The sequence below is a fragment of the Mangrovibacter sp. MFB070 genome (assembly GCF_000705335.1).
Classification (GTDB): Bacteria; Pseudomonadota; Gammaproteobacteria; order Enterobacterales; family Enterobacteriaceae; genus Mangrovibacter; species Mangrovibacter plantisponsor.
On the sequence record NZ_JJMI01000057.1, the window covers coordinates 1 to 57,671 of the forward strand.

52 protein-coding genes and 1 riboswitch (1 of these 53 running past the window's edge) are annotated in these 57,671 nt (G+C 52.0%); of the genes, 14 read left to right on the forward strand and 38 right to left on the reverse strand.

The genetic code is table 11. From position 1 onward, the window contains the following. Positions 1-619: 619 nt before the first annotated feature. On the reverse strand, positions 620-1,984 hold the full coding sequence (eat, locus tag DT73_RS24695) for an ethanolamine permease (RefSeq protein WP_036116622.1): 1,365 nt from the start codon (positions 1,982-1,984) through the stop codon (positions 620-622). Positions 1,985-2,258: 274 nt separating this feature from the next. Here eat and DT73_RS24700 point away from each other — a divergent pair, with 274 nt between their 5' ends. Together DT73_RS24700 and DT73_RS24705 are read left to right on the forward strand one after the other, a co-directional pair. Further along, positions 2,259-3,266 carry a phosphotransferase enzyme family protein gene (locus DT73_RS24700; RefSeq protein WP_036116623.1) on the forward strand — a complete coding sequence of 336 codons (1,008 nt, stop codon included), beginning with the start codon at positions 2,259-2,261 and terminating at the stop codon, positions 3,264-3,266. Positions 3,267-3,453: 187 nt separating this feature from the next. After that, positions 3,454-4,530, forward strand: coding sequence for an AraC family transcriptional regulator (locus DT73_RS24705; protein ID WP_200874813.1), 1,077 nt, complete (start codon positions 3,454-3,456; stop codon positions 4,528-4,530). Between the two features lie 169 nt (positions 4,531-4,699). Here DT73_RS24705 and sra read toward each other — a convergent pair whose 3' ends face one another. From sra to fucP, 8 genes are all read right to left on the reverse strand, one after another. After that, on the reverse strand, positions 4,700-4,843 hold the full coding sequence (gene sra / locus DT73_RS25760; protein WP_072007014.1) for a stationary-phase-induced ribosome-associated protein: 144 nt from the start codon (positions 4,841-4,843) through the stop codon (positions 4,700-4,702). 94 nt (positions 4,844-4,937) lie between these two features. Beyond that, entirely contained in the window at positions 4,938-5,408 is a 471-nt protein-coding gene (locus tag DT73_RS24710; RefSeq protein WP_036116627.1) for an Hsp20 family protein, read from the reverse strand. Positions 5,409-5,578: 170 nt separating this feature from the next. After that, positions 5,579-6,715 carry an alpha/beta fold hydrolase gene (locus DT73_RS24715; RefSeq protein WP_036116724.1) on the reverse strand — a complete coding sequence of 379 codons (1,137 nt, stop codon included), beginning with the start codon at positions 6,713-6,715 and terminating at the stop codon, positions 5,579-5,581. A 157-nt stretch (positions 6,716-6,872) separates the two neighbouring features. Further along, the gene (gene fucR / locus DT73_RS24720; RefSeq protein ID WP_036116630.1) at positions 6,873-7,601 is read right to left on the reverse strand and encodes an L-fucose operon activator; all 729 of its coding nucleotides are present in this window, start codon (positions 7,599-7,601) and stop codon (positions 6,873-6,875) included. 32 nt (positions 7,602-7,633) lie between these two features. Then, positions 7,634-8,059: an L-fucose mutarotase gene (fucU, locus tag DT73_RS24725; protein WP_036116632.1), complete on the reverse strand. Its 426-nt coding sequence runs from the start codon at positions 8,057-8,059 to the stop codon at positions 7,634-7,636. Between the two features lie 18 nt (positions 8,060-8,077). After that, positions 8,078-9,517: an L-fuculokinase gene (gene fucK / locus DT73_RS24730; protein ID WP_051691538.1), complete on the reverse strand. Its 1,440-nt coding sequence runs from the start codon at positions 9,515-9,517 to the stop codon at positions 8,078-8,080. 68 nt (positions 9,518-9,585) lie between these two features. Beyond that, positions 9,586-11,361 (reverse strand): L-fucose isomerase, encoded by a 1,776-nt coding sequence (gene fucI, locus DT73_RS24735; protein ID WP_036116634.1) that lies wholly within the window; start codon positions 11,359-11,361, stop codon positions 9,586-9,588. Positions 11,362-11,396: 35 nt separating this feature from the next. After that, positions 11,397-12,713, reverse strand: a complete 1,317-nt coding sequence (gene fucP / locus DT73_RS24740; protein ID WP_036116728.1) for an L-fucose:H+ symporter permease — start codon at positions 12,711-12,713, stop codon at positions 11,397-11,399. A gap of 542 nt (positions 12,714-13,255) precedes the next feature. Between fucP and fucA the strand changes: the two genes are divergently transcribed. Both fucA and fucO read left to right on the forward strand, forming a co-directional pair. After that, a complete protein-coding gene (fucA, locus tag DT73_RS24745) occupies positions 13,256-13,903 on the forward strand; it encodes an L-fuculose-phosphate aldolase (protein WP_036116635.1) in 648 nt (215 codons plus the stop codon). 27 nt (positions 13,904-13,930) lie between these two features. Then, a complete protein-coding gene (fucO, locus tag DT73_RS24750) occupies positions 13,931-15,079 on the forward strand; it encodes a lactaldehyde reductase (protein WP_036116637.1) in 1,149 nt (382 codons plus the stop codon). A gap of 129 nt (positions 15,080-15,208) precedes the next feature. Here fucO and araD read toward each other — a convergent pair whose 3' ends face one another. The 8 genes from araD to yiaK all read right to left on the reverse strand — a co-directional run bounded on the left by araD (position 15,209) and on the right by yiaK (position 22,852). Further along, positions 15,209-15,904 (reverse strand): L-ribulose-5-phosphate 4-epimerase, encoded by a 696-nt coding sequence (gene araD, locus DT73_RS24755; RefSeq protein ID WP_036116640.1) that lies wholly within the window; start codon positions 15,902-15,904, stop codon positions 15,209-15,211. After that, the gene (locus DT73_RS24760) at positions 15,898-16,758 is read right to left on the reverse strand and encodes an L-ribulose-5-phosphate 3-epimerase (RefSeq protein WP_036116642.1); all 861 of its coding nucleotides are present in this window, start codon (positions 16,756-16,758) and stop codon (positions 15,898-15,900) included. The genes araD and DT73_RS24760 overlap by 7 nt, the downstream gene beginning before the upstream one ends. Continuing rightward, positions 16,758-17,411, reverse strand: coding sequence for a 3-keto-L-gulonate-6-phosphate decarboxylase UlaD (gene ulaD, locus DT73_RS24765; protein WP_036116643.1), 654 nt, complete (start codon positions 17,409-17,411; stop codon positions 16,758-16,760). The genes DT73_RS24760 and ulaD overlap by 1 nt, the downstream gene beginning before the upstream one ends. After that, complete coding sequence (locus DT73_RS24770; protein WP_051691543.1) at positions 17,408-18,934, reverse strand: FGGY-family carbohydrate kinase; 1,527 nt, start codon at positions 18,932-18,934, stop codon at positions 17,408-17,410. The genes ulaD and DT73_RS24770 overlap by 4 nt, the downstream gene beginning before the upstream one ends. Positions 18,935-18,974: 40 nt before the next feature. Next, on the reverse strand, positions 18,975-20,297 hold the full coding sequence (locus DT73_RS24775) for an MFS transporter (protein WP_036116646.1): 1,323 nt from the start codon (positions 20,295-20,297) through the stop codon (positions 18,975-18,977). Positions 20,298-20,375: 78 nt separating this feature from the next. Further along, positions 20,376-21,326 carry a DUF4862 family protein gene (locus tag DT73_RS24780; protein ID WP_036116647.1) on the reverse strand — a complete coding sequence of 317 codons (951 nt, stop codon included), beginning with the start codon at positions 21,324-21,326 and terminating at the stop codon, positions 20,376-20,378. A 49-nt stretch (positions 21,327-21,375) separates the two neighbouring features. Continuing rightward, positions 21,376-21,843: a YhcH/YjgK/YiaL family protein gene (locus DT73_RS24785; RefSeq protein WP_036116649.1), complete on the reverse strand. Its 468-nt coding sequence runs from the start codon at positions 21,841-21,843 to the stop codon at positions 21,376-21,378. Between the two features lie 10 nt (positions 21,844-21,853). Continuing rightward, the gene (gene yiaK, locus DT73_RS24790) at positions 21,854-22,852 is read right to left on the reverse strand and encodes a 3-dehydro-L-gulonate 2-dehydrogenase (protein WP_036116652.1); all 999 of its coding nucleotides are present in this window, start codon (positions 22,850-22,852) and stop codon (positions 21,854-21,856) included. A 226-nt stretch (positions 22,853-23,078) separates the two neighbouring features. On the opposite strand from yiaK, the gene DT73_RS24795 reads away from it, so the two are divergent. From DT73_RS24795 to DT73_RS24820, 6 genes are all read left to right on the forward strand, one after another. Beyond that, positions 23,079-23,894, forward strand: a complete 816-nt coding sequence (locus DT73_RS24795) for an IclR family transcriptional regulator (protein WP_036116654.1) — start codon at positions 23,079-23,081, stop codon at positions 23,892-23,894. 348 nt (positions 23,895-24,242) lie between these two features. Beyond that, on the forward strand, positions 24,243-25,784 hold the full coding sequence (locus DT73_RS24800) for a sugar ABC transporter ATP-binding protein (RefSeq protein ID WP_036116657.1): 1,542 nt from the start codon (positions 24,243-24,245) through the stop codon (positions 25,782-25,784). Further along, positions 25,774-26,883, forward strand: coding sequence for an ABC transporter permease (locus DT73_RS24805; RefSeq protein ID WP_036116659.1), 1,110 nt, complete (start codon positions 25,774-25,776; stop codon positions 26,881-26,883). Before DT73_RS24800 ends, DT73_RS24805 begins: the two co-directional genes overlap by 11 nt. Before the next feature lie 14 nt (positions 26,884-26,897). Continuing rightward, positions 26,898-27,998: a substrate-binding domain-containing protein gene (locus DT73_RS24810; RefSeq protein WP_036116660.1), complete on the forward strand. Its 1,101-nt coding sequence runs from the start codon at positions 26,898-26,900 to the stop codon at positions 27,996-27,998. Positions 27,999-28,009: 11 nt separating this feature from the next. Beyond that, entirely contained in the window at positions 28,010-28,864 is an 855-nt protein-coding gene (locus DT73_RS24815) for an SMP-30/gluconolactonase/LRE family protein (protein WP_036116662.1), read from the forward strand. Between the two features lie 435 nt (positions 28,865-29,299). Then, entirely contained in the window at positions 29,300-29,704 is a 405-nt protein-coding gene (locus tag DT73_RS24820; protein WP_152552566.1) for a hypothetical protein, read from the forward strand. A 27-nt stretch (positions 29,705-29,731) separates the two neighbouring features. On the opposite strand, the gene oxyR is transcribed toward DT73_RS24820, so the two are convergent. The 9 genes from oxyR to DT73_RS24865 form a co-directional block, all read right to left on the reverse strand. After that, on the reverse strand, positions 29,732-30,643 hold the full coding sequence (gene oxyR, locus DT73_RS24825) for a DNA-binding transcriptional regulator OxyR (RefSeq protein WP_036116664.1): 912 nt from the start codon (positions 30,641-30,643) through the stop codon (positions 29,732-29,734). Positions 30,644-31,387: 744 nt separating this feature from the next. After that, positions 31,388-32,398, reverse strand: coding sequence for a glycosyl hydrolase family 8 (locus DT73_RS24830; protein WP_036116667.1), 1,011 nt, complete (start codon positions 32,396-32,398; stop codon positions 31,388-31,390). A gap of 109 nt (positions 32,399-32,507) precedes the next feature. Continuing rightward, positions 32,508-33,437 carry a UTP--glucose-1-phosphate uridylyltransferase GalU gene (galU, locus tag DT73_RS24835; protein WP_036116668.1) on the reverse strand — a complete coding sequence of 310 codons (930 nt, stop codon included), beginning with the start codon at positions 33,435-33,437 and terminating at the stop codon, positions 32,508-32,510. A 124-nt stretch (positions 33,438-33,561) separates the two neighbouring features. Next, positions 33,562-34,515 (reverse strand): sensor domain-containing diguanylate cyclase, encoded by a 954-nt coding sequence (locus DT73_RS24840; protein ID WP_036116671.1) that lies wholly within the window; start codon positions 34,513-34,515, stop codon positions 33,562-33,564. A 100-nt stretch (positions 34,516-34,615) separates the two neighbouring features. Further along, positions 34,616-35,074 carry a cellulose biosynthesis protein BcsD gene (gene bcsD / locus DT73_RS24845; RefSeq protein ID WP_036116673.1) on the reverse strand — a complete coding sequence of 153 codons (459 nt, stop codon included), beginning with the start codon at positions 35,072-35,074 and terminating at the stop codon, positions 34,616-34,618. A gap of 16 nt (positions 35,075-35,090) precedes the next feature. Then, the gene (locus DT73_RS24850; protein WP_036116675.1) at positions 35,091-38,855 is read right to left on the reverse strand and encodes a cellulose biosynthesis protein BcsC; all 3,765 of its coding nucleotides are present in this window, start codon (positions 38,853-38,855) and stop codon (positions 35,091-35,093) included. Then, positions 38,848-41,181: a cellulose biosynthesis cyclic di-GMP-binding regulatory protein BcsB gene (gene bcsB, locus DT73_RS24855; RefSeq protein WP_036116677.1), complete on the reverse strand. Its 2,334-nt coding sequence runs from the start codon at positions 41,179-41,181 to the stop codon at positions 38,848-38,850. Before bcsB ends, DT73_RS24850 begins: the two co-directional genes overlap by 8 nt. Further along, positions 41,171-43,288 carry a UDP-forming cellulose synthase catalytic subunit gene (gene bcsA, locus DT73_RS24860; RefSeq protein WP_072007015.1) on the reverse strand — a complete coding sequence of 706 codons (2,118 nt, stop codon included), beginning with the start codon at positions 43,286-43,288 and terminating at the stop codon, positions 41,171-41,173. The genes bcsB and bcsA overlap by 11 nt, the downstream gene beginning before the upstream one ends. Before the next feature lie 198 nt (positions 43,289-43,486). Continuing rightward, on the reverse strand, positions 43,487-43,840 hold the full coding sequence (locus DT73_RS24865) for a hypothetical protein (RefSeq protein WP_146211531.1): 354 nt from the start codon (positions 43,838-43,840) through the stop codon (positions 43,487-43,489). A gap of 595 nt (positions 43,841-44,435) precedes the next feature. On the opposite strand from DT73_RS24865, the gene DT73_RS24870 reads away from it, so the two are divergent. Then, positions 44,436-46,088, forward strand: a complete 1,653-nt coding sequence (locus DT73_RS24870) for a bifunctional diguanylate cyclase/phosphodiesterase (protein ID WP_036116679.1) — start codon at positions 44,436-44,438, stop codon at positions 46,086-46,088. A 57-nt stretch (positions 46,089-46,145) separates the two neighbouring features. Here the strand turns inward: DT73_RS24870 and DT73_RS24875 are convergent, their stop codons facing one another. Next, positions 46,146-47,003, reverse strand: coding sequence for an MBL fold metallo-hydrolase (locus DT73_RS24875; RefSeq protein WP_036116681.1), 858 nt, complete (start codon positions 47,001-47,003; stop codon positions 46,146-46,148). A gap of 93 nt (positions 47,004-47,096) precedes the next feature. On the opposite strand from DT73_RS24875, the gene DT73_RS24880 reads away from it, so the two are divergent. Beyond that, the gene (locus DT73_RS24880) at positions 47,097-47,498 is read left to right on the forward strand and encodes a helix-turn-helix domain-containing protein (RefSeq protein WP_051691541.1); all 402 of its coding nucleotides are present in this window, start codon (positions 47,097-47,099) and stop codon (positions 47,496-47,498) included. Positions 47,499-47,567: 69 nt separating this feature from the next. On the opposite strand, the gene DT73_RS24885 is transcribed toward DT73_RS24880, so the two are convergent. After that, positions 47,568-47,876: a fimbrial protein gene (locus DT73_RS24885; protein WP_152552567.1), complete on the reverse strand. Its 309-nt coding sequence runs from the start codon at positions 47,874-47,876 to the stop codon at positions 47,568-47,570. An 879-nt stretch (positions 47,877-48,755) separates the two neighbouring features. Here DT73_RS24885 and DT73_RS24890 point away from each other — a divergent pair. After that, on the forward strand, positions 48,756-49,208 hold the full coding sequence (locus DT73_RS24890) for a YaiI/YqxD family protein (protein WP_036116685.1): 453 nt from the start codon (positions 48,756-48,758) through the stop codon (positions 49,206-49,208). 106 nt (positions 49,209-49,314) lie between these two features. Here the strand turns inward: DT73_RS24890 and DT73_RS24895 are convergent, their stop codons facing one another. Beyond that, positions 49,315-49,524, reverse strand: coding sequence for a YdgH/BhsA/McbA-like domain containing protein (locus DT73_RS24895; RefSeq protein ID WP_036116687.1), 210 nt, complete (start codon positions 49,522-49,524; stop codon positions 49,315-49,317). A gap of 212 nt (positions 49,525-49,736) precedes the next feature. Here DT73_RS24895 and dsbG point away from each other — a divergent pair, with 212 nt between their 5' ends. Then, positions 49,737-50,498 (forward strand): thiol:disulfide interchange protein DsbG, encoded by a 762-nt coding sequence (gene dsbG / locus DT73_RS24900; RefSeq protein WP_036116688.1) that lies wholly within the window; start codon positions 49,737-49,739, stop codon positions 50,496-50,498. A gap of 65 nt (positions 50,499-50,563) precedes the next feature. Here dsbG and eno read toward each other — a convergent pair whose 3' ends face one another. The 9 genes from eno to DT73_RS24945 all read right to left on the reverse strand — a co-directional run. Further along, positions 50,564-51,856, reverse strand: coding sequence for a phosphopyruvate hydratase (eno, locus tag DT73_RS24905; RefSeq protein ID WP_036116690.1), 1,293 nt, complete (start codon positions 51,854-51,856; stop codon positions 50,564-50,566). Between the two features lie 25 nt (positions 51,857-51,881). After that, a complete protein-coding gene (locus tag DT73_RS24910) occupies positions 51,882-52,310 on the reverse strand; it encodes a universal stress protein (protein ID WP_036116692.1) in 429 nt (142 codons plus the stop codon). Continuing rightward, on the reverse strand, positions 52,307-53,215 hold the full coding sequence (locus DT73_RS24915) for a manganese-dependent inorganic pyrophosphatase (protein WP_036116694.1): 909 nt from the start codon (positions 53,213-53,215) through the stop codon (positions 52,307-52,309). The genes DT73_RS24910 and DT73_RS24915 overlap by 4 nt, the downstream gene beginning before the upstream one ends. 85 nt (positions 53,216-53,300) lie before the next feature. Beyond that, a riboswitch (Fluoride riboswitch) is annotated at positions 53,301-53,371 on the reverse strand. 80 nt (positions 53,372-53,451) lie between these two features. After that, positions 53,452-54,411: a DUF523 and DUF1722 domain-containing protein gene (locus DT73_RS24920; RefSeq protein ID WP_036116696.1), complete on the reverse strand. Its 960-nt coding sequence runs from the start codon at positions 54,409-54,411 to the stop codon at positions 53,452-53,454. A gap of 15 nt (positions 54,412-54,426) precedes the next feature. Beyond that, complete coding sequence (locus DT73_RS24925; protein ID WP_036116697.1) at positions 54,427-54,957, reverse strand: DUF3833 domain-containing protein; 531 nt, start codon at positions 54,955-54,957, stop codon at positions 54,427-54,429. Beyond that, a complete protein-coding gene (locus DT73_RS24930) occupies positions 54,954-55,439 on the reverse strand; it encodes a hypothetical protein (RefSeq protein WP_051691544.1) in 486 nt (161 codons plus the stop codon). The genes DT73_RS24925 and DT73_RS24930 overlap by 4 nt, the downstream gene beginning before the upstream one ends. 71 nt (positions 55,440-55,510) lie before the next feature. Beyond that, positions 55,511-55,999: a DUF2878 domain-containing protein gene (locus DT73_RS24935; RefSeq protein WP_036116699.1), complete on the reverse strand. Its 489-nt coding sequence runs from the start codon at positions 55,997-55,999 to the stop codon at positions 55,511-55,513. Continuing rightward, positions 55,996-57,216 (reverse strand): cyclopropane-fatty-acyl-phospholipid synthase family protein, encoded by a 1,221-nt coding sequence (locus DT73_RS24940; RefSeq protein WP_036116701.1) that lies wholly within the window; start codon positions 57,214-57,216, stop codon positions 55,996-55,998. Before DT73_RS24940 ends, DT73_RS24935 begins: the two co-directional genes overlap by 4 nt. Beyond that, positions 57,213-57,671, reverse strand: partial view of a DUF1365 domain-containing protein gene (locus tag DT73_RS24945; RefSeq protein WP_036116703.1) — the 3' portion only. 264 nt of this gene lie beyond the right edge of the window; 459 of the gene's 723 nt are visible here — the last part of the coding sequence; its start codon lies off the right edge, out of view; its stop codon occupies positions 57,213-57,215. Before DT73_RS24945 ends, DT73_RS24940 begins: the two co-directional genes overlap by 4 nt.

Genomic DNA, 57,671 nt, shown 5'->3' on the forward strand with positions numbered 1-57,671 from the left:
GCAGGCAGCCCCGGCCCGCCAGGCACGCCTCAACGATTTAGAGGCCACACCCCACACCCGCCTGTATGCTCACAGCAAAAAACATCAAAAAGATATACCGGGCACAGGACTTACAGCCACTCAGCACAACACAAACAACCCGCTACTTGCAGCGAGGCCTGCTCGCGTAAGACCGGTGAACCGGAGAAAGGAAGACAAGGTTATTCCGCCCGGACGGCGGAATAAGGCGAACCGAGGCATGGATGCCGAGTCGAGCCGGCCGCAGGCTGACTGCCCGGAGGTGAACGCAGTGCGCAGCACCGGTCGCCAGCGAAAACGGGGATTGCAAAGGGGGCGAGCCCCCTTAGCCCGTTCACAGGCTGTGAAATCACATTAACCACATCACTGGAAGTGAACGGAAACAACTACACATGACACTATGTAAAGTGAACAGAAACAACCACACCCGGTGAGCGTACTACACTGCACCGGTCGCCCGCGAAAACGGGGATTGCAAAGGGGGCGAGCCCCCTTAGCCCGTTCACAGGCTGTGTAGCCACATTAACCACACCACTGGAAGTGAACGGAAACAGCTGGCATCACTGTAAGTGAACAAACCCCGCCCCACGGGCAAAAAACACTACTCACTCTCTAACACCATCTCCGCATTCGCCACATCATCCCGGCGCGACTTCGTCGACAGAAAATAGAGATAACCCGCAACCATAAAGGCAATAAACAACCCACCAATTTCCGGGTTAAACCACAACATCGCCACCAGGCAAATCACGGAACAAACCAGCGCAATTGCCGGAATAACCGGGTAACCCGGCGCACGGTAACTGCGCTCCAGCTCCGGTGCGCTGCGGCGCAGGCGGAACAGGCTCAGCATGCTCATGATATACATCACAATGGCACCGAACACGGCCATGGTTATCATGGCGGCGGTCAGGCTCATGCCCTGCAGGTTCACGCCATCACAGAAAATCGCGATGATACCAATCACACCACCGGCCAGAATTGCACGGTGTGGTGTCTGGAAGCGGGAAAGTTTTGCAAGGCCGTGAGGCAGGTAACCGGCACGGGCCAGCGCAAAGAACTGGCGAGAATAGCCAAGAATAATCCCGTGGAAACTGGCAATCAGGCCGAACAGGCCAATCCACACCAGCATATGCATCCAGCTGGAGTGCTCGCCAACAATCATTTTCATTGCCTGTGGCAGCGGGTCGTTAATGTCGGACAGTTTACGCCAGTCGCCTGCGCCACCTGCCAGCAACATCACACCAATTGCCAGTACCACCAGAGTAAGAATACCGGTGATATAGGCGCGTGGAATGGTGCGTTTCGGGTCTTTCGCTTCTTCTGCGGCCATGGCAGCCCCTTCAATCGCCAGGAAGAACCAGATAGCGAAAGGAATGGCGGCAAACATACCGGAAACAGAACTCAGTGAGAAACCATCGCTGCCTGCCCAGCCATGGGCAACAAAATTGCTCATGGTAAAGCCGGGGGAAACCACGCCCATAAACACCAGCAGTTCGATAACCGCCAGAATGGTGACCACCAGTTCGAACATGGCAGCCAGTTTTACGCCCAGAATATTCAGCCCCATAAAGACGATATACGCGCCTACCGCCGCATATTTCGGGTCCAACCCGGGGAACTGCACATTCAGGTAAGCACCTATCGCCATGGCAATAGCAGGTGGTGCAAAGACAAACTCAATCAGGGTTGCCATACCTGCAATCAGGCCGCCAGTATCGCCAAAGGCTTTACGGCTGTAGGCAAACGGGCCACCGGCCTGCGGAATGGCGGTGGTCAGCTCGGTAAAGCTGAAAATAAAACAGGTGTACATTGCAGCAATAAACAATGTGGTAATCAAAAACCCCAGTGTGCCTGCCACTCCCCAACCATAGCTCCAGCCAAAATACTCTCCGGATATGACCAGACCCACGGCAATACCCCACAAGTGCAGGGCGCCCAGTGTGGGCTTAAGTTTTGTCGTCATATTTGTATCCCCGTCAGTTATCGTCGTTGTGTGAACGCGTTATTTTGTGAACGTCTTATTTTGCGAATGTTGGTGCGTTTGCTCTCTGATAATGCCGCCAGTGCGGTGGGGAAAACTTGACATCAGCGCGTCGATTCTTGCGCGCTGATGTCAAGTTGACGGAGAAAAGCGGCGTGAATAGTGGTCTGGGTCAATTTTTGCGGCTGTAGTGTCAAGCGCGACAAGGGGAAATAACTTCATGCTGAATGCACCCTGAACCAGACGGACAATATTCATGAGTGCAAAACAGTATGACACCCTGGACAACACAACTCTGACACTACTGGCGCAGCAGGCACTGCGCCGTTACCCGGCACCATTGCAGGGCGAAATCCGCCTGTTATGCCGTTCTGAAAACGCCACCTTTGTAGTGACTGCCGGGGGGAAACGCTATGCCCTGCGCCTGCACCGTGGCGATTACCATGAAAAAGTGGATATCGAAAGCGAGCTATTGTGGCTGGATGCCCTGCGCGAAGCCGGTATTCCGGTGCCAGAGGCGCTGGTTGACTGTGAAGGTGTGCGGGTACAAACATTGCCGCTGGCAGGCGGGCAGGTGCGCCATGCTGTTTTGTTTCACTGGATTGACGGTGACATGCCAGACACCGGCGTGGATCCCAGGGCTTTTCGCCAGTTGGGGGAAATTACCGCACGGTTGCACCAGCACAGCAGGCAGTGGCGCAAACCGGAAGGTTTTCGGCGTATTTTGTGGGACCACCCGTCAATGGTTAGCGCAGAAGGGCACTGGGGCGACTGGCGTGATGCACAAGGGCTTACCCACCACAACCATGACGTGGTGGATGCAGCTCTGGCGCGTATTCGCCATCAACTCAATGAATATGGCCAGGATCAGGCGCGATTTGGGCTGATCCATGCCGATCTGCGTCTCACCAATTTATTGCTCTGGCAGGGTGAAACCCGGGTGATTGACTTTGATGATTGCGGTATGGGCTGGTATCTCCATGACCTGGCTGCCGCTATCAGTTTTGTGGAGCACCACCCGCGGGCTGAAGCCTGGGTGGAGAACTGGCTGGCGGGTTATGAGCAAGTGGCGCATCTTTCTGACGCAGACATAGCGGTGGTTCCCGCATTATTGATGCAGCGCCGTATACAGCTTACTGCCTGGGTGGCTTCTCACGCACAAACGGAGATGGCCCAAAGCCTGGGAAATGAATGGGTTGGGCATACAGTGCGTTTGTGCCACCGTTTTATGGAAGAAGAGTCTCTGTTGCCTGTTGGGGCATAACGTTTGCTGCAGTGGCCCTTGTGATGCACCGTGATGACCGGGTGCACTACGAGTGGGCAGCCAGGCTCCCGGGAGCGCACCAGCAGGGTGTTCTGGCTGCTAACTGATTGATTCTGTTTAACCCCATAAGTGGTACGAATATTGCTCTCACTTATCCCATTCATTAACAGGTAAAGGTGAAGCAATGATGACAACGCCTTCGCTGCATTCGGCGCTCTCCGGCTCGCTTAACAGCGCAGCAGGGGGAAATATGGGGGTTCTGTCTGCCGCCGCCTCCGGTCTGGGTGATTTTATTAGCCAGTACGGTGGTGATGCAGACCGGGTGTTTGGTATCAGTGGCGTCGACCCCGAATTGCTTGCCAGCCCAACACTCAGCCTCGGGTTGGTTAATTATTGCCGGGTAATGGAAGAAGCTGCGCATAACTCAGGTTTTGATAATTTCGGTTTACACTACGGACGGCAGTTTAAACCGCAGTCATTAGGCCTGATTGGCTATATCGGTTTGTGTTCCGGCACGCTGGAACAGGCGCTGCATAACGTGGCAAACGCGTTTCCGTATCACCAGCACGACACCTTAGTGCGCATGGTAGATAAAGGCGATTGCTGGCGGCTGGATTACCAGGTGCGCCATGGCGCAATTCTTGCCCGTCGGCAGGATGCCGAGCTGACGTTAGGCATGTTTATGAACCTGATTCGCCATGCTATGGGCCCACACTGGGCACCACGGGAAGTGCATTTTGAGCACCCGCGCCCGGAACAGTGGCACGAACACTGTAAACTGTTCGATGCGCCAGTGTATTTTGAGCAGCCTTTTAACTCGCTGATTATCCCTAAACGTGAGCTTTCCCGGGCCATGCCAGACAGCGACCCAATGCTATTGCTGGTGATGCAGGATGCTATTCGCCGCCTGAACAGCCGGGTGCCCAACCAGGGCATCGTTGACCAGACGCGCACGCAAGTGCACCTGCAACTGGCTATGGGTGAACCGGCACTTGACGATGTCGCGGAAAAAATGGGCCTGTCTTGTGGTTCACTGCAACGCCGGTTACGTGAGCAGGGCGTGAGTTTTACCACGCTGGTGGATAAAGTTCGCTGTGAAATGGCGACGCACTATTTACAACAGAACCAGTTACCGGTGTCGGAGATGGCATTGCTACTGGGGTATTCAGAAGTGAGCGCGTTTTCCCGCGCGTTCCGTCGCTGGTTTGGGGTAAGCCCACGCCAGTGGCGTAAAGGTGAGCAGGTTCTGACTTACCGGGAATGATAAAGCAGCCGGGAAGAGTGGGTTCTCATCCGTCGGTGTGGCTTTTATCTGGGGAAGTGTACTAAAAGAAAAACAGTGGCATTAATGTAAGCGTGCCTGTTGAGACGCGATAAAAAAAATGCGTCCGGGGCTGTTCGTCACAAGGACACCCCCGGACGCATCAATTCACTTATTCACTTTGGTTGAGATGGCGGTGCCGCCCGGAGCCATGTTTTACAATGGTGGCAGCATTATCGTGAATGACCAGTTTGCGGTGGTTCGACAACCAATGATCCTGCCCTAATAACTGACGTGCCTGACGATTCGTCTTCATGCATTCTCCTTACGTTGTATAAAGATGTTAAGGATACTTCGTGTTATCAGAGCGCCTGGCCGAAACCAGGCGCGGCCTTACTGTTATGCGACGCTTACACCTGGTGTTCAAGTGCTTTACTGTTGCTGTTTGTGATCGCAATCCGCTGTGGTTTCTCTTCTTCCGGAATTTCCTGTAGCAGGCTGATAGTGAGTAACCCTTCGTTCAGCGCAGCGCCGGTGACGGTGACACTGTCTGGCAGGCTGAAGCTGGAACGGAAGCTGGCGCGGCTGATTCCGCGGTGAATCCAGCTCTCTTCGCTAGCGCCTTTTTCTTCTTCATGCTTACCGGAAATAGTGAGCTGCCCACCGGTGGTTTCAATTTGCAGTTCGTGTTCTTTCCAGCCTGGTACACTCAGAATTAAGTCGTAGCGGTTATCGCCAGTACGTTTGATATCGTAGGAAGGTGCGCCACTAAGTGGTGCATCGCCAGTCAGCTGGCTGAACAACCGGTCAATTCGGTTGAAGCGGTCAGGGAACAGTGAATCTGAAAACAATGGGAATAAAGACAAAGCATTACGTGCCATGATTAACCTCCTGAACATAGTCAATATTCAAAAAGCAGTTCATGTTTTGTGGTGGGAGCTGTGCCCCCTCCGCAATGAAATATAGGGTGGCTGGTGTTTTTTTCAACCCCAAAAAAGTGAAATTTTTTTGTCGCCAGCCCCGGCCTTGCTGGCCGGGGAGGTGAGCACAATTATTGTTTGGCAGATAGCGCGTGAATCACAAAAGGTACGGAGTCACGTAAGGACGGGTTAACCGTTCCACTGTGGTCCAGCCCCGGGTATTCACGGATTTCAACATCTGTTCCGGCGGCTTTCACCGCACTGGCAAAGTGCTGCTGCATGGCGGTGGGTACATTGATGTCATTGCCGCCAATGCCAATAAATACCGGGTGGTTAATATGCAGGGTTGGGTAACGCAGTGTGGGTGTTTGCTCAACTAGAACCGACTGAATCGCGGGTTTCAGGCTGTTGGCCGCATTGAGTTTTTCAGCCATAACAGCCTGGGTGAGTGGTGTGATGCACAGCTTACTGGCCTCATTGAGTAACGGCAGGGCTTTTTGCTGAAAATCATTTTCCGGTTTTAGCGCCGGGTTGTGATCGGCGGCGGAAAGGTAAATATAAAACGCATATGGAATCTTCGGATCACCGCCATCCCCGGTTGATTCACCGGTGAAGAGTTTATCGGCAGAAAGTGTGTCATCAAAAAAAGGTGTGCCGGTTAACACGGTGGCGCGTACATGCAGTTCTGGCGCGTAGTCAGGCTGCCAGCCCGCGGTGGAAAAGGCCGCATGCGCCCCCTGAGACTGCCCAACCAGCACCAGTTTGTTAGCCAGCGGAAAGTTTTTCAGTGCCGCCCGCACGCTGTCCAGCACACTCCAGGCTTCTGCCCGGGCGTTCAGGTAATGGTGTAACCCGGAAGAGCCCAGCCCGGCATAATCGGGTGCAACAACTGCAAACCCCAGCGATAACCAGGTATTCAGGTACTGGCTGTCTCTGGCAGTACGCGGGTTCAGTGATGGCGCACAATCCCGGCCCACACCCACGGTTCCGTGTGTCCAGACCACTACCGGCCAGCCACCGTCCGGCATTTTGCCATGGGGAATAAACAGTGCGGCGGTGTCTTCGCGCGGGGTTTTCCCGTCCACGCCACTGACTGAGTGGTAGGTTATCAGGTATTGCTCGGCGGCTTCCTGTAAGCCGTGGTCGGCAGGCAGTGCGACTTTATTCACCAGCTCACCAGCAGTGGTATCGGGTGCGGCGGCATAAGCCAGTGAAAAGGTGAAAGGTAATAATGCAGGCAGCGCCCAGCGCGCCAGTGAGTGAGGTATCAACATAGCGTGTTCCCTGTTTGTGGCTACAAGACCGCCACCTGGCAGTCAGTTTTCAGGGGGTAAGTGTAGCGAAATTAACCTGCTTATGCCGTTTTTCTGCCTGGAATATTGCTTATTCCTGGTGGGTTCTCACTAGCTTGTGGTGGTGGGTGTGCTAAATGGGGGCAACCAGGCTTTGTGTATCGACATCTGAAATAATATGTGTGACATCATCCAGCATACCGATTTTGACTTCGCTGGAGCGGTTGAATTTGCTTTTATCTACCAATAATAAAGACTGCCCGGCGCGTTTAAGCAGAACAGATTTAAACTCCGCATTATAGATATTGGAATCCCAGAGTTGCCCCTGTTGGTCCACGCCTTCACAGGAAAAAATAAACAAATCGATCTCCAGTGATTTTAACTGATGTATCAGGCCATTATTTAAGTAACAGCCGTATTTTCGCTGTAGTTGCCCCCCGGAGATAATCAGGTTGATTTGTTCGTGTTTTCCCAGTTCGTGGCAAATAGGGTGGCTGTTGGTAAATACGGTGAGTTCAATATCGGGTAACTGGCGAGCCAGGTACCAACAGGTTGAGCTGGCATCCAGTGCGATAACCATGCCTGCATCTATCCATTCCATGGCTTCACGGGCAATATCCGCTTTATGGGCATAATGACTTTTCAACCGGATATGAAAAGGGTCCCCGCTGTCATGGTTTTCCCGGCGAATGGAGCGGGCGCGCCCATGGCTGCGTTGTATTTTCCCCTGAGCCTGGAGTTCGCCTAGATCGCGCCGAATGGTTTCCTGGCTGACATGCAATTTGCTGGCGAGCGCGCCGGTCGTCAAACTTTGGTACTGCATCAGTAATTCCACAATAGCCTGGTGGCGCGCTGGTTTCATGTTGGTCTCCGGTCTGTTCAGGAAGCACGGCTCTACAGAGGGGTTACCCCTTTTTTTAACAAGATATTGCCATATTTGGCGCATTCTCCTGTGATAACAATGGCAAAAGCGTTTTTCGCCCGTTCATAAAAAGCAAAACGTTCAATACGAATTATCTCCGGGCAGGGAAGTTGTGCTGATAACGCCTTGCGGTAACGAACTTCTACTTCCGGGTCCAGCGTATCGCCTTCTACGGCAGCCATCATAATTAACGGCGGTGCGTAGCTGTCCAGCTCGAATAACGGAATAATGGCACGCAGTAAATCACTGACCATTAACCCGTCTGCGCGGATCACCTGTGGGCCAATGCTGTGAGCCGGAAAGTGGGCATCTGAAAAGATAATTTCATCCCCGTGCCCCATTTCAGCAAGGACCTTCAGCAGTTCGGGGGAAATCAGTGGTGATATTGTTTTTAACATTGTGTTCTCCTTGTGGGGTTACTGCACGGTGGCAGATGCCACACTGCCAGAGGCCATAGCCTGCGGGGTTTCCGGGTAAAAGTAGCGGTAATGGAAAGTGACTTGTGCTCTGGCCTGCCCGGCGCTGCTGAATTCACCTGCGCCATACCAGGCAAACATGGCTGCGCCGCAAACGGTGGTTTCTGCTTCGTCGAGCACTTTGACCGGAATGCCCAGCGTATCGGCTTTGATCTGGTTCCACAGCGTATTCCTGCTACCGCCGCCTACCATCAACAATTCCTGGGTGTGGAAGCCACCAATACGTTCGAGTATCTGTAGATTGTTTTTCAGGGACAGGCTCAGGGATTCCAGTGCCGCCCGGTAAAAATGCCCGCGAGTTGTATTGAGTGAAACACCCTGCCATCCGGCCTGCCCGCCTGCCAGCAAATCACACATCATCTGTACGCCATCACAGCCGGGGGCGATTCTGCGCGCTTCATCGACTATCTGTGACCACGGTGTATCTGCCTGCCAAAATAATTTGCGGATCCATTCCAGCGTACCCGATGCCAGCCACTGCATGCCGGGATTGAACAAACCGGGAATACTGTCTGATTCACAGGTTGTGCCACTGTGGCGGGTGAGCCGGGCGGTATCAAGGTGTGGTGTGCGTGCCATCAGGATTTCCCAGGTGCCGGAAGAGAGCACCGGTTCATCCTGCGCAGCCCCCGCGCCGAATAGCGCGAACTGCGTATCATGCCCGGCAGAAATGACGGGTATATGCGCCGGTAAGCCAAGTTGTGTAGCGGCTTCGGGCAGCAGTGTGCCCACCAGGGCTCCGGCATCAACCAGTGGCGGAAACAGGTTTTCTTTCACGCCAATCGCCTGAAGAATGTCACGGCTGAACGTCCGGGTGCGGATATCCAGCAACTGGCTGGTACCCGCCATGGTCATATCGGTTGTCAGCTTCCCGGTTAGCCGGTGGTTAATCAGTGAAGAAATAAACAGCCAGGCATGGGCCTGTTCCAGTTTCTCCGGGTGATTCTCTTTAAGCCACACCAGTTTATGAATGGTATTAAAGCCAAATTCCCCCACACCACTGATTGCCTGGCGGCGCACCAGCGGCATTAACTGGTCGGTGTGAGCAACCATGCTGGCTGTGCGCGGGCATTTCCAGCTAATAATGGGATACAGCATATTGCCCTGTTTATCGACCAGTGCGCCATCCACGCCAAAGGTTGTCACTGTGACAGCCCGAAGGGTGCAATTTGCCAGCGTGGTGCCAAGTTGTTGGCAGCACAGGGCAAAATTTGCAAGGATGGCGTCCAGAGACCATAAGTGCCAGGTTGGGTTTTCCGGGGAAGGAATGCTGGTGTTTTCCGTCGTCGCCCGGCCAACAATGTGGCCTTGCTTATTAACGGCAATCGCCCGGATATTGGTTGCACCGCAATCCAGCACCAGAATGATGTCTTGTTTCATACTCACTCCAGACAAGTGCCTGGCCCTGCCGCAGGGGCGGCAGGGCGGGCAGGTTCACGTGTATACAATTAACGTTTATACAGCGGCCCATAGTTCTGGCAGGCGCGGTAATCCTGGCCTTCACTATCCATACCGTGTGCAGACCAGCTGGACGGGCGATAAATACTTTCTGGTTCAACGTTGTGCATGCACACAGGAATGCGCAGCATGGACGCCAGGGTGATAAAGTCTGCGCCAACATGGCCGATGGTGAGCACGCCATGGTTCGCGCCCCAGTTCGCCATTACCGAGTAAACATCTGTGAAGGGGCCATTGCCGGTCAGGCGTGGAGCAAACCAGGTGGTTGGCCAACTGGAATCTGTGCGTTTGTTCAGGGCATCGTGAACTGCCTCAGGGAGTTCGACACTCCAGCCTTCGGCAATTTGCAGCACCGGGCCCAGGCCTTTAATGATATTGACGCGGGTCATGGTGAACGGAATGCCGCCTTCAGTCAGGAAGCAGGAAGAGAAGCCACCGCCACGGAAATACTCATGGATGGCAGGGCACCACTGTGTGGCGGCAAGGCAGGCATCAGCTTCCTGCTGGCTGATTTCCCAGTGAGGTTTAATGGTGGGTTTACCTGCGCTGTCTTGTTGTTTACCAGTGCCATCCAGAGCGGCAGAGCCTGAGTTAATCAGGTGAATAATCCCACTGGCTGCATGGCCGGTGAGCGCCTGGCCGGTTACCCGTTGCACCGCTTCTGGTGACCAGTAAGTGCGCACATCAGCAAAGATTTGCGCTGTGCCGGTCAGCTGGTGGCCAAGCAACATTGCCACACCATTGAGGCTGTCGTTTTCTGTGGCAATAACACAAGGCTCGCGAACACCGTTCCAGTCAAACGAACTGTTCAGCAAGGATTCTGCGGTATCGCCGTTAGTGTATTGATCTGTCCAGTGGCGCTGCCCCTGGAAGCCTGCGGCAATCGCGTTATAACCTAAAGATTCCTCAACCCGGCCTTTTTCAGCCAGTTTAGGGTTGCCGTGCATCATGTCGCGGATGCACATTGCCATCAGCAAACCTTCTTTAAGTACCGCATGGTGTTGTTCTGCATTGCGCTGGTACTGTTTGGCGTTTTTATCTTCGCCATAGCGGAAGTTTTTATCTGCCCATGCCAGCGCCATTTCCAGTTCATCTTCATCATAAATTTTCTGGTCAATGCGACGGCGCAGTTCAGTCATATCCACAGCCTGTACTTTCATACCAAGCCAGGATTCGAAGAAGTTATGGTCGACAATTGAACCGGCAATACCCATCGACACACCGCCCAAAGAGAGGTAGCTCTTACCTTTCAGCGTTGCCACCGCCAGGCCTGCCCGGGCAAAACGCAGGAGTTTAGCCTCCACATCTGCCGGGATTGTGGTGTCATCTGCATCCTGTACGTCATGGCCATAAATAGAAAATGCCGGGATCCCTTTTTGACTGTGTGCGGCGAGCGCGGCAGCTAAATAAACGGCACCAGGACGCTCGGTTCCGTTAAAACCCCAAATGGCTTTGGGCCGGGTGGGGTCCATGTCGATGGTTTCACTGCCATAGCACCAGCAAGGTGTTACGGTAATAGTCAGCCCAACATTGAGCTGGCTGAATTTTTCTTCGCAGGCTGCGGCTTCCGCCATACCGGCAATGCAGGTGTCGGCAATAACACACTCCACATTCGCACCGCTGGCGTGGCGTAAATGCTCACTTAACAGCGCGGCGGTAGACTTCGCCATATTCATTGTTTGTTCTTCCAGTGATTCACGCACACCCATACGGCGGCCATCAATCACCGGGCGGATACCAATCTTAGGTAAGTTATTCTTTTTCATTGAAAACTCCTTAACGTAATCAGGAATACAGCGTATTAGTTTGTTTGTTCCCCGGAACGGAAACGGGCGAAAATAAAGATCACAGCGAAGCAAAGAGCCGGAACCAACTCTGCACTGGGGATATTCCCTGCCGCATCACTCACGAAGCCCATAATGGGTGTCACGATGCCGCCGCCAATAATGGTCATTACAATGAAAGAGGAACCATATTTGGTGTCGGAACCCAACTGGCGGATACCCAGTGAGAAAATGGTGGGGTACTGAATGGACATAAAGGCGCTGCACAGTGTGAGTGCCAGTAACCCAACATGCCCACCGGTAAAGGCGGAAATCAGGCACAGTGCCATGGAAATGAAGGCATAGGTTGCCAGCACTTTTCCGGGTGCGAAGCGGCGAATTAACCAGGTGCCAGAGAAACGCCCAATGAAAAAGCACACCATAGTGCCGGTCAGGTAATTGGCGGCAAAACCAGGTGTCATACCGGGGATTTCTTCAATGGCGTAGCGAATCAGGTAACTCCAGCAGGCTGTTTGTGCACCGACATAACAGAACTGTGCCAGCACTGCCCACCGCCAGTGGCGGATATGCACCAGGCGCCGTAACGATGACAGGAATGAGCTCTGAGAAGCGCTCTCGCTGTCTTGCTGTTCACTTTGAATGGCCGGGAAACGGGTCAGCATAATGAACAGGGCGACCAGCAAAACAATAGCGACAATAATCATGTACGGTGTCTGAACTGCCAATACCAGGCTGTGTTTATAGGTCGCCAGTTGTTCTGTGGACATCCCGTCCAGTACTGATTGTGGCTGGTGAGGCACATGCGACAGAATTAAACTCTGGCCAAACACGACGGCAATAATGGCACCGAAAGAGTTAAACGTTTGGGCGAGATTAAGGCGAAAATGCCCGCCTTCTTCTGGCCCTAATACAGTTACAAACGGATTAGCAGCAGTTTCCAGACAACCCAGCCCGGCGGCAATAATAAATAACCCAAGCAGAAACAGTGTATAGTTCATCGCTTCTGCTGCAGGCCAGAATAAAGCAGCACCAATGGCATACAGAAATAAACCTGTAATAATGCCTGCTTTATAACTGAGCTTTTTCATCAATATCCCGGCAGGAATGGGAATGACAAAGTAGCCAAAATAAAATGAAGACTGAATCAACCCTGCCTGGAAATTATTGAGGGTAAATGCCTGCTGAAATTGTGGTAAAAGAATATCATTAAGATTATTTGCCACTGCCCAGAGAAAAAATAATGAGCATAACAACGCAAACGGAATGATGTAACTTTTACTCTTTTCTCCGGCGGCTACCCGGTAGCTTTGAGATTGCAGAGAAATATTGCCCATAGCGTCCTCGTTAGTTCTGATATGTTCAACAACCAAGGCGAGCGCTGTCTGGTGGCCTGCCAGAAAGCGCAAGAGTAAGCCCGGCTCGCCCCTAACAGGGTGTGTCTGTCTTCATGTGGCGGCTGAACTCTGGAGACCATTCTCGAATAAAAAAACTGGCTGAATATGAAGCTGGTCACAAATAAGGTCTTTTCCATTATATTGTGTGAGTTGTATCACTATTAATGCCGATCTTTCTTCTGTTTTTAATTTCCATATAAAAATGCGCGATGACCGATTTTTGATCTTTTTATTCAAACGGTCATTTCCTCTCATAAATGACCGTTTGAATAAAAAATAATTAAAACCAACATTTTTTATTTGTGTTTTTCTCAGGAAACTTTGTTTATTGATGATAAGGCTTGATGGCGGTCACAAAATAAACTTGAGACATTTTATAAAAAAATAATGAATCTGAAGATACAGGCAGGTTTTTCAAAAAGTCGCGAGTAAAACGTGGGATGCGTTATTTCTCAGCATCAGAAAATTAAGAGAGGTAGATAATGGAAAGAACAGTGTTGTCCAGGCAGATTATTGATACCTGTCTGGAAATGACGCGCCTCGGTCTCAACCAGGGAACCGCAGGTAATGTCAGTGTTCGCTTTCAGAACGGTATGTTGATAACCCCGACCGGCATTCCGTATGAGAAGCTAACCACAGACCAGATTGTCTTCATTGATGAGCAGGGGCATCACGAAGAGGGGAAATTACCCTCCAGTGAATGGCGCTTCCACTTGTCGGCCTACCATACGCGGCCTGATGTTAACGCAGTGGTGCATAACCATGCGGTGTATTGCACCGCCGTCTCCATTCTGAACCGGCCGATTCCTGCTATTCATTACATGATTGCCGCCGCAGGCGGAAATACCATTCCCTGCGCGCCCTACGCGACTTTTGGCACCAAAGCATTGTCCGAGTTTGTGTGTGTGGCACTGAAGAACCGCAAAGCCTGTCTGCTTCAGCATCACGGTTTAATTGCCTGTGAGGTGAATTTGGAAAAAGCGCTGTGGCTGGCCCACGAAGTGGAGGTACTGGCGCAGTTATACCTGACCACGCTGGCGATTCAGGATCCTGTTCCCATTCTTAGCGATGAAGAAATTGCCATTGTGCTGGAAAAATTCAAAACCTACGGCCTGAGAATAGAAGAGTAGCGTACCGCTTATAGGGGGGACTATGTCATGGCAAACCGAATGATTCTGAATGAAACCGCCTGGTTTGGTCGTGGGGCTGTCGCCTCGCTGGCGGGAGAAATAAAACGCCGGGGCTTCACCCGGGCATTGATAGTGACAGATAACCCGCTTATCCAGTGTGGCGTTGTAGGCAAAGTCACCGGGCAACTGGACCAGGCTCATTTACCCTGGACACTCTACGCCGACGTTGTGCCAAACCCGACTATCGAGGTGGTGCAGGCCGGTGTTGATGCCTTTATTCGTAGCGGTGCTGATTACCTGATAGCCATTGGCGGTGGTTCACCGCAGGATACGGCGAAAGCAATCGGTATTATTATCAATAATCCTGAACACCAGGATGTGCGCAGCCTGGAAGGGTTGTCTCCCACTCAGCGCCCCAGCGTGCCAGTGATTGCCATTCCCACCACAGCGGGAACCGCGGCGGAAGTGACCATCAATTATGTGATTACCGACCGCGAACGCCAGCGGAAATTTGTCTGTGTGGACCCGCATGATATTCCCGCCGTCGCGCTGGTGGACGCCGATTTAATGGACGGCATGCCTGCGGCATTAAAAGCATCAACGGGTGTGGATGCGCTGACCCATGCTATAGAAGGCTATATCACTAAAGGTGCCTGGGCATTAACGGATGCCCTGCATATTAAAGCCATTGAAATGATTGCCGGTGCTTTACGTGGTTCAGTGGCAGGTGATCCGGCTGCTGGCGAAGCGATGGCGTTAGGCCAGTATGTGGCAGGGATGGGGTTTTCCAATGTTGGGCTGGGGCTGGTACATGGTATGGCGCACCCTTTAGGGGCGTTTTATAACACTCCACATGGTGTCGCTAATGCCATTCTGTTGCCTCATATCATGCAATACAACGCGGATTACACCGGTGAGAAATACCGTGATATCGCCAGAGCGATGGGTGAAACGGTGGAGGGTTGCACGCTGGCAGAGGTGCGCAAGAAGGCGATACAGGCTGTTTTATCGCTGAACCATGATGTGGGGATCCCGGAACACCTGCGCGATGTTGGTGTGAAAAAAGAAGACATTGACCACCTGGCTCAGGCCGCATTGGACGATGTGTGCACCGGAGGAAATCCGCGGGCAGCCACTCTGAATGAGATTCGCGCGTTGTATCATCAGGCATGGTGATGGTTTTTTGCGTGGTGTTTACCGCGTTTATGATCGCAAGAGGTAGAGAAAAAGGGAAAATTTTTTCCCTTTTTGCTTTAAATTTCAGAAGACTGGCTGGTGCCGGCAATGTTATTTACCTGGTGGCGATTATTGCCCGTAGTAGGCATTTTTCCCGTGTTTGCGTAAATAGTGTTTATCCAGCAGGGTTTGCTGCATATCCGGTAATTGTGGGGCGAGCTGGCGCGAGAACAACCCCATATATGCGCACTCTTCCAGTACCACTGCATTATGAACGGCATCTGCGGCATCTTTTCCCCAGGCGAATGGGCCATGGGAATGCACCAGCACAGCCGGAACCTGCAGGGGATCAAGGTCGCGCTGTTCAAACGTTTCGATAATCACATTGCCGGTTTGCAGTTCGTAATCCTGTTCGATTTCAGCATCATGCATCAGCCGGGTGCAGGGTACTGCGCCGTAGAAATAGTCTGCCTGTGTGGTGCCCCAGGCGGGTAAATCCAGGCCTGCCTGTGACCAGATTGTCGCATGGCGGGAATGGGTATGCACAATGCCGCCAATGCCCGGAAAACGGCGGTACAACGCCAGGTGGGTGGCAGTATCAGAAGAGGGTTTCTTTTTCCCTTCCACCACTGCGCCGGTTTCCAGATCAACCACCACCATGTCATCGGCTGTCATCACGTCATACTCTACGCCTGAGGGTTTGATAATCACCACGCCCTGCTCGCGGCAGACAGCGCTGACATTTCCCCAGGTAAATGTGACCAGCTGGTGTTCAGGAAGCGCCAGGTTGGCGGCCAGCACTTCATTTTTTAACTGCTCTAACATGGAAATCCTCCTTCCTGCATACGTTGTTCAATCCACTGGCGAGCCTGAATAATTTCCAGCACCGGCTCCTGGGCTTTCTCTGTCCACATCTCAATTAAAAAGGCGCCGCGATAATTCAGCTCTGCAAGGGTTTTGAAGATGCCGACAAAATCGACACAGCCCTGGCCAAAGGGCACATCACGAAATTGCCCCGGGCTGTCTGCGGTGACAGCCAGCGTGTCTTTCAGGTGAATGGCGGCAATGCGGTTAATCCCCAGACGGAGTTCACTGGCAACGTCATTCCCCCAGGCGCTGAGGTTGCCGACATCCGGGTAAACACTGAACCAGGGGGATGCAAGTAAGTCGTCCCACTTTTTCCATTTGGTAATGGAGTTCATGAACTCGGTGTCCATGATTTCCACAGCCAGCATCACCTGTGCCGCCGCTGCCTGCTCAACAGCCCAGGCCATGCCTTCAGTGAAATAACGCAGCGTGGTTTCATCGGGAGTTTCGTAATAAACGTCATACCCGGCTAACTGGATGGTGCGGATCCCCAGGTCGCGTGCCAGCCTGATAGCCTGGGTCATAATGGTTCTGGCGCGTTGGCGAATGGCTTCATCTTTGCTGCCAAAAGGGAAACGGCGGTGTGCGGACAGGCACATCGACGGTATAGATACACCGGTTTCCAGCATGGACTCCACCAGGGAGGCTCGCTGGCTGGCAGACCACTCCAGGCGGGATAAGCGCTCATCGGTTTCATCGACTGACATCTCGACAAAATCAAAGCCACAGCTTTTCGCCAGCACTAACCTTTCCGGCCAGGTGAGGTTTTTGGGTAAGGCTTTTTCATAAATACCGAGTGGATGCTGGCGCATTATTTGCTCCCCCAGATGGCCTGAATTTGTTGGTGGAAGGCACTGGCAACGGCTGGCGGGTTGGGGTTATCAACCAGTGCACGCCCGGCAATAAATGCGCGCACCGCGATATCACGGAACAGGTGCAGGTCGTCAGGGGTGATGCCGCCGGTAATAGACAGTTCCAGGCCAATATCCGAGAGGGCTTTCATGCGGTTAAGATCCGCCTCGCTCCAGGTTTGCCCGCTGGCCTGAGCATCCCGGCCCCGGTGGTAAATCGCCTGGCGAATGCCGGCTTTATACCAGGCGCGGGCATCATCGAAAGTCCAGTTGCCAAATAGCTCAATCTGGATATCGCCCTGATGCTGTTTGGCAACGGATAATGCTTTTTCCACTGTTGCCAGGGGGGCGGCACAAATCACAGTCATCCAGTTGGCACCCGCCGTCATCGCCTGTTGGGCCAGCGTTTCTCCGGCATCGGCCACTTTCCAGTCGGCTACCACGATTTTTTCCGGGCAACGAGCCCGTAATTCGCGCACTGCGTGCAACCCTTCAGACAGGCATAAAATGGTGCCAGCCTCAATAATGTCCACATGGTGATGCAGCTTTTCCACATCCTGGAGTGCAGATGCCAGGCTGGTGTGGTCCAGGGCCAGTTGTAACAAGGGTTTCATGCGATAGATTCCTTAGCACGTTGAGATGCGGCGCAGCGAGCGTGAAACTGCTGTATGGCATCAATCAGATATTGGTAATGCTGGTATTTATGTTGATAGCGCGCGTGAGCATCCTGGTCGGGGGTCAGGCGGTGAATAGGGTGATTCAGGTGCTGGCAGGCAACCTGAAATGAGGGATACACGCCACTACCCACCAGGGCGGCGAGTGCGGCGCCAAGGCAGCCGGTTTCTTCCACCTGGGGTAATTCCACGGTTAATCCGCTGATGTCGGCAAACATCTGCATCCAGACGGCAGAATGTGCCGGGCCACCGGTTATGCGTAAGGTGCGGGCTTCGGTAAAACGGGTTTGCATACGGTTCAGGTGAGTCATATGGCTGAAAACTACACCTTCATAGACGGCCTGCAGCAGGTGAGCCCGCTGGTGAATCGCCTGTAACCCATAGAACCCGGCAGTCATTTCCAGCCCGGCATTGCTCCCATACAGAAATGGCAGAAAGTAGACATCTGAACCGGCCTTCGGCAGGCTGGCGACTGCGTTATTAATCTCGTCAAAAGAGAGTGAGCCCCACTGGCTCGTGAGCCATTCGAGATTGCCGGATGATGTGGGGCTGGCTTCATGGACAATATAGAGTCCCGGGTCGGCGTAGCGGCCATAGACATAACGGTGAGCTTCGTGGGGATGAATCCCGGATGTCACACCGCTGGTAACGGCCCAGGTACCCATAACGGCATTGAGTGTGTGTTCATCCTGTAATCCGGCACAGAGTGCGGTGGAAACCACATCAAACAGCCCCCCCACTACAGGCGTACCTGCAGCGAGACCGGTCAGGGAGGCGGCATGAGCGGTGATTTCCCCGCATATTTCTGCTGGGCCAACAATTGGCGGTAGAGCGGGCATGATTTCTTCAATACCCAGCATTTGCGCCAGTTTGGGGTCATATTCACCCCGCGCCATGTGGTACAGGTTCGATTCGGAGATATTGGTTTCTTCTGCGCTTTTTACGCCTGTCAGGCACCAGCGCAGATAATCGTGGCCCATCATCACGCAGCCAATGTTCTGGTAGCGTTGCGGCTCATGGTCCTTGATCCAGCGCAGTAATGATGCCGGGTGGCCGGTCCATAACGTCTGGCGAGTTTCAGGATAGAGCCGTTCAGGCATACCTTCCTGTTGCCACTGGCGTACTTGCGCCATAGCCCGACGGTCTGAGGAGAGAATGGCATTGCCGAGAGGCTTATTCTGTTTATCGAGCAGAAACAGCCCTTTACCCTGAGCAGAAATACCAATCGCCTGAATTCGGGAGCCGTTTACCTCTGCCCGGGTCAGTAACTGACGAATGGTACTGGCGCACTGCTCCCATAACGCGTGCATATCGCGCTCAGCGTATCCAGGTTGTGGGTTGAGGGTGGTCAGTACGCCACGCTGGATATAGTGCTCTTTGCCAGCGCGGTCATATAACCCGGCCTTCAGATAGGTGCCACCGCAATCAATACCCAGCCATAAAGGCTCGCTGTGTTCTCTCATCATCGGTACTCGTTTATGCGCGCCGAAGCGCGCAGGTGTCTCAAATAGTGGATTTATTAGCCACACCCTGGTGTGTCGGGTGAACTTCATCGTTGTCGCATCTGGCAGGCAGGATCAGCGCCAGAATGGCAGACAGCAGTAGTGATGCGGCCAGGCAATACACCCCGGCATCTTTGCTGTAGAGGGTTATCAACACGCCAACTGCATAAGGGCCACAGAAGCCACCGAGGTTCCCCAGGGCATTAATTACGCCACGCGCACCACCGGCCATTTCGGCGTTGAACAGGCGGGCCGGAATGGTCCAGAACACACCCGCGGCGGATTGCAGGAAGAAACCGCAACCAATCAATGCCAGGTACGACAGCCAGACATGCTGTTGCAACGTGACAGACAGAAACATGCACAGGGAAAAACCAAGCAGCGGCAGGAAGACGAATAACTTGCGTTTGCCTGTGCGGTCAGACAAAGAGGAGAACAGGAACATACCCGCCATGGCGGCAACAAAAGGCAGAACTGCCAGTAAACCTACTTCACCCATGCTACTGTGAGTCAGGCCTTTGAGAATGCTGGGTAACCACAGTGTGTAACCGTAGATCCCGGTCTGGTAGAAGAAGTTAAGGGCAATTAATTGCCAGATAGTTTTGTCTGCCAGTACCAGTTTCAGTGAGGCATTGCGCACCTGTTTGCCAGCAATTGCTGCCTGTTCCTCTTTCAGTGTCCGGATTAACCACTGCTTTTCGGCCTCGGATATCCAGCGGGCTTCTTCAGGCCGGTCACTTACGGTGAGGGACCACAGAATAAGCACGGCAACAGAGAACAAACCTTCAACAATGAACAGCCAGCGCCAGTCCAGAACGGTAATAAGCCAGCCTGAAAGCGGAGCGGTAATGATGCCTGCAATAGGAACGAACATGATGACGATAGCGTTAGCACGCCCGCGCTCTGCGTCCGGGAACCAGTTACTGACCATCGTCAGCACTACCGGCAGCATCCCGCCTTCAGCAACCCCCAGCAGGAACCGCAAGGCAAGTAACTGGTACTGATTGGTAATCAACCCGGTAAGAATGGATAAAATAGCCCAGGCAACCAGAGACCAGCCAATAAAGCGCTTGCCGCTACCATGCACTGCTATTTTTCCACCAGGCACCTGCAGAAATAAATAACCGATAAAGAAAATACCACCGGCAAGACCTGCCATACTGGCCGAAATACCTAATTCACTGTCCATTCCGCCTGGCATGGCAAAGGCAATATTTACCCGGTCCATATAAGAAATAATACAGGCGATTAATATGGGGGGAATAATTCTCAGCCAGCGCTGGCGGGGAATATGTTGAGATTGTAGGGTACGGGTTGAAGTCATAATATTATTCTCTTAGTCGTCGTGAGATAACACGCTACGGCCTGATTTTATTCAGGCCGATGAGGGATTCTGTTGTTATTATGTTTTTGCCAGGTTTAAAGCACGGATCCCGTCGTGTAATATCGCGACACGGTGTGAAACATCCGCGCTGGCATTTATTTCTAAGAGTTTGATACCTAAAAAAGACAGGCTGTTGCCTGGCACGGCGTGTAACCATTTGCGCGCCTGCTCAACGGTCATCAGGCTTTCATGGCAACCTGCTTCACTGCCAGGGAAAGGCGCAAATGGCGCATGCAGGTCTCCCCATTCGCCATAAGGGCCGGATTCAGTGGTGCCCGAAAACATCAGCCCGGCCAGTTTGTGCTGGCTCAGTACTTGTTGCAGGTGGCGTAACGGCTCTTCAGTATCACGGCGCTCAATCACGGAACGCGCCCAGTTCAGAGCAACACGAATATTGCGCCCGCGTACTGTATCCAGCACATTTTCCAGTGGTAAAAATCCTTTACCGGGTTGGACGCCGTTCATGGCATCACAATGTTCCAGCACCAGGTCACAAGACCAGTCCCAGCGAGTCAGTTCATCCAGCGAGGCGTTAAAGGCTGCGGTGGAGTGCTCAACAGAAGCCGTAGCCAGAGGCGCCGCGTGGATTTCCAGGGCAATAACCCGTTTTTTTGCTGCGCTGTCGTTAATACGGTTAATCTTCTGATACAGGTGACGATACCAGTTCAGGCAAGCCTGGCGCTGGGTTTCATCGGCAGATGCCAGCCCAAATCCGGGCTGGCTGGCGCGCTGTTGCATGGTACCCATAATAGCGGTAACCACAATTTCCCAGTCGCCAGGAATATGGTTCAGCAGCCAGTCATCGCCAAAGGGATGTAATTCCTCAAGGCATGGCTGTTCCAGACCACGAATATCTGTGCTGTCTGCCAGTTGACGCCAAAAGCTGGCTTCGTCATTTTCATTTTTATAGTGAAACGAAGGTGCGCAAGGGTACGCACCGATAATATAACCCGTGTGTTGGCTATTCATTGTAGTGGTTCCTTATTATTTGCTGTTTTTCAGCAAATAAATAACAAGGCTAGTTTATTGTGGAAATATCCACCTTCACGACAACTTTTCTGATATTGCAAACGTCCTGGTTAATACAGGCCGGGCGATGCACATCCTGAGGGAAAAAGATGGCGTAATTACCCGGAGTCATATGAATAAAAGATTCATTCTCTGCCGACTGGTAAAAAATAATATCCCGCTCGGCAAGTAAAGACTGGCTTACCGGGTTGTTACCCGTTTCGGGCGCGATACCGATTTGTTCATCGCCACTGACCAAAAACTGAATATCAATATACCGGCGATGTACCTCTGGCAGGTTCTCCATGACAGGTTTCGTCGTGAGATCCAGGATCTGCATGTACAGTTTTTTGCCGTCCACTTCCACTACACCGGTATCCATACGGGAAAAGTCAGTTTCCCGCAGCAGTGCCAGTGCCTGTTCCAGTGGCGGCGGCAGCGGGCAAGGGTTCGGGTTGTTGATATGGCCGAAAATCATAGTATTTCCCCTACAGAGCCTGAATTTTTTCCCATACGCTGTCGTCAACAGTGATACCGTTGCGGCGATTTTCTTCGAGCAGGCGAGTAAATTCATGGCCTGGCAAACGAATGGCTACATTCGGGTCCGCACGTTCAGCCGTGGTGACGTAATCCATAATACGTTGCAGTTTTTCATCACGGGTTTTGCCGTCGATAAGCCTGTCTACTTCAATGGCGATAAAAATCTGCGACACGCCATATTCATCACTGTTTTCTTCCGTGACCTGAGCGACAGAACCACCGTTAGAAAGCAGGGTGGCAATCATGTCCAGCACAATAGACAAGCCTGAACCTTTCCAGTAACCCATTGGCAGAATGCGGCGATTTTTTTCCACGGTGCCCGGGTCTTTCGTGAGATTACCGTCGTCATCAAACCCGCCATCTACCGGTAACTGGCGGCCAGCCAGGCGGTTCACTTCCAGCATGCCGTAAGAGAACATCGACATGGACATATCCACCATCGTAATTGGGTTGCCCGGTATTGCCACAATCAGTGGGTTGGTGCCAATGCGGCACTCTTTAGCACCCCAGGGCGGCATGACGGCGATGGAGTTCGTCCAGCAAATACCAATGTAGCCTTTTTCTGCTGCCTGCCAGCCATAGCTGCCACCACGCATCCAGTGGTTGGCATTACGCAATGCAACCAGCCCAATACCGTGGTCTGAAGCCAGTTCAGTGGCGCGGTCCATCATTTTTTGTGCCGTCAGGTTGCCAATGGCGCGGTGTGCGTCCCACTGCTCTATGGCCCCCAGTGAAAGTACGCGTTCAGGTACTGCATCCGGAATGATGTCGCCTGCATCGAGTTGCTGAATAAAGCGAGGAAAGCGGTTTACGCCGTGGGAGTACACCCCTGATTCGGTTGTGCGGGCGAACATTTCTGCACAGGCATCCGCTGTTTGTGGATTGATCCCCCGGTTTACCAGCACCCGGTTAAATGCAGCTTTTAACTGCTCAAACGTCACTTTCATTCCTGATCTCCTTCGATTTGTGGGAATGGCGTGAATGAATTTTTAGCTGTAAATTTCATATTGTGGAATCTGATTTCAAATATAACGATCAGAAAATGAGATGTCAAAGCATGAATGAAAACTAAAAATGAAGTAAATTCAGTGTGTTAATAATTTATTGCCCAGATCGTGAACTGAAACACACTTTGCGCTACGATCAGGAAACGATAAAAGCAGGATGAGAGACATGAGTGAAAAAAGAGCGAATGCGGCCCTGGATAAAGAGCGGCCCGCAGGCAGCCAGAGTTTGTTTCGTGGCTTGCAATTAATTGAAATTTTGAGCAATTACCCAAATGGTTGCCCACTGGCCCACCTCTCGGAATTGGCACAACTGAACAAGAGCACAGTGCACCGCCTGCTGCAGGGGTTACAGTCTTGCGGCTATGTGACGACTGCGCCCGCTGCCGGGAGCTACCGGCTGACCACTAAATTTATTTCTGTGGGGCAAAAAGCGCTGTCATCACTGAACATTATTCATGTTGCCGCTCCCCACCTGGAAACGCTCAACCTGGAAACCGGTGAGACCGTGAACTTCTCAACACGGGAAGATGACCACTCAATTTTGATTTATAAGCTGGAACCCACAACCGGTATGTTGCGTACCCGGGCGTATATTGGTCAGCAGCAACCGCTGTATTGCTCGGCAATGGGGAAAATTTACCTCGCCTTTGGGCAGGAAGATTACGTGCAAAAATACTGGGAAATACACCAGCCACAAATTCAGTCGCTGACTCGCAATACGATTACCCGCCTGGGGGATATGTACCAGGAGCTGGCGTCCATTCGCGATAAAAACATGGCCATGGACCGCGAAGAAAACGAACTGGGTGTGTCTTGTATTGCTGTCCCTGTTTTTGATATTCACCAACGGGTGCCATACGCGATTTCTATTTCGTTATCCACCTCCAGGTTAAAACAAATTGGTGAGAAGAACTTGTTGAAACCACTGCAAAAAACAGCACTGGCTATTTCTCAGGAGCTGGGGTTTAACGTCCAGATATAGTGGCTTTGCCAGGCGGTCTCTTTTCCTGCGGTAACACACTGGCGCAGTATGTCTTTTTGCATACTGCGCTTGCCCGGCTATTGCTGATATTTTGGTACTGATTACTACCTGAATAACCTTCCTTTTCGCACTATTTAATAAGTGCGCCCCTCGTCACATTTTAGATAAATAAAAATAACCAATTGAAAATATTGATTATTTATTTATTCACCTTCCGTGATATTTCATGTTTACTTTTTATCGTGAATTTGAAATTTGATTTCGCATATTGAAACACTGGTGCGTTTTTTTTCGATGCAGCTGTGAAAAAAAACTTTGTTAGCGGGTCACCCACGAAAAGGCATCGCTATGAATCAAATTCGGGCCCAGCAACCTACGCTGGAAATGCAGCATATTGTGAAACGTTTTGGCGGCAACCCCGCAGTCAATGATGTCAGCCTTCATGTTATGCCTGGTGAAGTCCTTGCGCTGCTTGGTGAAAATGGTGCAGGGAAATCAACGTTAATCAAAGTGCTGGCGGGGGTGTATTCCCGTGATAGTGGCGACATTCTGTTTAAAGGCCAGCCTATCTCTTCGGCAGCAGCAATTAAGAGTGCCACACAACAACCTATTGCATTTATCCACCAGGACCTCGGGCTGGTGGAATGGATGACGGTTGCTGAAAACATGGCGCTGGTCATGGGGTTTCCGCGCAAGCTGGGGCTGATTCGCTGGCGTGAAATTGAACGCCGCGCTCGCCAGGCACTCCAGGATGTGGGGATTGATATTGACCCACAGGCGAGGGTCTTTGAGTTATCGCGTACTGAAAAATCCTTGCTGGCGATTGCGCGTGCTGTCGCTGTTAACGCGGAATTACTGGTGCTGGATGAACCCACCGCGTCATTACCTGCCAATGATGTTCGCCATCTGTTCAGTGTTATTGCCCGTTTACGGGAAAAGAATGTCGGGATGATTTATGTCACACACCGCCTTGATGAAGTCATTGAGATTGCCGACCGGGTGTGTGTGATGCGCGACGGGTGCTATGTCGCCGGAGGGATGACGGCAGATTATACCGTGCGTGGCCTGGTGGAATTAATTGTGGGCGAGCAAACGGCACAAGAACAGCGTGAACCCTTACCGGAAGGGCGTTCCCCGGTGCTGGCACTGGAAAATGTGCAGGTTGGGGATACCGGCCCGGTGAGTTTCTCATTACAGCCAGGGGAGATGCTGGCCCTGGCCGGGCTGCGCGGGGCAGGCCAGGAAGAAATTGGCCGGCTGTTGTTTGGGCTGCGTCAGCGAGAAGGTGGGGAAATCCATTTCTGTGAACAGCCTTATGCTGCCAGAAACCCGCGGGAGGCAATGGCGCGCGGTGTCTCTTTAGTGGCCGGAGACCGGACAGGCGAAAGCCTGGTGATGTCGATGTCGGTGCGGGAAAACCTGTTTATGAACCCCTGCGCCAGTGGGCATCGGGTGCTGTCCCGGTATGGCGGGCGTGAAGAAATCGGCGAAAGCTGGTGGAAAGTGCAGTTGTTCGATGTCCGCCCGAAGGACGTCAACATTGATATCAGTGCGTTATCTGGCGGTAACCAGCAGAAAGTGGTGATGGCGCGCTGGATGCATCTGGCGACGCCGTTGCTGATTCTGGAAGACCCAACGGCGGGCGTGGATGTTGGCGCCCGGGCGGAGATTTATCACCTGTTGAATAAATCGTTGGGTGAGGGCGTGGCGGTACTGGTTATCTCAAATGATTTCGAGGAGATAGCTCATATCTGCAACCGGGCGCTGGTGTTTAACCGCGGTCGTGTTGTGGGCGAACTGCGCAATCAGGATGTGACGTTTGCGAATTTATTGGCACTGGCTTCTGCCAGTTCTGAAGTCACTAAAGGGCAAGAAGATTATGTCGAATAAAACATCGGTAAAATCCACCGCGTTGGAGCAGCGCGTCAGTTTATCCCGTGACGGCGTCAGCCCCTGGATGATGCAGGTTGTCACGCGCTATGGCTTGTTATTATTGTGCGTGGTGCTGACTCTGGTGTTCTCCCTGACGACACCTTCGTTTGCGTCCATGCTGACGCTGCAGGCTATTCTTGCCAGCAAATCCAAAATCGCCTTACTGGCACTGGCTGCCACCATCCCGATGATTGTGGGCAAAATCGACCTGAATGTTGGGTTTGGCATTGTGTTGTGGCACATCCTCGCAATTACGTTGCAGGTGCAGTACGGGTTGTCCTGGGAAATGGCCATTGTGATAGTGCTGATTATCTCAGCGTTGTATGGCCTGCTGAACGGTATCCTGGTGGCTCTGGCCGATATCGACAGCTTTGTCGCCACACTGGGTTCAGGCACGGTGCTGTATGCGGTCGCCCTGTGGCACTCCGGTGGGCGGCAAATAGTGGGCGATCTGCCGGATGCTTTTATTGCTATCGACCACGCTGAAATTTTTGGGATCCCGGTTGCGGCGTTTTATGTCCTGGTTGTGGCGGTGTGCCTGTGGTTGTTAACCGAACACACGCCAATGGGCCGTTGCATGTATGCGGTGGGCGGGAATCCTGCAGCGGCGCGGCTTAATGGCATCCCGGTGAATCTGTATGTGATGGGCTCGTTTATTGCTTCCAGTGTCCTGACCGGGTTTTGCGGGGTACTGATTGCCTCAGAACAAGGGGTCGGGCAGGCCAGCGTGGGTATGGATTACCTGCTACCAGCACTGGTGGGCGCATTTTTAGGTAGCACAACCATTCGCCCGGGCCGGGTGAATGTGTGGGGCACTGTGGTTGGGATTTGTATTTTGGCGATTGGTATTGCCGGGATCCAACAATTTGGCGGGGCATTCTGGGTTGAACCTCTGTTCAACGGTGCCACGCTGTTGCTCTCCATTACGCTTGCCGGTTACGCACAGCGTCGCCGTATGGCGAATCAAAAAGCCGTTCAACGGCGACAAACGACAGGTAGTGCGCAGCCAGCGCAACTGTCCACACCTTCCGACGCTAATCATGTCGTTAAATCATAACAGGGGTATTTTTCATGAAATATCGTTTGCTTGCATTGGGTTTGAGCCTTGCTTTATTCAGCCAGGCGCCAGCTTTTGCGGATGATTTTATGTCTCAGGTGAAAGCGGCAGTTGCCAGCGCAACCGCACCCGTGACGCAGTGGGACGGGCCAACAACCGGGCCGGCATTGCAAAAAGATAAGAAGATTATTTTTATTGCCTCTGATATGAAAAATGGCGGTGTGCAGGGGGTGCAGCAGGGGCTGAGTGAGGCCGCTAAAGCGGCAGGCTGGCATCTGGAAACACTGGATGGCGCCGGGTCGGTAAAGGACCAGTTATCTGCGCTTAACCAGGCTATCGCCCAGAAACCCGATGGCATAGTGATTGGGGGCTGGAACCCTAATGTCGCGAAAATCCCTCTCGACCGTGCGGCGAAACTGGGCATTGTGTTAATGGGCTGGCATGCCATTCCACAACCTGGTCCGGTGGAGAAATACCACCTGTTTTATAACGTGACCTCAGATTCAAATGCCGTCGCCCGGATTGCTGCCGATTATGCAATTGCGCGTTCTGATGGCAAAGCACAGGTAATTATCCTGACCGATTCGCTGTACCAAATCGCGCTGGATAAAGCCAATGTAATGAAAGAGGAAATCGGTAAATGTGCTTCCTGCAAAGTGCTGGAATTTATTGATACACCACTGTCTGACACCTCCAGCCGTATGCCTTCAATGACATTCAGCCTGTTGCAAAAATATGGTGACAATTACCAGTACACCCTGGCAATTAACGACCTCTATTTTGATTTTATGGCACCCGCGTTGAGAACGGCGAACAAAGGTGGGAAAAACGCGCCCTTTAACATTTCCGCCGGTGATGGCTCCATTACGGCGTATCAGCGCATCCGTACCAGTAACAGCCAGCTTGCCACGGTTCCTGAGCCGTTGAAACTGCATGGCTGGCAAGTGCTGGATGAGTTTAACCGTGCTTTTGCCGGGCAGAAACCCTCTGGCTATGTCACGCCGGCACACCTCGTGACGAAAGAGAACATTGATAAAGATGGCGGGCAAAACAATATGTATGACCCACAGAATGACTACCAGGGCCATTACAAAGCAATTTGGGGAGTCAAATAAGCGAGGCGGGTATGCAGGTAACATGGCTTGGGGATCTGGAACGGTTATGCTCGCCCGCGCAATGGGCAGAGGGCCCTGTCTGGCTTGAACAAGAGCAGGCCGTGGTATTCAGTGATGTAAAAGGCAACCGTATGTTTCGTTGGTCTTCCGGGCAGGGTGTGGCGCTCTGGCGGGCATCTGCGAATTATGCCAATGGCAATGCGGTAGATACTGAAGGCCGGGTGGTGACTTGTGAGCATGGTCGTCGTGGCATCAGCCGCACGGAACGGAACGGCGATGTGACACTGCTGGTGGACAAACTGGAAGGAAAACGCCTGAATTCCCCCAATGATGTCGCCGTGCGCTCCGATGGTACGATTTGGTTTACCGACCCACCTTATGGCATCGTCGGTGACGATGAAGGCTATAAGTCGGAAAGCCAGGTGATTGGGTGTTATGTCTACTGTTTCGACCCGCGTGATAACAGCCTGACTATTGCAACCAGTGATACCCAGCGCCCTAATGGCATTGCGTTTTCACCCGACGAGAGTCTGCTTTATATCGCCGATATGTCGGTTGTGGATTTCCCTGAGCAGGGCCGCCGGGAACTCCGGGTATATGAGGTTGCGGGCAAGAAGCTGGAAAATGGGCGCCACCTTGCTGAAGTGGCGCCTGGTTTCCCGGATGGTTTTTGTGTGGACCGCTATGGGCATATTTTCTGTAGTTGTGCCGATGGCGTGATTGTTTTTTCAGCGCAGGGTGAACAAATAGGTAAAATTCAGGTACCTGAGCGGGTGTCCAACTGCGTCCTGGGTGGGCCTGAGCAGGGAGTCTTGTTTATTACGGCCACAACATCGCTCTACAGCCTGCGGTTGCGTTATTTATAGCGGTTTGGCGCAATAATCCGGTATCACACTTACACTTCCGGCAGCACGGGGGCAAATGCCCCGTGCTGCCGTCAAACACAGTATCCCGCGCTGCCTTCCTTTTTATTTATCCAGTGGTTATTTATTTGGCCGGACTGAACCAGTCTATTTTTTATTAGTAAAACCAATGAAACCACAATCACTGATCACTCTCGTCAATAAGTGATCAATAATCACCCGAATTACAGCGGGTGATGTTTATAACTTGTGAATAAACAAGGCTTTTTTTACCAATTTAAGAAAAACCGTATGGATAAAATAGAATTTATTATCTATGTTGAATAGACAGGCACTTAAGAAAATGAAATATCGGCCGATAACCCTTTTATCAATTTGGGTGGCTGATGGCATGGATTAGCAGGAACACCCTGTTCCAGGCTCGAAGGATACTGAATAGTGAAATCTGACCGTTTGTCACAACGTTCCCGACAGGGATTACCTGCAGTTCCCGTTCCACCTGTAGTGGACGCTATTGCTGCGCGCCTTGCCTGGGTTACGCGGGGTGATGAACACCTGGTAGCCGGGTTATTGTCCCAGCCTTATTTACATGGGCAAGTGATTCAAAGCGACCACGAGCAACTCCTGGTGCAATTCCCGTTCTTTTCTGCCGTTCACACCGGGATGTCCACCGATGACTACACCCTGGCTCTGGTGAATTTGTGGCTGGCAATTGAAGCACAGTACACCATGGGGAATGTGCTGCCGGAAGATGTGCTTAACGGACTAAAGGAAACAATGACAATCACGCACCAACGTGATTGTCAGAGAAAATATAGCGATATTTCGGTATCTATGGAGTAATAACCGGCTCACCCGGTTATGCAGTGGTCACGCGGGAATACTGTCGGCCTGTAAATACTTCTCCATATGTTTCGCAATAATGTTGCGCAGCATTTCATATTTCTTACGCATCGGGTCGCTACGGTGAAATACCAGCACCATTTTGCGGGTGGGTTCTGGTGCCACGCAGCGTATATACTTCACTTCATCGCGGGTTTCTTCCTGGGTAGAGAGTAATGGGAAGAAGGCAATCCCCTTGTTAAACGCCACACTACGGCGCAGTGTCTCAAGGTGCATGGCGATAAAGCGGTTATCTGGTTCCAGCTCAAACTGATAGCAATAGCGCAAGATTTGGCTGTGCAGGCAGTTGCCGTCATCCAGCATCAGTATTTTGTTATTTTTGAGATGGTCCATGTTGATTTCATCGAACCGGGCATAAGGGTGCTTGTGGCTGACACCTAACACCAGTGGTTCTTCAAACAACGGTAATTCAACATACTTACTGGTTTCTTTGCTGGCCATGACAATTGCACATTCAATGGCGTCAGATTCCAGCATCGCCAGCAAGTGCTGGGTTTGCGCTTCATGAATTTCCATCTCTACTTCCGGGAAGTTTTCCCGGCATAAGGTATTCATATGGGAAAAAATGTACGGCGCAAGGGTTGGAATGATGCCGATATCCAGCGTTTGTGACAGGCTGTGCTGGCTGCTGCTTGCCATGTTTTTCAGCGCTTCAATTTCCCGGAGAATCACCTGCGTTTGTTCAACAAGGCGCAGCCCGGTTTGAGTGAAACGAATTTTACGAGTGGTGCGTTCCAGCAGCTGTAACCCCAGTTCATTTTCCAGTTTACGTAACTGGGCGCTGAGTGTTGGTTGACTCACGTTACAGGCTTCGGCTGCACGCTGAAAATGGCGGTATTTGGCCAGTGCAACAAGGTACTCTAAATTACGAATGTTCATTTTTTTTCCCGGGTTGCAAATGCTGCCGTTGTACGGGCAGATTTATATAATTTGTTTGGTTGTGATGCCTTGTTATTATTCTTAACACGGTCATTTCTCCCCCATGAATTGCATGAGAACTAATACTTTTTTATTATTTTCCTGCTAAAACCTGTCATTTTCTTATGAACAAAAAGTGCTGATTAATTTTTGTTCACAATAATGGCAGGTGCTGTTATTAATTTCATAAAAATTCACCACGGTACTTTTTGTGTAATAACGTGTGTGTTCAGGTCTGTTAAACCATGCATCAGACCAATCTTAAGTGAGCAGCTGAACAAACAAGCCAGCCAGTGCGCACTTCAGGCTCTCATTTTTCATTCCCGGAATCAGTAACACATTCTGTTGCAATGTCTTTTTCCATCCCATGGTCTCATAACATGGGAGTTTGCGGTCTTTGAATCCTGCCAAACTCCCCTGTGCTGAAACTCTGAAACGGTGGTAACCGGTCAGTCCTTCCCTACAGCCGGTAACGTATTTGTTATAAAGAGCATCCTGCCAGCATTCGGTAACCCATAATGAGGGTTGCGGCCTGGACGTACATACTTTACACCCAGGCGAAAACTATCGTATTGGCAAAATAATGTGACCAGGAACAATATTTAGCGCAGTGGTTAATAACAGTACTGCGTTTATTTTGACCTTAATCAAATTCACATTTTATGAAAGTGAGTGGTTCACAAAAATTTTGAACATGACTATTTATCATCCTTTTAAAGATGCTGCAAATAAAGAGAGCATATGAAGTGCAGATAAATAGTAACCTTCGCCCGGGCGCAGTGATTTATCCATTTGGTGATAATCACCCATGGTTAAGTCTCGCACTGCCAGTATTCCGCCGGACATATCGTAATTTGCCTGGCTGTTGCCAGAAACGTCTACCCAGGCCGGGGTTGCATTCCGGGTATAGCTGGACCAAAAGTGGCGGAAATTTTCTGTCGCGCCAGATTTAACATCACCCAGGCTAAGGTATAACGGAATACGAATGGCATCATAGCTAAAGCGGGCAGGCCAGTTTTTGGCGGGTGAGACGTCACCGTTGTCTTTAACAAACACCCAGTCGCTCGGGAGCTGGGTTTTCCCAAAACGCGCTTTGTCCAGAAGTGCCAGGCTGGACTTCTTCAGCTTCAGCCACACCGGGTTATGGCTGGCTTTCCAGAAGCTTTCCCATGCCGGGAAAATAAAGTAAGACGGGTTAACAACATAGCCATCGTCATGCACAAAACCTTCCAGCCCCGGTAACAGCAATGTCTGGTTATCTTCATCAATAATCAGGCAGTTGATAAGCGCTTCCTGAATATGTGATGAGGCGTCGGTCCAGCTCTGCTCATGCCATTTTTCGCCAGCGAGCAGCAGTGCCCAGGCTATCAGTGTATCGCCATCACTGGCGTTGTTGGTATCGGTCACTTTGTTCACGGTTGGGTCATAGCGCCAGGCGAATAACCACAATGACGGGCGTAATAATGTGTGTTCAGTCCAGCCCCAAATGCTCTCAAAGGCAGGGCGGTCGTTATTCATGACGGCCAGTAGCATGCCGTATCCCTGGCCTTCAGAATGGCTGATGTTGCCATTTTCACGGTCGACAATGCGCCCGTCCTGATTCAGGTAATTGTGTTTAAACACCGCCCAGTTGTTTTCCTGAGCGGGCGCGGCGAAAGAGCTCATGGTCAGCGAGAGCAGTAATAGCCATGGCGAGAACCAGGTCGCTTTTAACATGATAGAGAATGTTCCTTTAGAAAACGCATATTGCTTTGTGGAACGCCGCCCGGCAAAGGGCAGCGTATTCAGCGTACAGGGACACAACAAACTGTTTCGCCGCCTGGGGTTACAGGACGGCTTCAGCCAGTGCCTCAGTAGCAGGTTTACGTGCCAGGCTGACATCGTTTTGCAGCCACTGGCGGAAAGCCTCACCCGTTGCCTGATGGCGCAGGCCGTATTCAACAAAGGCCTTCATATAGCCAATTTTGTCGCCGCAATCGTGAGATTTACCCACCAGGCTGTAAGCTTCGACGGTGGATTCTTTCAGTAACATATCAATGGCATCGGTAAGCTGGATTTCGCCACCCGCGCCAACCGGGGTTTTGTGCAATAACGGCCAAATCGCTTTAGACAGGACATAACGACCAACAACCGCCATATCGGACGGCGCCTCTTCTGTGGCCGGTTTTTCCACCATGCCCTGAATGCGGCCAAAAGCACCTGCGCTCAGGTTTTTCCCACCGCAATCGATCACTCCGTAACGGGAAACATCTTCATGTCTCACGCGCTCAATCATTAACTGGCTGGCGCCCGTTGTTGTGAAGCGCTGGATCATCGCGGCAAGGTTGTCCTGCGCCAGGTTGCAGTGGCTGTCGTCAATCAGGACATCTGGCAGTACAACAACAAAATCGTCATCACCCACCAGTGGCTGGGCACACAGTACGGCATGGCCCAGGCCTTTCGCCTGGCCCTGGCGTACATGCATGATGTTCATGCCAGCCGGGCAAATGGTACGCACTTCTTCCAGTAACTGATTTTTTACGCGTTGTACCAACAGTGATTCGAGTTCAAAAGAAGTATCAAAGTGGTTTTCAATCGCGTTTTTGGATGAGTGCGTGACCAGGATGATTTCCCGGATGCCACTGGCATAACACTCCTGCACGATGTACTGGATAAGGGGCTTATCCACGATGGGCAGCATTTCTTTAGGGATGGCTTTGGTTGCAGGCAGCATACGCGTACCAAGACCTGCAACAGGAATCACAGCCTTTAACATTCTCGTTTCCTCTGTGTGAGCGCAGCAATACACGTCGTAATTCAGATTGGTAGCAACCTGAATTACGGGTGTACACAATTTAACTATTTATTTTTATTAACTGTTTCGTTGTTAACGATTGACATCAGACCGAGCCGACAATGCTGTGCGGATCCGCCGTTGAGACAATTTGGTAATTAATAAAGTCGTCCCCACCCAGTGCTTTTACTTTATACAGGGCGGTATCTGCGGCCTTTAATACGGAAGCAAAGTTGGTTCCGTGTCTGGGCCAGGTGGCGACGCCAATGCTGACAGACAGCGCCACCTGGTGGCGAATAGTCTGTAAGTACATCGGCAGACGGGTTTGCTCGATAATACGTTGCAGTAATAACCCGGCATCGTGTTCATCAATTCCGTCAATAAAGGTCAGTGCGAACTCATCACCGCCCAGCCGGCCAAGCAGTGTGGTGTCGCTGATGCACTGTTTCACCCGGCTGATAAAGTGGCGTAAAACTTCATCACCTGCGGCATGGCCCAGTTCATCGTTGATGGTTTTAAAATTATCTAAATCGAGAATGGCGACTACGGTTTCGGCGCCGCTGGCCTGGGCTGCTCGAAATTTTTTCCGGCTGCGGATGTAATACCCCTGGCGATTCAACGTCTTGGTTAATGCATCGTTGTGCGCCCGGTAATGCAACCGTTCACGAATGGTGACATGGTGCGTGATATCAAAACACACCAGGATAAAAGCAAAGACATCGCCACGTTCATCGCAACGTGGTAGTAACGTGACATCAAGCCAGAGTGGCTCGTTATTTTTCTTGCGCAGGAAGACTTCCCCCTGCCATTTCTCACCTGTCAGCCGGGAGACTTTCAGGCCAACCAGCAACGAAGAGGTATAGTGTTCTTCGCCTGGCTGGAAAAGTGGCGCGTCTACCACGTCATCACTGTCATACCCTGTCAGCGCGTAGTAGCCGGGGTTGGCATAGCTCACTTTTCCCTGGGCATCGAGCACCAGGGAGATAAAGGCATCCTCTTCCATATAACTGACACTACCGAGTTCAAGTTTCCTTCCTGAAACAATCAGTTCATTCAACATTATGGTCACCTGAAAATTGATATATGGCGGAATGCCTTTTCCCCACGAAAAATAACGGGCTGGTTGCAGCCTGCCCGTTGATGTTGTGGGGAGAGAGCACTTATTCCGTCATTGCGTAGCGAAAAATTAAAACATCTTCAGTGGTGTTTTCTTTCCAGCGCACCGGCACGCTATTGCCTGCACCCTGGGAAACCAGCCACTGTGAGTACGCACCTTCCAGTACATAAGCACTGGCACGGCGCCATTGCGCTTCATCGCGGGATTCCGGAGCATGTGGCCAGGCACAATGAATCAAAATCAGTTCGCGCTGTGCTGGCGCCATTTTTACAAAGCCCCAGTTGAACAGTTCCAGCACATGGTTAATGTGTTGTTCCAGTTCATTCACCGTGTTTGACGGGTCAATGGGATACCATTGCGCCAGCATGCCGCCGATACGGCGCAGCGTGTCCGGGTCTTTGTCCTGCTGGCTGTTGGTGAATTCGTTAAAGAACAGATACACCAGGTCGTGCCAGCCAGCCTGATAGTTACGTTGTAAATAGGTATCCTGATTGCTAAACATGTTTATATCCCACCGATTAATTGTCTTGATCGACATAATATTTAAAATAAATCAGGGCCTTACCTTCGTTATAACTGCCAAAGGTGTCATACCCCAGGTTTGCGCCCAGTGCGACGTTGTCATTCAGGCGATAGCGGGCGTCCACACCAAGGGTGTAGCCGATACCGTTTTTCGCAGTTGCTTTGTAAACGCTGTCCACATCGTCATCTGAACTGGCATAGCTTTCGAGTGTTGACTGCAGGCTACTGTGGCCCGGGTAGTAATCACTCTGATCCTGTTTATAAGACTGGTAGCCGACAGCGCCACTCAGTGTCATGTCCCAGTCACCCCAGTGGCGGCTGAAGGTCACAGGTAATGTCAGCGACATATAATCCTGCGGGCTGAAGTAACCGCCCTGGCCGGTGGTGTAGTAACTGAGGTTGCGCTGGAAATCCATGTAGTTAACGTTCACGCCCATACGCAATTCGCTTTCTGGCGTTTGATACAGGCGAATGTAGCTGCCCGCCATCGCGTTAACAGAATGGTTCGTGGGGACGTTGGTGCCCAGGTAAGTATCAAAGCCGAGTTTGGTGTACAGCCCGACCAGGTCATTATCCCAGGCATACTGCGCGGAGACGCCGTTACGGGTAATTGCACCCCATTTTTCGCCGGTCGTTTTATCTTTGGCGCCCACGTAAGACAGCAGGCTGTCTGTGACTGCGCGGCGTTCAGCTTTCAGGTCGAGCGAGCTGTGGTCAGTCAGTTGCGGTTTCCACTCCACACCACCAACCAGGCGTGTCATCTGGCCGCCAGTAGGCGTGCTGCCGACATCCAGTTTGTAGCTGTCGCCGCTCAGGGATAAGTGGGTTTCCACCCCGTTGGCCTGCTGGCTGCCCTGGCTGTCTGCATTGGTAGACGTGGTGCTGGTGGAGGTTGCCGCCGCCAGTTTCGCTGCATGGCTGATAGCGCCATAACCAAAGCGGTTAGCAGACTCCCCTGACATTTCACCGGCATTCAGCGTGACTGGTGCTACATCCAGGCTCAGGCGGGCATTGCTGTCGCCCAGCGTGCCGGAAACGGTCATCGGGGCTTTGACTTCAGTCAGTTCACCCAGCCCGGCCTCACCGCTACGGGAACGCATTGAAACGGCCCCACCGGTCCAGGTCGCGGTTTTTTCTTGCAGATTACGCATCATACTGTCGATGTCGTTCAGTGCAGTCAGTTGGGTTTGCTGTGTGGGTGACGGTATTGACAGCACACTGTTGATGGCATCGTCGCCATTGCTGACGTCATCAGACTGTATACGCCAGCGTGCCGTGCGTAATAACGACATCGCCTGCTGGTTTTCACCTTGCGCGGCTGCAACATGGGCGGCAAGCAGCAGATAGTCGGTATTCTGGTTCGGTTCCAGTTGAGAGAAATACTGTTTCGCTTTGTCGCTGTCGTTACGCGCCAGTGACAGCCAGACTTCGCCGGTGAGCGCCTGCCTGTCCTGCGGTGATTTACGCAACACATACTGGTAGATTTCATCGGCTTTATCAGTCATGTGGTCTGCCTGATAAATCCGTGCAACTGTCAGCAGTAAGTCAGTGTTGGTTGGGTTATTGCGCAGGGCTGGCATCACCAGATCCCAGGCGGCGCGGATTTTATTGTGCGCCCGCAGGGTATCTGCCTGAGTTATCAGGTTGGCCAGGCGGATACGGTCTATTTCTTCCTGGCTGGAAGCATTTTGCAATGCCGGGGCGTTAAGCACGCTTTCCGCTTGCGCAAACAGCCCGGCCTGGTTGAGAACGCGGATCTGGCTGGCGTAATCAGCCAGTGAACCGTGTAACCCTTGTGCCTGGCTGTTGCGAACCAGTGCCAGTGCACCGGCGTTGTCGCCAGCCTGCATTAATAATTCGGCAAGGCGGCCAGCATCCACCGGGGTTTGAGGCGGCGTTCTGGAGAGCATACGCAGGCTGTTAAGTGCCGCAGCGCGGTTGCCCTGTTTAATATAGTTCTGGGCAATATCCAGTTGGCGGTTCAGCAGAATGCGGCTGTTAAGCGCCCGCATATCATCACTGAAACTGGTGCCAGGTACTTGTGACATCAGGCTTTGGGCTTTGGACCAGTTGTCATCTTCAACAAAATAGACCGCCGACGCATACAGGGCATCGTTATGCTGGGTTGCTGTCAGGCCGCTTTGTTGTGGCAGGGCAGACATAATTATTGCCGCACGTTGCTTTTCACCACTTTGGCGTAATAAGCGGGCGTAATCGAGCTTGAGCCAGGCATTTTGTGGGTATTTCGCTACCGCTGCCTGCAAAATTTGCATCGCCTGGGACGTGTTTCCCCCTTTGATGGCTGCTGCGGCAGCTTTGCGCTGCTCGTCGCCGTTATCACCCCAACTGGCATAACGGGTACGCAGGCTGGCGGGCAGGGTACGCAGAATTTGCGCGGCTTCAGTTTCTTTATGCTCTTGTTTGAGGATCCAGAACAGGCTGGTGCGCGCGGTGGTGTTCTGCGGGCGTTCTGCCAGTAACTGGCGGTAAACCTGCTCGGAGTCAGACAGTTTTCCCTGGCGGCGGTAAATATCCGCACGCTGCATGTCGGCGGCCTGGCGCTGGTCGGCGGATGTACCCCGGGCATTGTCCAGTTGGCTTAATGCTTCAGCATACTGCCCTTTTTGGGTCATTGAGCGGGCCAAATTCAGCGCGCCATAAAAATGGGCGTTGTCTGCGTCTTTGGTCCACTGGGCGTCATTGGTGTTGCCGGTGTCTTGTGCTGAAGCCTGGCGCAGCAATGTTTCTGCCTGGGTAAAATCCCCATGGCGTAACGCAACATAGCCCAGCCCCGCCAGCGCGTTACTGTCTTTGGGCTGTGTCTTGAGCACTTCATCGAATTTTGTTTTTGCTGTGCTCAGGTCACCGCCGTTCAGCGCATCAAATGCTGCTTTGGTTGCCCCGCCATCCACACTTTTACGGTAGTGGTCCATGGGGGCGGTGTCATCCGGATGGCGGCTGGCATAAGCGGTGTACACAGGCAAATCCGTTGCTTTCGGATTCAACCAGAGCAACGCCTGTTGCAAGGCTTTATCGGCAATTTTGTTGTCCGGCGCCAGACCAGAGAGCATGGCAATACCTTCGCGCCGCCCGCTTTCCTGCCAGGTCAGGGCTGAACCCAGTGCCAGTTGTGTTGCTGCATCTCCGGGCAACATATGTGCCCGGCGGCGCAGGCCATCAACACCCTGTTGCCATGTGTCACCGTCGCCTGCCAGCGTCTGGTAATACTCCAGCGCCAGTTCGTCTGGCGGCGGGTTGCCGTGTAACAGAGTACGGTATGTGGCAATCGCTTCTTTGATATGCCCGCTGCGCGCCAGATCCCGGGCGGTATTCAACTGCCCACGGGAAATGGTTTGCATTGAGTTCGCACCATCCAGTGACGCCAGATGCGGGTCATCCGGGGAGATGTCACTGATTTTCTTGCGCCAGATAGCGGCCTGTTGCGTATTGCCGCTTTGCATCTGGTACAACGCCATCAGGTACATGGCATCAATGTTGTGGTTATCCACCGCCAGCACTTTCTGCAGTGCTTCCATTGCCATGTCATCATGGGCTTTGCTGTGCCAGTAACTGGCCTGAGACAGCAGCTTTTTCACCGCGTCATCGTTGGCTGAACCGGGTTTATCGCCCGCAGCATTGCCTGACGCCGTATTATCTGACGCGGTATTGCCAGGTTGTGTATTGCTGGCCGCGCCCGCAGGGTAACTGGCACCGACCAGACACAACAGGGCAAAGGCGTGTGTCAGTTGTTTCTTATTCATGTTTCGATGTTCCGTGCAGGCGTTGGTGAGCGTGTCGTTTCAGCCACTGGTACAGCAAGGTGCTGGACAGTAACGCAATCAGGCAGACAATCAGAGCCAGGTAAAAAATGTGCTGGCTGGCATACCACAGCACGCGCATCCACACAGGCAAATCGCCAGTGATGAACTGCTTGCCAACACGCCAGGTCTTGACATCGCCTGCACCTGTCACGGCGGTAAAATCGCCGGATGCTACAGACTGGAATCCTTGCCGGGTCATATCCACCGGGAGTTGTTGCAACCCTTGTGAGCTGGTTGCGGTTGCCAGTACGACCACACGTTTTGCGTTCCACGGTGAGCGCAGGCTGATAAACCCACGCCAGGCACTGTTGTCGGCCAGAAAACTGGCGGCATCGGTGTAAGTTCTGCCCCAGTCACCGGTCAGCAGCGAAATCAGGCGGCTGGCGGCATTGGGCGTATCCACTTCCAGCGTATTTTCGTTCAGCGAGAACAGACTACCCTGCAGCAACGGTGTGATTAAGTTGCTGTTTTTCAGGCTGCTGATTGCCAGGATATCGCTGTCAGCCAGGCGTTGCTGGCCTGCGTCCTGCTGAGGAATACCGGTATAAATTTGCACAAAACTGGCGGCAACACCGGTGTCACGACCAGACTGCGCCATCATATCCATTAGCAGAGTGACATCTTCTGAACTGGGGTGAGGCGGCAGCAGAACCGCCGTCTGTGCCAGGTCTGCATGGCGTGTGAACGGGAACATTGCGCTGGTGAACCAGGCCAGGTTCGGTAATTGCCCAAAGTGCCACGCATGAGTGAAGTCCAGCGTGGAGTCGCCATCTACCCGGCTCTGGATACTGTCATCCGCCATGGCGCTGCAGGGGGCGTTTTTCCGCACGCCAGTACCAAACCAGAAGCCCAGTTGGTTATTCCCAAATACAGTACCCGGGTCGATATTGACGGTGGCGTTTTGTTGGCGGCTGGATAAGCCCAGCATATCCATCACTGGCGTGAAAATACCGCCACGGCTGGCTGGCAGGCGTTTAAGAAACTCGCCATTGATGCTGACATTCAGGAACGAATGCTGGTCGTCAATCCAGGTTTTCTGGGCGAAGCTGTAATTCAGGTGCAGCGGTATCGTGGTGCCATCCCACATAAATAAGTCTGGCGCAGCACGGAATGCCAGTTGGTTAGCTCCGTGCCAAATCCCGTGGGCAACCAGTGCGCCGCTGTTTGTTTCCAGGGAACTGAGTTTTACCGGGTGTTGGGTATTCACCCAGCGCGGCGCATCGTAAGCCTGGCGTTGGGCAAGTGTGATAGCCGGCACCTGCAGGGTGTCGGTGTCGGGTAACCCGGGCTGGGTTAAGCGCCATGCAGCCTGGCGCAGCTCGGCTTCATTACGGCCACTGACCACCAACAGTTTGTATGCCGGGTTGAGCGGGTTATCGATAACCTGCAATGCCGGGCCGCCGCCGTCGGCAATAACAACCGGGCCAATATGGTCGCCAGGTTTGCCAAACAGAATTCCGTTGCCTGGGGGCAGCTCATTGTATTTGGCCGCAAACTGGGTGCCCTTCTCGCTGTTCATTACCCCAAACTGCGAAGCGACAATCGCCGATGCTGTTAACATAGAGGCATCCGGGTTCTCCGGAAATGCGACGTTTAACGAGGCACTTTGCATCTGCTTAACATCAAGGAAGGGGCGCGGGAAGGTGCTCAGATTTTTACGCACATCCAGCCACAAGCCCTGGTAGTTCAGCGCGGAAGACGGCATCAGGGTAACCCGGTAATTCGCTGGCAGTTCGCGCTGGCAGCTCCAGGTGTCGTTAATGATATCGTCCCCGGTTTTCAGCTGAAAACTGAGGTTGTTATGAGAGGCAATCATGGATGACGGGATATCCAGGTTCCAGAAGCCTTTACTTTGCTGGAGTTGATCCAGCGGTATGGCGCCCAGAGGCTGGCCATTCAGCATTAATTGCAGGTTTTCGCCCGGTACATTGACCGCACTCAGTTGCAGGTTAAGGTTGAGGTGCGCATCAGTAATCACCAGGTCACCCGGCAGGGTAAACGATAACCCGTTCTGCAACTGTTGGCCGGAAATTATCAGGCCAGTTGAGGCTCCCATATCTTTAAAGCTGATGGTGTTGGCAACATTTTGGTTGCTGTTGTTTGCCGCGGTAATACTGGCAACATCCGCCGCGGGAGCATTGCCCTGCACACTGACTGGCAGGGGCAAATCCGGCAGGGCATCTGTTTCATTCTGCAGTGCAGCGAAACTGGTCTGGCTTACGGCGCATAACAGGCAGGTTGCCAGAAGCGGGCGTTTAAATCGCATCGTTAACCTCTGCCTGTTTTTTAGGAACTTCCGCCATCCGGGCATTAAACCCGTTAGCCTGTTTTTTACGGCCAAAGAACAATTCCCATACACATCGCAAAATGCTCAGGAAAGAGGCGAGCGGGCGGTCTGGCGCATGAGGTGGTTTAAACCAGGCGTCTGCGCGGGATAACACAACACGTACCAGTTTGCGGCGTTCATTCAGGGAGAAGCTATCGAACTCCATGCGCAATTCACCCACACCTGTGCCAGTTGTGCGCAGTGGAATATGCGCCACTTCGCCACCCAGGCCGATTTCCAGCATGACTGCGCTTTTGTGGGCAAGGTCGTGGCCTTTAACCAGGGCTACACGAGCACCACCCATGGAAACATCAAGCGTGTGTGTATCCATGGTTGAACCATCGGAGAAGCGCACCCGGGTGGGGAGTTTGGCGGTGATCCGGATGGTTTTACGTACCTGTTTTGTCTCTTTGGCTACAGCAATAGAAGCCAGCAGAGTGATGGTACTGAAGGTGCCCCAAATAATGTTGAACAAGATAACCCAGGCGTCGATGCCAGCGTAGAAACCCATGTAGTAACGCACGCCAACCCAAATCATGCTGCCAACCATCAACAACGCAGTGATGATAAGCGGGCGTACAGTGGTGGCATCGAAATAGTCTTTATCCAGCAGGTCGCCTTTGTCGGTAACGTTAAATTTCCCCAGTTTGGGTGCAATCATGGTTACCAGTGTGGGCAGTATCAGGTGGAACGCCATGACGGTTTCATAGATTTCCCCCCAGAATGCGTAACGATAGCGACCGGTGATTTTAGAGTTCACATAGGTGGATAAAATCAGGTGCGGCAACGCATAGGAGAAGATAAGCGTGGCAGAAGAAGAAATAATATTCAGGTTAAACAGCATGAACACCAGTGGCGCGGTCAGGAAGATGACTCGCGGCAGGCCATACTGAAAGTGCAGCATTGCGTTCAGGTAGCACAGGCGCTGAGTGAATTTCAGCCCACGGCCCAGCATTGGGTTATCTACCCGGAAGATCTGGGTCATGCCACGCGCCCAGCGGATACGCTGGTTAACATGCAGTGCCAGGCGTTCGGTAGCCAGACCGGCTGCCAGCGGAATATCCAGGAAGGCAGTATTCCAGCCACGGCGTTGCAGCTTCAGTGCGGTGTGGGCATCTTCTGTAACGGTTTCAACCGCAAACCCACCCACTTCATTTAATGCATCACGGCGAATTACCGCACAGGAACCACAAAAGAAGGTAGCGTTCCAGTTGTCGTTGCCTTGTTGTACCGGGCCATAAAACAGTGCGCCTTCATGAGGAACACGTTTGGCCGGTGTCAGGTTACGTTCAAAAGGATCCGGCGAGTAGAAATAGTGCGGCGTTTGAATCAGCGCCAGTTTCTCATCCTGGAAGAAGGCACCAACGGTGGCTTGCAGGAAGACACGGGTTGCCACGTGGTCGCAGTCAAACACGCAAATCAGTTCACCGCGGGTGAGTGTCATCGCATGGTTAAGGTTGCCTGCTTTGGCATGGCTGTGCTCGCTACGAATAATGTAGCCAACCCCCGCCTCTGCGGCGAAGTCACGGAATTCGTCACGTTGGCCATCATCCAGAATATAGACGCTGACTTTGTCTTTCGGGTATTCAATGCATTGTGCTGCCAGAACGGTATCACGTACTACATCCAGGCTTTCATTATAGGTGGGTACATAGATATCAACGGTAGGCCAGGTGCTCTGGTCTGCAGGCATTGGTGCAATAGGGCGTTTTAAAGGCCAGGACATCTGGATATAACCCAGCACCAAAATTGTCCAGGAGTAAATTTCTGCAGCAAATAATAATGAACCCAGCACCATTTCAACGCTGGAATCAAAATGTAACGTTGTTGTTGCACGCCACCAAATATAGCGAGTTGACATTAATAAAGAAAACACCAGCATGGTTAAAACGGCTTTTTTGTTTTTAAATCTGCCAATAATAAATACTGCCGCAACCACAGCCATGCCGAAGATGTACTGTTTATTGCTATTCATTGGTGTAAAAATAACCAATAGCGATAATGCCAGTAACAATAATGTAAGAATAAATCTCAGTATTTTTCGCATATTTCTTATCTTGAACAGGAAAATGAGCAGGATTTTCCAGCCAGTGCCTGTAAACCGGCGACCCCAAAAAATATTACCTGCCAGTTAAATTCTGGCGATGAAATCAGACAAACATGCAAATCAATAGCCGGTATGTATGATACTGGCCTGGTTATATTCTGGCTGTTAAGCCGATATTGCTAAATATGAGATGTTCTGTTATTTGCCAATGACGGCGAATAAGATATCCAGACGTACCGGGTTTTCTTCACGTGCGCTGGTTGCCGGGCGGGTCATTTGGGCAACGCTTTCCATAATACCAGAAGCAAGGGAGCTGCCCCGGCTGGTGTGCACGGGTGTTACAGGTGCGGCCTGGAGTTCGGCCAGTTTATGTTTTGCTTTGCTGACAGGCGCTGCATTATTCAAATTAGTACTCTCCAGGCGGTTGATAGATTTAACATTATCAGGCGCTGTGCTATGAGTGACCGGAGTGGATTCATGAGTTACGGTTACATCGTCTTCTGTGTCATCGGTCTGGGCATCATCCATTTGCTGGAAGGCAACACCGGACATTTGCAGCTTTGCTGTCAAAGAACTGAGATCGTCATACATAATCGTGTCTGGCCCTAATATAAAGAACGTTGTGTGGTTTTCGTCTTCTTTCTTACCCGCCTGTGTACTGCGAGCGGTAGCATTACCTTTTCATTATTTATTCAATAAAAAAGTAATGGAATTTGTTCATATCCGACGAATTGAGAATTTCCTTATATACTGTGTGTGAGGCAGGTACAGGTCAAGTGAGTGTATCGATAAATCAAAAATGATTTATTTGATCTGTCTATGAATAATTAAAACTTTCTCTATGAATACTGGGAGGAGTTGCCCGCCAGGCCTCATGTGGCACTGGCAAAGACAAAAAAGTTATTACGAGGAAGACTATAAATAAGAGTAGTTGATAGATAATAAATAACAAAAAAATTCATACTTCGTTCACAATCCATGGAGAGTTATCGGCAGGCATGAGTATATCTTTATCAATAAATAAAAATGGATATATTGATACAATCTATAAGTAATGATCTTTACCAATATAATGTTGTTGGGATATTGAACAACCGATCTCTTTCTATTAGCATGAAGCCGATCTTTTCATCTAAGAAAAATAAATATGCATTCTGATAATGAGGTTTTCGGCTCTCAGAATATGCTTGCTGCGTTAGAGCATGTTCATGATGCTGTTGTGCTATTAGACAGTTCGCAAACAGTTATTTTCTTCAATCGTGCAGCAGAGAAGCTTTGGGGCTACCCTGGCGTTACCGTATTTGGCCGCCGGGCGGCAGAGATCCCGTTATTTTATACACCAGAACAAACAACGGAATCTCAGCAGACAACACAGCTGACGGTGATTACTGCAACAGGCGAAGAAAATGCGTTAAGTGCGACTATCAGTTACGAAGGTGGGCCTGGAAATGAAGCGCCGTGCATGATCGTTGTGCATGTCGACCAGGAAAAAATCACGCAGCTTTCTAATTTCGATCATCTGACCGGCCTGCCAAAACGCCGCGCACTGCATCAGTATATTGATACCCTGATTGCCGGAGATGAACACACGCGTGCCGCGTTGTTTTTCCTCGATCTGGATCATTTCAAGGATGTGAATGACGCGCTTGGCTATGCGGCTGGCGACCAGGTACTGGCAGAGATTGCCCGCCGCCTGAGTAGTGAGTTTTCGCGTCATGCTTTTGTCAGCCACGCCGACAGCGACTCATTTGTGATGGTTATGCCGGATTGCGATATCACCAGAGCAACGTCAGTAGCCCAGAAAATCCAGGCGCTGTTCCGCATTCCGTTTAATGTTGCTGATATGGCTTTGAACGTGACTGTCAGCACCGGTGTGAGCCTGTACCCTGAGCATGGCGCTGAGCGGGATATGTTACTTAAACAGGCCAACCATGCATCGCATCAGGCAAAAGCCGCTGCGTCTGGTGGTTACCTGTTCTTCCACAGTGAAATGAACCAGGTGGACCAGGAGCGGCTGAAACTGGCTGCGGCACTGAAACTGGCGATTGCCGGTAATCATCTGCACCTGCATTACCAGCCACAAGTGTGGCTGAAAAATGGTGAGCTTTATGGCGTGGAAGCGCTGGCCCGCTGGACCGACCCTGTGTTGGGCGATATTCCCCCAGGAAAATTTATCGCGCTGGCAGAAGAGACGGGCGAAATTGAAGCGATTGGCCGCTGGACACTCCATGAAGCTTGCCGCCAAATGGCGGAGTGGCGTAATAACAAAATCATGGTGCCTGTGGTGTCTGTGAATTTGTCGCCAATTAACTTTTATAACAGCAGCCTGCCGCAATACATTGGCTACCTGTTGCGCCAGTTCCGTATTCCACCAGACTGCCTGACCATTGAAATCACCGAAGGGGTGATGATGGACAAGCGCCCGGAAACCATGGAAGTGATTTGTGCGGTTCGCGAGCTGGGTGTGGGCCTGTCGATGGACGACTTTGGTACTGGCTTCTCTTGCCTGTCTCGCCTTGCGCACTTGCCAATGACGGAACTGAAAATCGACCAAAGTTTTATGCGTGATTTAAACGATGGCAGCAAAATGAAAGCCATTGCCACGACAGTAGTGAAAATCGGCCAGAGCCTGCAACAAACGGTGGTAGCAGAAGGGGTGGAAACTGAGCAGCAGCGCAGCCAGTTGTGTGAGCTGCAATGCGATATCGCTCAGGGGTATTTATATTCCCGTCCACTTAATGCATCTGCCCTTGCTGTCTGGTTGATGAGCAGCCAGCCGCGGATTGAAGTGGTGGTGTAGGCGGTTAAAAACAGGGTGCTTACCGCACCCTGTTTGTTATGGAACAAGAGCCAGCGGTTAATACGCCGATTCCATATGCCGCAATGATAAAGGCCAGTCACCCGGCCACACATAGTGGTCTTTTAAAATTTTCGCGCTGTATTCAAGGCAGATGCGCACAGGGTACTCCGGATAGATCCTGTCCATGGCCTGCACCACCTGTTGGGCGTCATGGCATTTTGCCAACTGGTTAACGAAATCTGTAATATACCGGCGTGTAAAACTGATAGCTTCTGGCTTAAGAGTGAGCGCCTGTGAGGAGTGGCCGGGAACAACCGTAACCGGTTCTAATGCCTCCAGTTGGTCTAATGTTTTGAACCAACGTTGCAGGCGTTGTGGCGTTCGCATATCTGCAATCCAGACATGGCAATCCGCAAAGACTAAATCCGAGGCTATCAGGGTACGCGTTGAAGGGATCCACAGTGGGGCGATATCTGTGCAGTCGCCACACATCAGGCCCGGGATTTCAATACGTTCACCTTCCAGTTCAATAACATCATCCGTCCACTTTTCGATGTGGTACTTGATATTTGCGCCATTGCTTTTTAAAACGGTATTCCCCCAGTAATCAATTTTAAAATCATAGGCATCATTGATATCGTTGGCTGTTGTCTGGTAAGCAATTACCCTGGCATCGGGGTAGTGTTGTTTGATCACTTCCAGCCCTAAATAATGGTCGGGGTGCAAGTGAGTCAGGAAAATAAATTTCAATTTACGGTTTAGCTCAATTAATTCAGCCAGCAACCGGTGGGCATTGGCTATTGTAAACTGGGCATCAACCAGCATTGCATCAGTATCACCAAAAATAACCGTAGATGTGACGCCAAAACCATCATTCTGGTCACTACTTAAAAATACTTTAGTTTGTAATTTCATGTATTGATATACCTTTTAGCGATATAAGCATGTCGCTATAATAGTTTTACAAACAACGCTGTAAAGTACGTACCATAAGGAAATCAGGTTACTATGAGGAAATCAGAAGAGAGTGAAAACCCAAATTATTCAATAAGTAATGATGAGAGTAGTCCGCAAAAATTACTTTTCGAGAGGCTGTCAAATAAGTGGTTTCTGATGCTGCTTTCAGCACTGCATGCTGAACCAAAACGGTTTAATCAATTATTGAGAGAGCACGCGCGGTTGTCGCAAAAAATGCTTTCACAAACGTTAAAAAATTTAGAGGAAGATGGTCTGGTTGCCCGGGAAGTTAATGGGAACCGAATGCCTGTTCAGGTGACTTACAAAATTACGCCGTTTGGCATAAACCTGATAGATATTGTAAGCCCATTATTTAAGTGGTCGAATGAAAATGTGGGCAAGGTGCTTGAAAACCGGAGAAAGTACATAAAAAAATACTCCTCCGGTGAATAGTTTCGCCGCCTTCATTAACCCATGAAGGCGGAGTGAGGTAGCCCTGGCGGAACCTGCAGCAGCGGGGATTTAGTTATATTCCACTGTCACTAAATACACATTTTCTGCGGCCTGCTGGTAAGAAATCGCCTTCACCAGTGGCGACAGCGTGGGCCGCCATGTTTGATCATGCATGGAAAAAGTTTGCTGAACTTTGTGGGTGTTATCTGCACAACGCAGGTTTACGGATCTTTCTACAGATGAGTTTTCGAGATTGCATGACGGGTTCACAATGCTTCCCCGAAATGTAATGGTTCCGCCCTGGGGTTGTGAGGCAAGTAAACAAGGGGAAAACAGAAGTGCTGAGCTCAGCACCACAGGTATTATGCGTTTCATCATGGATACCTCGGTTAGCGACGCATGGCGTCAGTCACTTTGAGTGTATGCAGTGGGTGAAAAGCTGTTGCGAAGAATAAAGGTTTTTTTGTGGGCTATTTCTGCATTTTTGGCTGTGCAGTATTAACAAAAAGACCACGCCAGCGGTGGGGCCAGCGTGTGGGAAAAATTAGCTAATTAGCTTTAACCCCAGTGCAATAAGTAAAAAAACAACCATTGCCCAAAGCATATGCCTGCCTGAGCGGTAGACTGGATTGTTATCAGTCGTTTTTTCTTGTGTATTGTTTATGCTCATATTAATTATTAGAAAGTGATTTTAATAATCCGCCAGCAAATTTATGCAGGCGATGCTATGTGCACAGAACAAACCGTGTTGATCCCAGAGTAAGAAAATTTTAAAAAAATAAACGGAGGAATAAACCCCATTTTATTCGCATCCTTTGCGTATAAGACACGATGCTCCGGGGCCACGTAAAGCCTTGTGCTGCCTGAACCGACAACCAAAACGACCAGAACTCACCTGGGTTAACGTTACCCACTCTAAACAATTTAAATGACGGTCAAGTGACAAACGAATGACCGCTCAAAAGAAATTGAGTATAAATTTATTATGAGTGCACGCGTAATATACATGAAAAAATAAAAAAGAAAATGCTTATAAAAGAGTCTGTTGAATAAATAGTATGCATCTATGATTAATATAATACTTAAGAGAAATCATCAATAAATAAACACCGGGGAAAGTTTATTCTGGGTAAAAAAATAACCTGAATGTTTAGCCAGCCTAAAATCTCCCGCCATTTGCGCTTCCCGGTTCGTAGGCGGCGAAAGCAAAGAGCGTTAAGATATGCGCGATGACCACAGCCTGCCAGAGGAAACTGAATGTCGGCGATATGGGTGGATGCAGATGCGTGTCCCAATGTGATTAAAGAAGTTTTGTTTCGTGCAGCTGAACGGGTACAGGTTCCCCTCACGCTGGTGGCAAACCAGATGTTGCGGGTTCCCCCTTCACGGTTTATTCGCACCATGCGGGTTGCCAGTGGGTTCGATGTGGCGGATAACGAGATTGTGCGTTTAGTCGAGGCCGGTGACCTGGTGGTAACCAGTGATATTCCGCTGGCAGCTGAAGTGCTGGCAAAAAGCGCCTGGGTGGTGACACCCCGCGGTGAACGTTACACCGAAGAGACGATTCGCGAACGCCTTACAATACGTGATTTTATGGATACGTTGCGTGCCAGCGGTATTCAGACCGGTGGCCCGGCGGCACTGAGCCAGAAAGACCGTCAGCAGTTCGCCAGCGAGCTTGAACGCTGGTTACGGGAAGCATCACGTTAATGGACAGGAAATGAAGGTGCGGGAGAATGCCCCGGTGCTGTAACAGAAAATGACTGGCAGGAGACAGGGCGGGCAGCAGGGTTGCCCCTGCCGCGCCCGGAGTAACTTATTTGCTCAGTTCTGCAGTCATATGAACCTGGTTACCGGCATAAGCTTCGGTGATGTGGTAATCAGCACCAGCCTGTTTTGCCTGAGCGGCGATTTTTGCTTCTGCGCCATCTAAAGTGGATGCTGTTGCACTTACGGTTTGTGCGAAAGCACCGAAAGACATAACAGAAAGAGCGGCAACTGCAACGAAAGTTTTGATAGATTTCATGGTCGTATTCCTTAATGGTTTGTTTGTTAGTAAGGCGTATTGCCTTGATGTGATAAATCATAGCCCCGTCTCTCATCGATCAAAAGCTGAACAATTTGCTCATCTTTTTCGAATATTTTGAATAAAAATACAACAAGGTCTGCAACGGGCTCACTGCTATGCTGTGTGTGCCGGGCACGGCGGTGTTGTGCCCTTTTCCCTGAGAGGTTTCCATGAAAATAAGCACAGGTATTGCTGCCTGCCTGGTGTTATTCAGTGCAATGCAGGCACAGGCCGATGAACCCTTACCTCCGGCGGTGGCGCACATTGCCAGCCAGGGCATTACTATTATCAAGAAAATCAAAGGACCTGGTGGTATGCAGGGCTGGCTGGGCCAGTACCAGGGTATGGGCGTGACGATTTACCTGACACCCGATGGCAAGCACGCCATTTCCGGGTATCTGTATGATGAAAATGGTAAAAACCTGAGCGAAGCGTTATTTAAGCAGGCGCTGTATATTCCCCAGGGCCGTGCTTTGTGGAAGAAAATGGCAGAAGGCCCGGTTATTAAATCTGGCCGGGATGATGCGCCACGCAAACTGGTGGTGTTTGCCGACCCATTCTGCCCTTATTGCATGCGCTTTCATGCTGCGGCACAACCCTGGGTGGATGCCGGGAAAGTGCAGCTCTACACCCGCCTGGTGGCGGTGCTGAAGCCACAGAGTGGGCGCTATGCGGCAGCTATTCTTAGTGATTCTGACCCGGCGAAAGCCTGGGATGCCTGGGAACAGTCTGGTGGTAAACAGGCACCTGCTTTTGTAGAAAAAACGCCGCAAAGTACCGTGCAGGCCTTACAGGTGAACCAGCAACTGATGGACGAAGCAGGTGCTAATGCCACCCCGGCTATTTATTACCTCAACCAGGATAATGAATTACAACAAGTGGTGGGCATGCCGGATGAACAACAAATGGCGGCAATGTTTGGTCCGAAATAGCACAAAGCAGAAATAACTGTGTGGGGTAGGCTAACCCCGGCGTGGGGCCAGCCTGCTGGTTAAGGTCAGGACGTGTGGCGCACAAACGCTTTCGGCCCGGCAAACTGTGCTGCTCCGCCCAGCATTTGCTCAATACGCATCAACTGGTTGTATTTTTCCACACGTTCGCCACGGCAGGGTGCGCCTGTTTTCAGGTGCCCGGCACGCAGCGCCACAGTCATGTCCGCAATAAAGCTGTCGGCAGTTTCCCCGCTGCGGTGTGAAATAAATGTCCCCCAACCATGCTGCTGGCACAGCGCGACAGCATCAAAAGTTTCGCTGAGCGAACCAATCTGGTTGAGCTTAATCAGTGCGGCATTCGCCACATTTTCTTCAATGCCGCGTTGAATGTATTTAACGTTGGTGACAAACAGGTCATCGCCCACCAGTTCAATCTGCTGCCCCAGGCGGGCGTTCAGGTGCTGCCAGCCGCTCCAGTCATCTTCCGCCAGGCCATCTTCCAGCAAGACAATCGGGAATTGCCCCAGTAATTCAGCATAGTAATCTGTCATTTCTGCGGCGGTAAGGGCGCTGTGCTCGGTGCGCAGGTGGTATTTGCCGTCGCTATAGAACTCGCTGGAAGCCGGATCCATACAAATACTGATATCTTCACCGGGGCGATAACCGGCTTTTTCTATTGCCTGCACAATCAGTTCCAGTGGCTGGCGGTTAGAAGACACGGCTGGTGCAAACCCGCCTTCATCACCCACCGCAGCAGACAGGTTGTTATCCAGCAATATTTGGCGCAGGGCCTGGTAAACTTCACTCCCCTGGCGCACGGCTTCGGTAAGACTTGGTGCACCAAGGGGCGCAATCATAAATTCCTGGAAGTCTGCCCCCTGGTTGCGGGCATGAACCCCGCCATTAATGATATTCATGCAGGGAACGGGCAACAAATTAGCCCGGGCTCCACCCAGGTAGCGGAACAATGGCTGGCGGGTGGAAAGCGCCCCCAGGCGCGCAACAGCCAGGGAAACCCCTAAAATCGCATTAGCACCCAGCTTGCTTTTATTGTCGCTGCCATCCAGTGCCAGCAATGTGTTATCTACCAGGCGCTGGTCACACACCTGCAGGCCAGCCAGGGCTGCATTGATTTCATTATTGACGGAAGCCACTGCGCCCAATACGCCTTTACCGTTGTAACGTGTTTTATCGCCATCGCGGCGTTCTATGGCTTCCCGGGAACCGGTGCTGGCTCCGGAAGGTACGGATGCGCGAGCCATCAGGCCTTCGCTACTGAATGCTTCAACTTCTACCGTTGGGTTACCCCGTGAGTCGAGAATTTCACGTGCGATAACTTTCTCAATTGTTGTGCTCATAATCTTTCCTCGTAGTCAGTTTGACTTACAGATGCCGGATAAGAACGTCGACATTCAGTTGGTTGATATAGGCCATGGAGTGGGAGGTCAGCAGCCCTAAAAAACGGTTGTGGTGCCCGGCAATAACCAGGTCTGCCGCCTGCCGCGAGATACAGGTCTGCAGGTCTTTTATGCCCAGCGTCACCAGTTCACAGGTGTCCATATCCACTGAATCTGTGTTATCGAGTTCACTGAGTATTTCGCTGAACATGGCTTTCGCGCTGATAACCTCTTGTGAGACCGGGTCGTCCATCATGCTGTCGGAGACAAAATTGAGTTCGCGGTAGTCATCACTCAGGTGAGCAACCGTCACTTTGATGTTCCATTCATGAGCCAGAACCAGTGCATGTTTCAGCAATGGCACTCCGTCTTCTTTGCCATGAATCAGTACCACTGCATGGGTATAGCCAGTCATGGTTTTCCTCCTGATAGCGTGAGTTGGTTTTCCAGCCAGGGAAGCAGTTGTTTTTTCCGGCTGATCATGCCGGGAATGGTGCAGGGTTTGGCGCCGGGTAGCGCAGAGCCTGTAAAGTGGAGGCAGGAAGCGGGCTGGCTGATGTCGGTAAGCATCAGTACCACCAGGTCCGCATGCTGGCTTGCCTGTAGACGCGCCATTTCAGCCTGTATGGCCGGTAGCAACGGGGTCACCTGGTCGATATCCGCCAGTTCCAGTTGGGCAACCCAAACTTGAGTACCGGAGAAGTCAAAGCGCTTGAGGTCTTTACGTAACAGGGTTTCTGCACTGAGCCCGGCAATGTCGGTTTTGGCGTGCAGCAGCTCTTTGGCAAATTGCCGTGCGTCCACACCGGCGCGCAGGTTCAGTACTTCTGCCGCATTGCGGTCATCCTGCGTAGTGGTGGGGGAGCGTAACGCCACGGTATCGCTGAAAATTGCGCCCAGTAGTAGCGTGCATTCTGCGGCGGTTAACGCCTGGCGCTGTTCAGGTAACATTATCTGCCACAGCACAGTAGCAGTGCTGCCTACGGGTTTAATCCACACTTCCGGGGGAAGCGAGGTAACCAGCCCGCCGAGGCGGTGGTGGTCAATAATCCCAATAATATTGCTGCTGTTCAGCGTTTCCGGGCCTTGAGCCAGTTCAGTGAAATCCACTAACCAAACAGCCTGGTCTTCCAGTGAAATATCCAGCAGTGGCGGCGGCTCCAGCCCTGCGCGGTCGAAAATAAACTGTGTTTCGCGGTTAAGTGCTCCGGCGCGCCAGGCCTGGGCTTTACGCCCTTGCCGTGCCAGCCATTTGGCAGTCACCCATGCGCTGCATATGGCATCGCTGTCGGGATTAAGGTGGCCAACAACCTGTATCATAATGAGTTCCTGAAATCAGGAAGCATGCCGGGCGGGGAAAGCAGGAAATCAAGACCAGCCTGACATACCTCTTGTGGAAATAAGAGTTACGCCAGGCGTCATCAGCCCCCTGAATGGAGCGGTTGGGTAAGGTGGAACGCCATCACCTTGTGCTTTGCAGTGTGGATCTCATACAGCTATTTTGCAACCCCGTAACCCGGCTGAATCTGTTACGGGGTGTGACGTGGCAAATCAAGTTAATGCTCAGGCAACCGCAGGCGCAGCGGTGCAGGGTACGGGGCGAAATACTTTTGGGTGGATAAATAGTCGTCCGGGTATTCAGCCAGGTAATGCTGCAACAATGTCAGTGGCGCAAGAATTGGCAGTTGCCCGCTGCGGTATTCAATAATCACGTTTCTCAGTTCCGCTCGTTGCCGTGCATTGAGCTGTTTGCGGAAATAGCCCTGAATGTGCATCAGCACATTGGTGTGGTTGCGCCGGGTGGCCGGGTGGCCCAATAACGCCATTAATTTCTCGCGGTAGGCAGTAAAAAAGGCACTGAGATCGTCCCATTCATGCAGGTGGGCGACAAACCGCCCCAGTTCCCGGTAACCCGGCTGGTGGTGCGCCAGTAACAGCAGTTTATAACGGCTGTGGAAAGCAAGCAGGCTCTGGCGTGTCAGGCCTGTGGCGTACACCTGGTTGAGTTCGTGCAGCGCATAAATACGCAGCACGAAATTCTCTCTGAGCATTGGGTCGTGCAGGCGGCCATCTTCTTCAACCGGCAGCCAGGGGTAACGGGCCATCAGCGTGGCGGTGAAGATACCGGTGCCCGCTTTTTTGCCGCGCTGGTTTGCTTCATCGTACAGCCGGACCCGTTCCATGCCACAGCTTGGCGATTTGGCGCAGACAATAAAACCACTTAACGTGCCGATATTGTTCACGTAGTTGTCGGAAAATGCCTGCATTTTGTCGGTAATGTCTTCGTGTGGTTCATTGCTGAAGCGCAGGCGGATACCGTTGTCAGTGGTGTTCACCAGGCGAAGAGCCGGGCGGGGCGAGGGAAGGCCGACGGCCATTTCCGGGCAAACCGGGCGGAATGTCACCCAGTTTGCCAGCTCATCCATGACGAAGGGCATGCGTTTATGGCCGCCATCAAAGCGCACGGTGTCACCGGTGAGGCAGGCACTGATACCAATTTCAGGTTTGCTGTTCATTGTGTATTCCTTGTTTTATGGCGCTTTTTTAGTAAAAAACAGCGTGACCGTGGCGGCGGTAAAGCCGAATTTGGTCAGAGTGGTTTTGTTAAACAAATGCCGGCCATCTTGCAGGTACATCCAGTCATCAAAGCTGAGTAGCCAGGTTTTGCCTTTGGTTGTGACATTCATTTTGTAATGCCAGTTGAAGGCGTTTCCTGCTGACTGCCCAACGGCAACACCTTCAATATCGTTTGCCGTACCGGTGTACTGGTTGTTGCCTGTGCGGCGAATGTGCCAGACACGTTGTTGTTTCTCGCCGTCGTCATACACAAAGTGTTCATTCAGCGTAAGCGTATCGCCAGTTACCTCACCGGTGATTTCCACATGGAAACGGCGCAGTTGTTTACCGCTACGGCCCTGCACCATTCCCCATGCTTCGGTTTGCCCGTTGAAATAGCTGAAGATATCCAGCGGCGGTTGTGTGCCCTGGTAATCATTCAGGGTGGTACTGCAACCGGTCAGCAGGGCAAGTAATACCAGTGCGGCACGTTTAAGGAGTGTCATGGTTTTTCTCCCGTTAATTGCTGTCTTAGGTTGGGGTAAGCGGTGCGTGGGTCCAGCCAGATTGCCAGAAAGCGCTCGCTGAACAGGGAAGGCTGCTGTGGCCCAAGAGGTGAAAAGGGCGTGGCAGAGCCGGCCCGATACCAGAATTGCCCCTGGTGTTGTGTGGTCACAAATGCCAACTGGCTGCCGGGGGTGACGTCAGGCCACAGTTGTTCCAGTGCCTGGAGCCACATTGTGCTTTGGGGCGTTGCCTGGAGAATACCCAGTTCCTGCCACTGGTCGCGGGTGGCATCTACCAGGTCGGTATGGCTGATAGCACGTTGGTAAGTGATAACCAGCGCCAGGTCACTGCTCAGCCCGTGGTAACGGCCATCCGGTGACAGTAACCGGGCGTGGTACAGCGTAAACGGCCCCCAGGTAAAGGTGGCCGCGCCAACATTGCGCCAGCGTAGCCAGTCAGCGGCCTGAGTTACCACGGGCATCAGCAGGCTTGCCAGTAACGCCACAATACAGGCCAGCGTATTCAGCCGGTTGTTTCTCACTTGTATGCTGTTCATACCCGGCTCCGGTGCAGTAACCCGCACGATAACAGTGCCAGGCAGGCCCAGCCGGTGGACAGCCAGGCTAAGGCCTGCCAGACAGACTCATGGAAGTTCATTGCGCCCAGGTAAGCACCCAGTAAATAAGCCAGTGGGCCACCAGTGGCCGCGAGCAGAACCAGCAACCAGGGCGGCACTGCACGGCTGCGTGCCACTACCGCCCACACGCAGGAAAACATCAGCCATAAAGCCACCATCCATAAGGGCACTGGTTCACCGCCCTGAAAGGCGATTCGCCCGGCCAGCACATGGAACGTGTCTAGGCCACACCCCACCAGAGCAATAACCAGCGCATGACGCCGTGTTCCGGGTGGCAACATGAAATACACCACCAGTGCCAGGCCCAGCCACAACAAAATGCCGCGTTCGCGGAACAGCACAACCAGCGTCCAGTAGATGTCGAACGCGATTGCCGCCAGCCCGGTACGCAGCAGGCTGTTCATACCCGCTCCGCAGTGAGTTGCACCGCACTTATCGTGCGGGCGTTAAAACCGGCTTCGCAGTAGCCGAGGTAATACAGCCACATGCGGCGAAAACGCGCATCAAACCCCATGGTTTCTATTTGTGGCCAGGCCTGTAAGAAACGCTGGCGCCAGTGGGCCAGGGTACGGGCATAATCTGGCCCCATATCAAACACATTGCGCACAACGAAATCGGTGTGGCGGGTCATCAACTGGCTCATGGCGGTGAGGCTTGGCAGGAAGCCGCCGGGGAAGATATAGCGCTGAATAAAGTCCACGCTGTTGCTGTAATCCTGGTAGCGCTGGTCCTGAATCGTAATGGCCTGAAGCACCATTTTGCCGCCCGGGCGCAGGCGTTGCTGGCAGGTAGTGAAAAAGTGCGGTAACCAGGCTTTGCCCACTGCTTCTATCATTTCCACCGAGACAATTTTGTCGAACAGGCCCGCAAGGTCACGGTAGTCGCTCAGTAATACGGTGACTTGTTCCTGCAACCCGGCAGCATTAATACGTGCCTGTGCGTAATCGTACTGCTCGCGGGATAACGTGGTGGTGGTAACCCTGCAGCCATAGTGGCGGGCGGCATATTCTGCCAGTGCTCCCCAGCCAGTACCGATTTCCAGCAGGTGGTCATCGCCAGTAAGCGCCAGTTGTTCACACAGGCGCTGCATTTTGGCGGCCTGTGCGCTTTCCAAATCCTGGTCTGGTGCCTGGAACAGTGCGCTGGAATACAGCAGGTCGCGGTCAAGAAATGCGCTGTAGAATGGATTGCCCAGGTCGTAGTGCGCGGCAATATTCTTGCGTGCCTGGCGGCGATGGTTGCGGCGCAGCCAGTGGCGCAGGCGTTCTGCTGGCAGGCTCAGCCAGCGAAAACCGGTTTCCAGTTTGCCCAGCACTTTGCTGTTCAGCGCCACCACCTGTAACACCTGTGTCAGGTTAGGGGAATCCCATTCGCCGTCCATCCAGGTTTCGGCGGCTGCCATACTGCCCCCGGTTAATATTCGCCAGTAAAGGCGGGGAGACTGAACGTGTACTTCCGCCCTGAGTGGTGCATGGGTATCGCCAAACTGGCGATACTGTGAACCTTCGTGTATTACCAGGCAGCCGTGTTTTAACTCAGCCAGTAACCGGAACAACGCCTTGCGGGCCAACCGGCTGTTATGAGGCAAACTGGATTCAAGGGCGTAAACAGGGTCGGTCATGAGCGGGGCCTCCGGTTTGCCGGGTGCGAATGAACCGGCACTCGTTTTAACAACAGCAACAGCGCCTGCCAGTAAATTGCGGCGACAGTTTTCACCGTCATCAGCGGGATTTTAATTAACAGACGGCGAAGGTTTTTGCGGGTAAGCGGGCAGCGGGCCAGCGTTAATGTGGCATCGAAAACCTTTGTTTGCTGGTGGTTTTCAATGTGCATATGCAGTGTTTTACCGGGCGTGTTAAAGCGCCAGTGGTACACCATTTCCATAGGGTTGAAGGGCGAAACATGGAAAGCTTTATCAACCGGTTGGGTGTTGACGGCATCAATTGCGTAGTAATGGCGTTCGTTCCACGGGGTGTTGCGCACTTCAGCAAGGATCCAGCGCAGTTCACCCTGTTCATTATGGCAGTAGTAAAAATTGACCGGGTTAAAATGAAAACCGAAATAGCGCAACTGGGT

Bases quoted from the DNA above. Each gene is read 5' to 3' on its own strand.
- eat (WP_036116622.1), bottom strand. From the start codon at position 1,984: ATGACGACAAAACTTAAGCCCACACTGGGCGCCCTGCACTTGTGGGGT.
- DT73_RS24700 (WP_036116623.1), top strand. From the start codon at position 2,259: ATGAGTGCAAAACAGTATGACACCCTGGACAACACAACTCTGACACTA.
- DT73_RS24705 (WP_200874813.1), top strand. From the start codon at position 3,454: ATGACAACGCCTTCGCTGCATTCGGCGCTCTCCGGCTCGCTTAACAGC.
- sra (WP_072007014.1), bottom strand. From the start codon at position 4,843: ATGAAGACGAATCGTCAGGCACGTCAGTTATTAGGGCAGGATCATTGG.
- DT73_RS24710 (WP_036116627.1), bottom strand. From the start codon at position 5,408: ATGGCACGTAATGCTTTGTCTTTATTCCCATTGTTTTCAGATTCACTG.
- fucR (WP_036116630.1), bottom strand. From the start codon at position 7,601: ATGAAACCAGCGCGCCACCAGGCTATTGTGGAATTACTGATGCAGTAC.
- fucU (WP_036116632.1), bottom strand. From the start codon at position 8,059: ATGTTAAAAACAATATCACCACTGATTTCCCCCGAACTGCTGAAGGTC.
- fucK (WP_051691538.1), bottom strand. From the start codon at position 9,517: ATGAAACAAGACATCATTCTGGTGCTGGATTGCGGTGCAACCAATATC.
- fucI (WP_036116634.1), bottom strand. From the start codon at position 11,361: ATGAAAAAGAATAACTTACCTAAGATTGGTATCCGCCCGGTGATTGAT.
- fucP (WP_036116728.1), bottom strand. From the start codon at position 12,713: ATGGGCAATATTTCTCTGCAATCTCAAAGCTACCGGGTAGCCGCCGGA.
- fucA (WP_036116635.1), top strand. From the start codon at position 13,256: ATGGAAAGAACAGTGTTGTCCAGGCAGATTATTGATACCTGTCTGGAA.
- fucO (WP_036116637.1), top strand. From the start codon at position 13,931: ATGGCAAACCGAATGATTCTGAATGAAACCGCCTGGTTTGGTCGTGGG.
- araD (WP_036116640.1), bottom strand. From the start codon at position 15,904: ATGTTAGAGCAGTTAAAAAATGAAGTGCTGGCCGCCAACCTGGCGCTT.
- DT73_RS24760 (WP_036116642.1), bottom strand. From the start codon at position 16,758: ATGCGCCAGCATCCACTCGGTATTTATGAAAAAGCCTTACCCAAAAAC.
- ulaD (WP_036116643.1), bottom strand. From the start codon at position 17,411: ATGAAACCCTTGTTACAACTGGCCCTGGACCACACCAGCCTGGCATCT.
- DT73_RS24770 (WP_051691543.1), bottom strand. From the start codon at position 18,934: ATGAGAGAACACAGCGAGCCTTTATGGCTGGGTATTGATTGCGGTGGC.
- DT73_RS24775 (WP_036116646.1), bottom strand. From the start codon at position 20,297: ATGACTTCAACCCGTACCCTACAATCTCAACATATTCCCCGCCAGCGC.
- DT73_RS24780 (WP_036116647.1), bottom strand. From the start codon at position 21,326: ATGAATAGCCAACACACGGGTTATATTATCGGTGCGTACCCTTGCGCA.
- DT73_RS24785 (WP_036116649.1), bottom strand. From the start codon at position 21,843: ATGATTTTCGGCCATATCAACAACCCGAACCCTTGCCCGCTGCCGCCG.
- yiaK (WP_036116652.1), bottom strand. From the start codon at position 22,852: ATGAAAGTGACGTTTGAGCAGTTAAAAGCTGCATTTAACCGGGTGCTG.
- DT73_RS24795 (WP_036116654.1), top strand. From the start codon at position 23,079: ATGAGTGAAAAAAGAGCGAATGCGGCCCTGGATAAAGAGCGGCCCGCA.
- DT73_RS24800 (WP_036116657.1), top strand. From the start codon at position 24,243: ATGAATCAAATTCGGGCCCAGCAACCTACGCTGGAAATGCAGCATATT.
- DT73_RS24805 (WP_036116659.1), top strand. From the start codon at position 25,774: ATGTCGAATAAAACATCGGTAAAATCCACCGCGTTGGAGCAGCGCGTC.
- DT73_RS24810 (WP_036116660.1), top strand. From the start codon at position 26,898: ATGAAATATCGTTTGCTTGCATTGGGTTTGAGCCTTGCTTTATTCAGC.
- DT73_RS24815 (WP_036116662.1), top strand. From the start codon at position 28,010: ATGCAGGTAACATGGCTTGGGGATCTGGAACGGTTATGCTCGCCCGCG.
- oxyR (WP_036116664.1), bottom strand. From the start codon at position 30,643: ATGAACATTCGTAATTTAGAGTACCTTGTTGCACTGGCCAAATACCGC.
- DT73_RS24830 (WP_036116667.1), bottom strand. From the start codon at position 32,398: ATGTTAAAAGCGACCTGGTTCTCGCCATGGCTATTACTGCTCTCGCTG.
- galU (WP_036116668.1), bottom strand. From the start codon at position 33,437: ATGTTAAAGGCTGTGATTCCTGTTGCAGGTCTTGGTACGCGTATGCTG.
- DT73_RS24840 (WP_036116671.1), bottom strand. From the start codon at position 34,515: ATGTTGAATGAACTGATTGTTTCAGGAAGGAAACTTGAACTCGGTAGT.
- bcsD (WP_036116673.1), bottom strand. From the start codon at position 35,074: ATGTTTAGCAATCAGGATACCTATTTACAACGTAACTATCAGGCTGGC.
- DT73_RS24850 (WP_036116675.1), bottom strand. From the start codon at position 38,855: ATGAATAAGAAACAACTGACACACGCCTTTGCCCTGTTGTGTCTGGTC.
- bcsB (WP_036116677.1), bottom strand. From the start codon at position 41,181: ATGCGATTTAAACGCCCGCTTCTGGCAACCTGCCTGTTATGCGCCGTA.
- bcsA (WP_072007015.1), bottom strand. From the start codon at position 43,288: ATGCGAAAAATACTGAGATTTATTCTTACATTATTGTTACTGGCATTA.
- DT73_RS24865 (WP_146211531.1), bottom strand. From the start codon at position 43,840: ATGTCCGGTGTTGCCTTCCAGCAAATGGATGATGCCCAGACCGATGAC.
- DT73_RS24870 (WP_036116679.1), top strand. From the start codon at position 44,436: ATGCATTCTGATAATGAGGTTTTCGGCTCTCAGAATATGCTTGCTGCG.
- DT73_RS24875 (WP_036116681.1), bottom strand. From the start codon at position 47,003: ATGAAATTACAAACTAAAGTATTTTTAAGTAGTGACCAGAATGATGGT.
- DT73_RS24880 (WP_051691541.1), top strand. From the start codon at position 47,097: ATGAGGAAATCAGAAGAGAGTGAAAACCCAAATTATTCAATAAGTAAT.
- DT73_RS24885 (WP_152552567.1), bottom strand. From the start codon at position 47,876: ATGATGAAACGCATAATACCTGTGGTGCTGAGCTCAGCACTTCTGTTT.
- DT73_RS24890 (WP_036116685.1), top strand. From the start codon at position 48,756: ATGTCGGCGATATGGGTGGATGCAGATGCGTGTCCCAATGTGATTAAA.
- DT73_RS24895 (WP_036116687.1), bottom strand. From the start codon at position 49,524: ATGAAATCTATCAAAACTTTCGTTGCAGTTGCCGCTCTTTCTGTTATG.
- dsbG (WP_036116688.1), top strand. From the start codon at position 49,737: ATGAAAATAAGCACAGGTATTGCTGCCTGCCTGGTGTTATTCAGTGCA.
- eno (WP_036116690.1), bottom strand. From the start codon at position 51,856: ATGAGCACAACAATTGAGAAAGTTATCGCACGTGAAATTCTCGACTCA.
- DT73_RS24910 (WP_036116692.1), bottom strand. From the start codon at position 52,310: ATGACTGGCTATACCCATGCAGTGGTACTGATTCATGGCAAAGAAGAC.
- DT73_RS24915 (WP_036116694.1), bottom strand. From the start codon at position 53,215: ATGATACAGGTTGTTGGCCACCTTAATCCCGACAGCGATGCCATATGC.
- DT73_RS24920 (WP_036116696.1), bottom strand. From the start codon at position 54,411: ATGAACAGCAAACCTGAAATTGGTATCAGTGCCTGCCTCACCGGTGAC.
- DT73_RS24925 (WP_036116697.1), bottom strand. From the start codon at position 54,957: ATGACACTCCTTAAACGTGCCGCACTGGTATTACTTGCCCTGCTGACC.
- DT73_RS24930 (WP_051691544.1), bottom strand. From the start codon at position 55,439: ATGCCCGTGGTAACTCAGGCCGCTGACTGGCTACGCTGGCGCAATGTT.
- DT73_RS24935 (WP_036116699.1), bottom strand. From the start codon at position 55,999: ATGAACAGCCTGCTGCGTACCGGGCTGGCGGCAATCGCGTTCGACATC.
- DT73_RS24940 (WP_036116701.1), bottom strand. From the start codon at position 57,216: ATGACCGACCCTGTTTACGCCCTTGAATCCAGTTTGCCTCATAACAGC.